Below are 54971 nucleotides of genomic sequence, written 5' to 3'. Positions count from 1 at the left end.
TGCTGGTCGACGATGATCGCGGTGGTCAGCCCTTCGAGTACGTCGACCTCGGGCCGTGCCAGGGTGGGCATGAAACCCTGTACGAAGGCGCTGTACGTCTCGTTGATCAGGCGCTGGGACTCGGCGGCGATGGTGTCGAAGACGAGTGAGCTCTTGCCGGAGCCGGAGACACCGGTGAACACCGTCAGACGGCGCTTCGGGATCTCGACGCTGACGTCCTTGAGGTTGTTCACGCGCGCGCCGTGCACGCGGATCCCGTCATGGCTGTCCGCGGCGTGTGACGCGGGGCTCTCGGCCTTGCTCATCGTGTCTCCAGCTGTGGGAGCGGGCCCCGCGGGACGGGCCGCCCCGGAAGGGGAAGTCGATGTGGTCGAACTGTAGCCGGGCAGGGCGGGTCGGCAACTCGGCGGTGACGGCGAAGCCGGCGGCGGCAGGTGGCCACCGCAGTCGGCTTCTCGCAGGTGAACCGCGGCGTCTGCCGTCGGCCGGCTACCCGTTCGCCCGGGTGGTCGAGAGCTCGTCGTCCGGCACGGCCGCGGCCGCCACGGGCCGGTTGCGCAGCCGCTGGGCGAGCGGCAGCACCGCGGCGCCGAGGACGAAACCGTAGACGGACACGAGGCCGTGGCCGTTCTCCTGGGCCAGCCACATCGCGAGACCGGCCACGGGCACGCTCACCGCGAGCAGCCGCTCCTTGGTGGCGCTGCTGGTGAGCAGGAGGCCCGCCGTGAGGGTGGCCGCCAGGAAGTACGTCGCGCCGGAACTCCCCGCGAAGTTGCGCGGATCGGTGCTCGGGGCGGTGTCGCCGAACAGCGCGTCGATGTGCTGGGGCAGCAGGATGCCGGCGGCGAACAGCGCGAGCAGCAGCGGACCGCGCCAGAACCACTGAGCCAGCGCGGCGGTCGCGGCGAGCGTGGCGATGTTCCAGGCGCCGCCGAGGAGCCCGCCGTTCTGCATGAACACCGAGGTCACCACACGCCACCAACCGGTCTTGCTCGGATCGCTGTCGAGGGCGTCCATCGCCCCGGACCAGAGCTGCTGCAGCACCACCGCGCCGACCGCCACGACGGTCACACCGACCGCCGCCCAGGGGATCGGCCGCTCGCGGACCGTGCCCTCACCTATCAGGGCCACGCCGCTTTTGAACATCAGCACCATCAGTGCCGCGGTCGTCAGGTTGAAAAGAATTGAGTCCATGCAGGTCATCCCCCGATTGAGGACCGTTGAGCCAGGTCGGCGCTCACCATAGCGGGTTGGCGGGTGCATGTCTGGAGGGTTTGGTTCCGGGGCCGTTGTCGGGAGTGCACCTCGCACGAGGGGGTTATCCCCACCCCCGGGCGGTGGTCCGTCGGATGGGCGGCGGCACCCGCGTACGGAGAAGGTGTCACCGGGACGTGCGCGTCCCGGAAACCATCTGAAGCACCACCGAGGGGGAACAGTGAACCGTCCCATCGAGCACGCTCTCGGGCGTCGCAGTCTGCTGGCCACAGCGGCCGCCACCGGTGCCGCGATCGTGTGGGGGACCGCGGGGCAGGCCGCTGCCGACGGGGGGAGAGGGGCGGTGGGGCAACGCGCGGTCGATCGCGAACTGGCGGGTGTGGAAGGCGAGTTGGTCGCGCTGCGGCGTGACATCCACCTGCACCCCGAGGCTCCGGGCCAGGAGCGGCGCACCGCCGCGATCGTCGCCCGGGAGCTGCGGGCGGCCGGGCTCACCGTCACCACCGGGGTGGGCGGCACCGGCGTGGTAGGCGTCCTGCGCGGTGCACGTCCGGGCCGGACCGTCGCGTACCGGGCGGACATGGACGCGGTGCCGCCCCAGGACATCGTCGGCGGTGGCACCGCACCGGCCCACGTCTGCGGCCACGACATCCACACCACGGTGGCCATCGGCGTAGCCAAGGTCCTGGCCCGGCTGCGGCGGCAGCTGAGCGGAACCGTGGTGTTCCTGTTCCAGCCCGCCGAGGAGGCCCTGGCCGGGGCCCGCGCGCTGATCGACGCGGGCGTGCTGGAGAGCACGCGGATCCAGGAGATCCACGCACTGCACTGCGGACCGTTCCCGGTGGGGCAGTTCGCCGTGACACCGGGGTACGGGCTGCCCGGCCTGGACCGCGCGGAGGTGACGCTCTCGGGGCCGGACGCGCCCGCCGCCGCGCGGCGCCTGGTCGCCGAGATCAGCGCGCTCGCCACGGTGGCGGCGCCCCAGTCGCCCGCCGACCTGGAGCGGATGGTCACCGAGGTCGAGACGCCCGACGGGCCGCTGGCCCGGTTCGTGGCGGTCCGCGCGCGGGCGCAGGACGCCAAGGTGAGCGTGTCGTACCGCTGCTGGCCCCCGGAGCGGTACGTGACGGTGCGCGAGGACATCCGCCGTCTGGCCAAGTCGTACGCGGGAAGCGGCGCGAGCTTCCCCGCCGAGCCCTTCCCGGCCATGGTCTGCCCGGAGGGCGACGCCCGCCGGGTCGCCCACCATCTGCGCCGCACGCTCGGCCGGGGAGCGGTCACCGAGCTGCACGCCGCCTTCCCCTTCAACGGCGAGGACTTCGCGCTCTATCTGCAGCGCCTGCCCGGCACGTACACCTTCCTCGGCGTCCGCGCCCCCGGCGCGCCCATCACCACGGGCTTCCCGCACTATCCCGACTTCGCCCCGGACGAGCGCGCGATCGGCGTCGGGGTACGGGCGATGGCGGGCTGGATCGCGCGGCGGACCCACGGGTGAGGGAGGCCCGCGGCTACCCGGCCGGTGCCGTCCGGCGCAGCTGTGCCGACAGATGGTGCTGCAACGGCTGACCGACGGCCGCGAGGTCATGGACGAAGGTGAGGGTGGCGTCGTCGGTGAGCGTGTACTGGCGGCGAGTCGCGTTGACCTCCTTGGCGGTGGGCGTGAGGGCCACCTCGTGGGTGGAGAGGTCCACCGCCGCGCCGGTCGCACGGCCGACCGCGATCTCCGCGATCCCGGTGGGCTGGGTGATCAGGGCCTCCACCCGGCCGTCGGGCTGGAGCCGCCACCAGCCGCTCTCCCGGGCCGACGGCCTGAGCGGCGTACCGTCGGCGTCCAGCAGCCAGGCGCGGGCCTCGTAGCGCAGGAACGGCCGGCCGTCGTGGCTGAACGTGACTTCCTGCGCATACGCGAAGTCCTGGTCGAGCGTGGGGTAACCGCCCTGCCCCCGACCCCGCCAGCTGCCCAGCAGACCGAGCACGGGCGCGAGCAGTGCGTGCGGGGCGGGCGCCTCGTCCGCTCCGGCGCTCTCGGGGTACGGGTACGGGGGTGCGGCGTCGAACACGATGTGCGCTCCTGGGTCTGATGCGGAGTGGGCCCTTGTCGGACGGAAGCCTAGGCGCACGGGTGCTGTCTTCCCCCGGATGGCTTCGTGTTCAGCGGTGCTCGGGGTTGGGAAAGTCGAACCGGCAGCCCGCGTCCCACTCCGAGCGCTGGTTGCCGTGCGCGGGGATACCGCCGGCCCGCTTCAGCAGGGCGGCCAGGTGCATCAGGTTCCAGGTCATGAACGCGGTGTTGCGGTTGGTGAAGTCGTTCTCCGGACCGCCCGAGCCGGGGTCGAGATAGGACGGCCCCGGGCCCGCCTCACCGATCCAGCCCGCGTCGGCCTGCGGCGGGATGGTGTAACCGAGGTGCTGGAGGCTGTAGAGGACGTTCATGGCGCAGTGTTTGACGCCGTCCTCGTTCCCGGTGATGAGACAGCCGCCGACCCGGCCGTAGTACGCGTACTGGCCCTGGGAGTTGAGGATGCTGGAGCAGGCGTAGAGCCGTTCGACGACCTGCTTCATCACCGAGCTGTTGTCACCGAGCCAGATGGGCCCGCAGAGGACGAGGATGTCGGCGGCCATGACCCTCTCGTACAGCTGCGGCCACTCGTCGCTCGCCCAGCCGTGCTCGGTCATGTCCGGCCAGACGCCGGTCGCGATGTCGTGGTCGACGGCCCGGACGAGGTCGGTCCGCACCCCGTTCTTCTCCATGACGAGGCGGCTCTTGTCGATCAGCCCCTCGGTGTTGCTCACCTCGGGTGAGCGCTTGAGGGTGCAGTTGACGAACAGGGCGCGCAGTTCGTCATAGCGGTACGCGGTCGCGGACATCGGCTGTCTCCTCGCAGCGGGACGCAGGACGACACCAGCGTGCTCCCGGCGGCGCGGCCGGGCCACCTTTCGGGGCCGAACGCGTGAGCCGCGCGACCGGCCACTTCCGGCCCGCGGCCGCAGGTCGGCCCCTCCCGTCGCACCGCGTGGTTTGCGCCGTTCTCGTCGGGGGAGACCAGAATGCATATCTCCCTTGGTGTTGGATCGTTGTATCGGGAGCGACGGTCCATAGGCGTCGGCACGAGTCGGAGGTTGATGTGGCGGTCTACGTGGACGGGATGAAGGACTACGGAGCCCTCGCGGTACGGCGTGGCCTGCCGGCCACCCGCTGGTGTCATCTGACGGCGGACACCGAACGCGAGTTGCACGCCTTCGCGAAAGCGCTCGGTCTGCGCCGTTCCTGGTACCAGCGCAAGGGGCCCAAGGACCACCGCTGGCACTACGACATCACCGCGCCCACCCGGGCCGAGGCCACGCGGCTGGGCGCGCGCGAGGTGGACCGGCGGTTCATGGGCCGGCTGATGATCCGCCGCAGCGAAGAGGCCGCCCGGTCCGGCCAGGTGTGACGGGCGGGTGTGACGGGCGGGGCCGAGCGGCGGGGGCCGGGACGGGGCCCGCGCGGCCGCGATCGAGCACCCGCCGACACCTGAGCCCGGCCCCGCCCGCTCACCGCCGTGCGTCGCCCCGCGGCCGTTCCAGGGTGAACGTGTCGACCGGGGTGAGGTCCCCGTACGGGCCGTCGAACGTGTAGTAGGTGACCCGCATACGGGTGCGGCCGCTGCGGGTGTCTCCCGGGTCGACGTCGAACGCAGCGAAGCCGTGCGTGTGGGCGCGGTCCTGGACGGCGCGCCACGGAGCGTCCTCCGTCACGAAGACCGCCTTGCGGTGGCGGCCCTGGGTCTCCTTGCTCAGGTCGACCACGACGCGTCCCTTGGGCTCCTCGAAGAGGTCGTCCTGGGTGGTCGCGAAGTTGCCGCCGTTCCCGATGATCATGTGGACGGTGCCCTGGGACGTGTCCGCGACGTCGGTCCTGGTCGAGACCGGGATCGGGGTGCGGGCCTCGTTCGGCAAGGAGCCGCGGACCGGCAACGAGCGCTCGTAGTAGTGCTCGTGGCCGCTGAGCACCAGATCGACCCCGTACGCGTCGAAGAGCGGCCCCCACGCCGCGCGGATCCCGAGGTCGCTGCCGCTGCCACCGCGGCTGCTGGAGATCATCGGGTGGTGCATGAACACCACGATCCAGTCGATCTCGCGGCTGGCCCGGGCCGCCTTCAACTCACGCTCCAGCCAGCGCCGTTGCGCCCCGCCCGAGTACCCGTTCACATAGGTGTCACCGGTGTCCTGGATCGCCACGTCGTCGTTGGCGAGGCTGACGAAGCGGACCGAGCCGACCGTGAAGGCGTACCACAGGCCCCGGGTCTCCGGGTCGGCGGCGTTCGTGGACCCGGGCAAAGTGAAGTAGGTCTGGTAACCGGTCACCCCCAGGGGGCCGTTGCCCATCTCGTTCTCGCCGTTGCCGACACACGGCATCCATGGGCGCAACCGCGTCGAACGGCTGTTGCCGATGAACCAGTCCGCCCAGGTGGCGACGCGGTCCTGGCCGAAGGCACCGGCGGCCGAGGCGTAGCAGAGGTCGCCGTTGACGAGGTTGAACAGCGGTCCGACGCGTTCCACCGCGGCCACGATGTCGGCGGAGGCCGGGCTGCCGGCGTTGCTGCTGGTGTAGAGGGGGAAGCGCCCCGAAGGCGAAGGGGCGTCGCCGGAGGGCCACTTGAGGGACCGGCGCAGATTCGGCGCGCCCTGGTCCCCGAAGCTGGTGAAGGTGAACGCGGTGCGCCCGCGCGGCGCCGTGGTGAACGACCCGGTCTCCGGCGCGGCGCCTTCGTGCCCGGCCGAGTACAGATAGGTGGTGTCCGGCCGCAGTCCGGTGAGGCGGGCGTGATGGACGTACACCTCTTCCTTCGACAGTCCGTCCCGATACGTGCGGGTCTCCGCGTCGATCACATGGCCGACCCCTCCGTGCGGGGAGCCGAGGCGCACTTGGGGGCGGCGCACGGACTGGGGGCTGAGCCACGAGACGGTCATCTCGGTGGCGGCATCCGCGCCGAACTGGAGATGCAGCCCGGCCACGCCCGGCGCGCCCAGGCGGCTCGGGGTGCGCTGGAGCAACGGGAGCCGACCGGGCCGCTCCCGGTCCGCGGCCTCGGCGCCGCCCGCCCCGCCGAGGGCGGTGGCGGCCGCGGCCACGGTCGAGCCGGTCAGTACGGATCTGCGCGCGATCGTCATGTAACGACCTTTTCAGAGACGGAAGTTGGTCATGTGAACCATAAGCCGTCACGGCGGGGCGAAACCGGAGCAGGCGCGCCAGCCGGGTGTCGCTCGGGGGGCGTCACCCGGGCGCTTTCGGCCGAGCCGGTGCCGAAAATACCGACCCGACCGATTACGCGCTCTTTCCACCCGTAATCCGGCGAACGGTGACCGCCCAACTACCCCCAAAACTCACCGCGGTTGAACGGTCGGACCGGAGAACCATGGTCAATGAGTGGTCAAGGTATTGCCATGCATTTCCGTTCACCGGTTCAGGTGATGGTCAATTGCCGCCCAGTGGTGAGTAATGACGCGCCGGACATTTACGTGTTCTGGCCCTGCTCTGTCCGTACCGTTCACATTCCCGTAACGGGCGGAGTGCAGGAGCCCGAGGTCATACCCGTTGACCGGTGCTCATCAAGTCTGCTTTGCTTCCGCCCGGCGGACGGTGCCACCACAGCCCGTGGTGACAGTTCGTTAGATATACGGGATTCGCGTTTCGGTCCGGGGGCTTACTTCCCTGTCTGCGGAGAGAGCAATTCCCCGCGGAATGGTCACCGCACGCCCAGGGAATTTCCCTGTGCGCTCGCGGTGCCGCATTCCACTGCTCTCTTCATGCGGATATTCGACAGGGGGGCGAGAGCCCGTACGGGGGCGTGACCCGGCATGCCGTCCGCGCTGTCCAGCCGAGCGGTCACGGCCGTCCACCGACGCGCGGTGGCCGGTACATGAACCGGTAAAAGAGAGGCACCCCCCCACCCATGGGTATCCCCCGTATATCGAGAGCCGCGCAGCGGAGCGCCCTCACCGGGCTCGTTTCGCTCGCCTTCGCCACCACCGGCCTGGTCGCCGCCGGTTCGGCCCAGGCCCAGAGCACCGGCGCGTCGGCCTCGGCCACCACGCCGCACGTCAAGCACCTGTGCTCGCAGCCCACCAAGCACCGCGTGATGGCCTGCAAGGCGCTGGCCCGCACCGACGTCGTCCAGCCGCACGCGCTCACGGTCAACGCGGTCTCGCCGCTCGCCGTGCCGTCCGGCTACGGCCCGTCCGACCTGCTGAGCGCCTACAAGCTGCCCGCCAACGGCGGTGCCGGTGCGACGATCGCCATCGTCGACGCCCAGGACGACCCCAACGCCGAGTCCGACCTGGCCGCCTACCGCAGCCAGTACGGTCTGCCCGCCTGCACCACGGCCAACGGCTGCTTCAGCAAGGTCGACCAGAACGGCGGCACCAACTACCCGACCGCCGACGCCGGTTGGGCGGGTGAGATCTCCCTGGACCTCGACATGGTCTCGGCGATCGCCCCCAACGCCCACATCCTGCTGGTCGAGTCCTCCACCGCCAACATGAGCGACCTGGGCACCGCGGTCAACACCGCCGTCGCCAAGGGCGCCAAGTACGTGTCCAACAGCTACGGCGGCGCCGAGGACTCCTCGGACCTGACCGCGGACAACCAGTACTTCAAGCACCCCGGTGTCGCGATCACCGTCTCGGCGGGCGACTCCGCGTACGGCGCCGAGTACCCGGCGGCCTCTCAGTACGTGACCTCGGTCGGCGGCACCGCGCTGAAGAAGGACTCCAGCGCCCGTGGCTGGTCCGAGTCGGTGTGGCACACCAGCAGCACCGAGGGCACCGGCTCCGGCTGCTCGGCCTATGACCCCAAGCCCAGCTGGCAGACCGACAGCGGCTGCTCCAAGCGCGCCATCTCGGACGTGTCGGCCGTCGCCGACCCGGCCACCGGCGTCGCGGTGTACGACAGCTACCAGGCCAGCGGCTGGAACGTGTACGGCGGCACCAGCGCCTCCGCGCCGATCATCGCCGGCGTCTACGCGCTGGCCGGCACCCCCGGCACCGCTGACTACCCGTCGAAGTACCCGTACGCGCACACCAGCGCGCTCAACGACGTCACCACGGGCAACAACGGCACCTGCTCGCCGAGCTACCTGTGCACCGCCGGCACCGGCTACGACGGCCCGACCGGCCTCGGCACCCCGAACGGCACCACGGCCTTCGCCACCGGTGGCAGCAGCGGCGGCGGCACCGGCACCGCGCTGACCAACGGCACCTTCGAGACGGGCACCCTCAGCGGCTGGACCTCCACCGGGTCCGCCGCCGCCAGCACCGACGCCGCCCACGGCGGCAGCTACGGCGCCCTGCTCGGCTCGTCCAGCCCGACCAACACCTCCTCCATCGCCCAGACCTTCACCGCCCCCACGGGCAGCTCCAAGGTCTCCTTCGGCTACGACGTGACCTGCCCCGACACCGTCACGTACGACTGGGCCACCGCCACGCTGAAGGACAACACCACCGGCACCACCACCACGGTCCTGCCCAAGACCTGCACCAGCGGCGCCGGTTGGCAGACCGCGTCCGGCTCGCTCACCGCCGGCCACAGCTACACCCTCACGCTCACCAACAAGGACGACAACTACGCGGGTGACGAGACGTACACCTACTACGACGACGTGACCGTCTCCTGACGCTCCGCTGACGGTCGGCATCATCACCGGCACGCACTCGGACCCCTCCCCCACCGCAGGTGGGGGAGGGGTCCGTTGGCTGCGGCCCGGCCCGTGTCGGTGGGCCAGGCCCTAGGCGGTGAGGTCGTCGACCGTCGCAGCGATGACGCCGAACAGGTCGCCGATGGTGGTCAACGCCGCCGTCTGGAGGGCGGCCGCGGGCAGAGCGGTGCCATCCGGGCTGGTCAGCGCGCGGGTGGCGGTGGCCTCGGCGACGACCGTGGGGCGGTAGCCGAGGTTGAACGCGCCCCCTGAGCGGTGAACGTGACGCACATATGCGTCATGAAGCCCGCCAGTACCAGCTCGGTCCCGGCGCCCAGCTCGCGCAGGGTCTTCTCAAGATCGGTGTCGTGGAAGGCGTTGGGGACCTGCTTGACCACGACGGGCTCCCCTTCGGCGGGGGCGACCTCGTCGCTGATGGCACCGATCCGGGCGCGAATGTCGTACGGGGTGTTCTCCCCGCCGTCGTTGACGACGTGGATGACCGGTGTACCGGCCGCGCGGGCGGCCGCCAGCAGGCGGGCCCCCGCGGCGAGGGCGGGCTCGGCGCCGTCGAGCGCCATCACGCCGGTGCGGTAGGTGTTCTGGAAATCGATCATGATCAGGGTGGCGTCGGCGAGCCGGGGGAGCTCGTGGCCGAGGCCCATCACGTCACGCAGGCTGGTGGAGGCGGAAGCGGTCATGGTGGATCGTCCTTTCAACAGGCGGGAGAGGGCAGGGCGAAGCCCGCACGGCGTGCAGGGCACCGCGAAGCCGTACGGCGTGCCCGTTCGCACGCGTACGCAGGGAAACGCTTGGTCGTTGTCGGTTCAGGTGGTGGTGCGGAACCGGCGGCGGTACGCCGCCGGGGTGGTGCCGATCTGCTTGCGCAGCGCCCGGTGCAGGGTTTCCACGGAGCCGAATCCGCAGGCGGCGGCGACCCGGTCCAGTGCCTCGTCGGTGCTCTCCAGCAGGCGGCGCGCCGCCTCCACCCGGGCGGCCTCGACATAGGAGGCCGGGCTCGTGCCGGTCTCCAGGCGGAACACCCGCGCGAAATGCCGTTCGCTCAGGCACATCCGCTCGGCCAGCGCGGCCGCGGACAGATCGCCGTCGAGGTGGTCGGCGATGAACATCCGCAGCTCGTCGATGTCCCGGCGGGTGGCGGGCGGCCGGCTCAGCGGGACCGAGAACTGGCTCTGGCCGCCCTGCCGTTTGAGGTACATCACCAGCTGCCGGGCGACCGCCAGCGCGACCTCCTCACCCAGGTCCTCGGTCACCAGCGCCAACGAGAGATCCATGCAGGCGCTGATCCCGGCCCCGGTCCACACCTTTCCGGACCGTACGAAGATCGGGTCCGGGTCGACCGTCACGGCCGGGTGGTCGGCGGCCAGCTGTGCGGCGGTGGACCAGTGCGTGGTGGCCGTCTTCCCGTCGAGGAGTCCGGCCGCCGCGAGCAGGTGTGCGCCCACGCAGACGGAGGCCACCCGGCGGGCCAGCGGCGCGGCCTCCTTGACCCACTCCACGACGTCCTCGTCGATCCGGGCGACCGGGCCGTCGGGCCGCAGGTCCACCGCGCCGGGCACGAGGAGTGTGTCCAGTGCCCCGCCGACCTCGGCGAAGGAGAGGTCGGCCAGCAGCCGCACACCGGCCGAGGTGACCACCTCGCCACGGGAGCGGCCCGCCAACCGCACCTGGTAGCCCGCCCGTCCGCCGGTCTCCCGGTTGGCCAGCGCGAAGACCTCGGCCGGGCCGGTCACGTCGAGGAGGTCGACGTCGGGGAAGACCGCGATGACGACGCGGCGGGTGCTGGGCATGCGCCTATCGTCGCTCCCGGCACCGATGGCCGCAATGACAGCTTTCTGTCACATCCGGACACGGGGGCGGACACGGACACGGGCGCGGGCGAGGGTGCGGAGCGGCGGTCAGCCCGTGAGGATGCCCGGCAGCGCGAGCGCGCCGAGCAGAGCCGTGCCCACCAGGAGCCAGGCGACGTAGTCGCCGATGTGTCCCGAGTGCAGTCGGCGCACCGGCTCCGTCCAGCCGTGCGGTTCGACGCGCGCCGGGCTCCGGACGGCCGCCGCGGCGAGCCCGACGGCCAGCGCAGCCGACGCGATCCCGAGCAGCACACCGGGCAGTGTCCAGTGCGGCGCGTGCGGCGGCTCGACTCCGAACGCGCGGCCCGTCGCCGCGGCGAGCCCCGGCGCGGTGCCGGTGGCGAGCGATCCGGCGAGCAGCAGTGCCGGAACCGCGAGCATGGTGGCCGGTGCGCGGCTCATCCGGCCCTGCGTCTCCGGTTCCTCGTGCTCGCCGCTCGTCTCGTGGGCCGCATCGCTCAGCGGCACAGGACCGAGCCCCAGGAACACGCGCGCGGCGACCCTGAGTACGGCCCCCGCGGTGACCGCCGACACGGCGACGAACAGGACGGTGAAGGCGCCGCCCGCCGCCTCCTCGGTCACCGATTTGCCCAGGCACGTACCGAAGGGCGGAAGCCCCGCCAGGGCCAGCGCGGCCACCACGAACAGGGCGGCGACCACGGGTGACTTCCGTGCGCGGCCGTGGAGTTCGTGTTCGTCGACGCTTCCGTAGCGGTCGAGCAGGATGCCCGTGCAGGCGAACAGGGCCGCCTTCGCCCCCGCGTGGCCCACCACGTACAGGGCGACCCCGCCGGTCGCTTCCGGACGCAGCAGGCCGATGCCGACGAGGAAGAGCCCGGTGTGCGCGACGGTCGAGAACGCGAGAAGGCGTTTGATGTGGCGCTGCTGCCAGCACATCAGGGATCCCACGAGCGCGCTCAGCGTGCCCAGCGTCAGCAGGGCGTGTCCGGCGTCCGGCGCGGGGATGCCGCCCGGCCCCGCGAACACGGTCGTGTACACCCGCCATGTCCCGTACACCCCGAGCTGCACCATGACCCCGGACAGGAGCATGCACACGGGTGTCGGCGCGACCGCGTGCGCGTCGGGCAGCCAGAAGTGGAAGGGCGCCGCGGCGGCCTTCACGAGCAGGCCGGTCAGGACGAGGGCGAAGGCGCCCAGGGTCAGCGCGTCCGGCCCGCCGTGGGCATCGAGACGGGCTCCGATCTGCCGCATACCGAGCTCGCCGGTGCGGGCGTAGAGCAGCACGATGCCCGCCAACGTGGCGTACGCGCCGAGGGAGTTGACCACCCCGAAGGTGAGGGCGCCCTGGACGGCCTTGGCCTCCTCGACCCGGTAGCCGGTCAGCGCGTACGCCACGACGCTCATCAGCTCGAAGAAGACGAAGGCGTTGAAGAGGTCGCCGGTGAGCGCGAAGCCGCACATGCCGGCCTGGAAGAGCAGGACCAGCGCGGGGTAGGAACCGGCGTGGCGGCGCGGCGGCTCGTCGAAGTAGTGCCATGAGTAGATGAGCACGGCGACGACCAGGACGGAGACCAGGGCGGCGAGACCGGTCCCCGGGGCGTCCCCGACCAGGACGATGCCCACGCCGCTGCCGTTCTCGGGACGCCAGCCGCCGACCCACTCGACGGCGTCGGGCGAGGAGTGGACCAGCAGGACCAGCGCGAGCCCCGCCGTCGCCGCCGCGGTGCCGGCTCCGATCGACTCGGCGGCGACCCGGGGCAGCCGGCGCCCGGCCGCGACCAGGACGGCGGCGCCGAGCAGCGGCATGGCCACGACCAACGGCAGCAGGTGGTTCATCCGCGCAGCTCGGAGAGTTCGTCGGGGTCCACCGTGCCGTGGCGTTTGGCCACCTGCATCACCAGGGCCAGCAGCAGCGCGGTCACCGTCGCGCCGACCACGACGTCCGTGAGGGTCAGCGCCTGGACGACCGGGTCGACGACCGGACGCGAGCCGGGCTTCAGATCGGAGTGGACCGGTGCCGTGCCGCCCTCGCGGTAGCCCACGGCGAGCAGCAGTACGTATGTCGAGGACTGACAGACCGCCAGACAGCCCACCGCGTGGACCAGATGACGGCTGGTGGCGAGACCGTAGCAGCCGGCCAGGAAGATCCAGCCGGCGACCAGATACGGCAGTACGGACATCACTGTGTGCTCGCGCCCCCGTTCATTTCGTGTGGTCCTTCTCGTTCGTGCGGTCCTGCTCGATCTCGACGGCCTGGTCGAGGAAGCGGGCGAGCAGCACGACCACCGCGCAGCCCACCTCCATGCCGACCGCCGCGTTGAGGAGCGGCACGGTCCCGCCCGACGCGAGGGCGTTGAACGTGCCGAGCGGGAGAAGGGTGTTGGCGAGGAACGACGAACCGCCGATCAGCCCCGCGATGCCGAGGATCAGGTAGGCGCCTTCCCCGGCCGCGTCCCCGACCTCGTACAGGCCGACCGGCCGGATCCGTTCCAGGGCGCGGTAGTCCGCACCGATGTAGAGCAGATGCAGTGAGGTGGCGACGACCACGCCGCCCTGGAAGCCGCCGCCGGGGCTCAGTTGCCCGTGCGCGATGACATAGAGGCCGACCAGCAGGGCGACCGGCAGCATGATCAGCGCATAGCGCCGTACGGCCGGGACGACCTCGGCCGGGGCGGGCCGGACCTGGCGCTCGTCGCGGGTCTGCCGCAGCAGGACGACGGTGCCGAGGACGGCCGCGAACAGGATGCTCTCCTCGCCCAGGGTGTCGAAGGCCCGCTGGTCGAAGTTGACGGAGGCGATGACGTTGGAGGTACGGCGGCCGAGGGAGGCCGCCACCGAGCGGTCACCGTACGGGTGGACATCGCCGCCGAAGCCGGGCAGCCGCAGAAAGGCGGCGGCCAGCAGGGCGGCCACCCCCAGGCCGCCCACGGCCAGCACCCACATCCGCAGCCGTCGGCTCATCGGCCGCCGCCCTTGCGCAGTCCCCGGCGCCGTACTTTGCGTACGGACAGCAGGATCAGGAGCGGGGTCAGGGCCGAGCCCACCGCCAGTTGGGACAGGCCCACGTCCGGTGCCTGCAACACGGTGAACAGGACGGCCAGCGCGAGGCCGAGCACGGCGAGGACCAGGGCCTGGCGGGCCGGATCCCGGACCGCCACCGCCGCGGTCGCCGCGGCGGCGACGAGGAGCAGCGCCAGGACGACCGGCACATCAGCCATGCGAGGTCTCCTTGCCTCCCGAGAAACCACCCGACATCGCCCTGGACGCGATCACGTTCCCCGCCACCAGGAGCGCCCCGATCAGCAGCAGCTTCACCATGGCCCGGCCCGGCCCCGTGGCCACGCACATGGCGACGGTCACCACCGAGGTGGCGACCGCGGCCACCGCGGTCAGCAGGCGGGTGTGCGGTGGATCGGAGGTGAGGTCGTCGGCGAGCAGGCGCGCGTAGACGAGGGTGCCGACCGGGCCGAGCACGGCGAGGACCAGCGCGAGATCGACGTAGGACGGCCGTTGGTATCCCTGGGCCAGCAGGAGCATGACCAGGCAGACGGCGGAGGTGCCGAAGTTCTGGGCGACGACCCGGCGTTCCAGCGGCCCGGTCGCCACACCCCACACCACGGGCCCGAGCCCGGCGGCGAGCAGCGCGCTCGCGGCCCAGAGCCACCCGTTCACCGGCCCGCCATCGCCCGGCGGGCCGCGCGGGCCGCGACCGCCGTCAACAGGGCGCAGCTCGCGCCGACGACGAGTTCCAGGGCGTCCACGGTGCTGATGAGCATGAGCCAGCCGCCGGTCAGAAGGAGCCACCACGCGAGGGTCTCGGCGGTCGCGGCCGCTGCTCGCCCCATCCGTTGATCACCTCGACAACCGCCCGCGATGTATGGGTTCGCCCGTATGACGAGGGCCCCATGTAAGCACCCCCGGCGCCGCCGACGGCCGAAGGCGCGCGACACCGCCGTGTACGCGCCGCGTGCCTCACCCGTCACCGGCGCGGCGACGGGTACCCAGCGCCTCGCCGGGCATTCCCGCTGTGCGGCGCGCGCTCAGCGGGCCCGCGTGCGCAGCGCCGCCAGCACGCCGAGGGCGGACACCTGAATCGCGGCGATCACCCAGATGAGCACCGGAATCGAGTACGTGTAGAGGGCGCCGGTGAGGGCACCGCCGGCCAGGCTCGCGGCGCCCACCGTCCCGGCGAAGACGCCGTACGCGGTGGCCCGGCGGCCGGCCGGGACGAGGTCGGCGACGGTGGCCCGCAGGGTGGACTCCTGGATGCCCATCGCCGCGCCCCACACCAGCGAACCCGCCACCGCCCAGCCGACCGTGTCCGTGAAGGCCAGCGCGGGCACGGCGGCGGACAGCAGCGGCAGCGCCACGAGGACCCGCGCGCCCACCCGGTCGTACGCCCATCCGGTGACCAGCGCGGCGCACGCGTCGACGACCATGGCGGCCGCGTACAGCACCGGCACCCACGCCGTCGCGAGCAGACCTCGCTGGACGAGGTGGTAGGCGAGGATGCCGAAGGTGGTGAATCCGGCGGTGGTGGTCGCGGTGAACGCGGCGTAGGTCCAGAACGCGGTCGGCAGCCGCCCGGCCGTCCGCGGTTGCGGCTGCGGTGTCAACTCGCGTTCGTACGCGGCCGGATCCGGCACCCGGGCCCGCAGCCACACCAGCACGGCGAGCACCGCGACGCCGGGCAGGGCCAGCACGCCGAGGGCGGGGCCGTAGTCGCCGCCGGTGAGCGCCAACATGCCCGCCACCGTCAACGGGCCGATCAGCGCGCCCACTTGGTCCATCGCCTCGTGCACGGCGAACCCGCGTCCCCGGCCGGTCGCGGCGGTGGCGTGGGAGAGGAGGGTGTCCTTGGCGGGGCTGCGCACCGCCTTGCCGACCCGCTCGGCGATCACCAGCGCGCAGGCCGCCCACAGGACTCCGACCACGCCGAGGAACGGCACGGAGGCCACGGTCAGGGCGTACCCGGCGATCGTCAGCCCCCAGAAGCGGCGGGTGCGATCCGCCATCGGGCCGGAGACGAGCCGCAGCCCGAGCGCGGCCGCCTCGCCCGCACCGGTCACCACGCCGACGACCAGCGCCGATGCCCCCAGCGAGGCCAACAGCGGTCCGGTGACGGCCCGCGCGCCCTCGTACACGAAGTCGGCCAGCAGACTGACCGTGCCGAACGCGACGACGAACCGCCATGGACTCATCCGGGCGGGGCGCTCCGCACCGGGTCCGGCCGGTGGGGGACCGTCGGCGTCGCTCATACCCACACGGCTTCCGCGACCGTGACCCCGAGGTAGACCGCCCCCAGGCCCGCGACCACACTGGCGACCACATTCACCAGCGCGTAGAACGCCGCGCCGTCCTCGGCCAGCCGCAGTGTCTCGTACGAGAACGTCGAGTACGTCGTCAACGCCCCGCACAGGCCGGTGCCAAGGAGCAGCTGCAGATGCGACGAGCTCGCCCCGGCGGTGGCCGCGCCGGTCAGCACGCCGAGGATCAGACAGCCGACCACGTTCACCGTGAACGTGCCCCAGGGGAATATCGAATCGTGCCGGGTCTGCACCGCACGGTCGGTCAGGAACCGCAGCGGAGCGCCGACCGTGGCACCCAGGATCACCAGCAACCAGTTCACGCGTTCTTCTCCCGGCCCACGTACCGGATGACCTCGCAGTCGTCGAGGATCACCAGTCCTTCCGCCACCAACTCGTCCAGCTGCGGCAAGAACGCGCGGACGCGCTCCTCGCTGTCCACGATCACGATCGCCACCGGCAGGTCCTCGCTCAGCGACAGCAGCCGCTGGGTGTGGATCAGGGACGAGGCGCCGAAACCCTCGATCCCCCGGAACACGCTCGCACCGGCGAGTCCCGCCTTGTGCGCCCGGTGCACGATCTCCGCGTACACCGGCTTGCGGTGCCACAGGTCGCTCTCGCCGATGAAGATCGTCACGCGCAGGGCCCTGCCCGTCAGCCTGGTCATCCGTGCCTCCGCAGCCCGGTCGTGGTCGCCTCGCGGCCGGTCATCGTCGCCTCCGTGCAAAGACGCGGCGCGTGGCCGTCACCGCGAGCCATACCGCCGTAAGTGCCGAGACCGGCGTCAGCGCGAGATAGCCGAGGCCCGCGCCGGGGCGGCCGCCGTCCACCAGCTTCTCGATGTCCACGGCGTACGTCGAGAACGTGGTGAACCCGCCGAGGACGCCGGTGCCGAAGAACGGCCGCACCAGCCGGTGTGCCGCCCACACATCGGTGATCACCACCATGAACACGCCGATCACCGCGCAGCCGAGCACGTTGACGACCAGCGTGGTCGTGGGGAACGCGCCGGGCGGGGCGGCCGGCCACAGCAGCCCGGCGCCGTACCGGGCCGACGCGCCTATCGCGCCGCCGAGCGCCACCACCGCCACGACCGGCGCCAGCTCGCGCCGCGCCCGTCGCCGCCGCTCGCGCGGGGAAGGACCCACATGGGGATCGACGGACTCGTCCACCACCCGGGAAAACGGGGATCCCATGGACACATGTCTCCTACTCGCCGGGCACCTGGACATACAGGTGCACATCATCGCAAGTAGGGACCGTTGGTGGCACGCATGCCACGGTTCGGATACGGCGGGCCCCACCGCCGCGCGGCAACCCGGAGATCACCGCAGGCGACCAGGGTAGCGCCACCGGGATCACGGCGGTCCACATGGGACACCGATGTCGCGTGCCGCGCCGTCGGTCCACAACGCCGGCGCCGGCGCCGGCGTCCGCGCATGCCAAAGCTTTGCCGTGCGCATGACACGATCCGGCGTCCTCCGCATTGTCGCGGCAATATCACCCTGGCACCATCTCGCCCGTACGTGAACGGACTTCCCGCCGTCCCCGCCGGTCCCCTGCCCGGCTGTGTGAAGGGTGAGTTCCATGTCGCATCGCGTTGGGCGTTCCGTACGGGAGCGCACGAAGCCGCCGCTCCCGGTCGGCACGAGAACCCGGCACCGAAACCGCTTGCTCGCCGCCTCCACCGGCTTCGCCACCGTCCTCTTCTCCGTCGTCCTGCTCGCCCAACCGGCCGAGGCCGCCGTCAGCAACGGCGGCTTCGAGTCCGGCTCGCTCACCGGCTGGACGTCGACCGGTACCACGGCCACCGTCAACTCGGGTGCGCACAGCGGTACGTACGCCGCCCGGGTGGGCGGCACGTCGCCGACCAACGGGGACTCGTCGATCGCCCAGACCTTCACCACCGCGACCGGTGAGAACCAGCTGTCGTTCTGGTACGACATCAGCTGCCCCGACACCCTCACCTACGACTGGGCGACGGCCACCCTCCGCGACAACACCGCGGGCACCACCAGCACCGTCCTCGCCAAGACCTGCACCAACGGCCAGGGTTGGCAGCAGGCCACCAGCGCCGTGACCGAGGGGCACAGTTACACCCTCACCCTCATCAGCCACGACGACAACTACACGGGCGACCCCACGTACACGCTCTACGACGACGTCGCCCTGACCGGTACGACGCCGCCGCCCTCGCTCACCCGGCTCAGCACCGACCCGTTCACCAACACCACCAGCCAGCACGCCACCGAGCTGGAGCCGGACACCTTCGCGTACGGCAACACGGTCGTCGCCTCCTCCCAGGTCGGCCGGTTCACCGACGGCGGCTCGTCCGACATCGGCTGGAACACCTCCACCGACGGCGGTACCACCTGGCAGCACGGGATGCTGCCGGGCATCACCGTCTACCAGGGCGGCAGTTGGGCGCGGGTGTCCGACCCGTCGGTCGCCTACGACGCCAAGCACGGCACGTGGATGGTCTCCGGTCTCGTCCTCGACGCGAACGTCAACGGCGCCGGAGTGAGCGTCAGCCGTTCCGCCGACGGTATCTCCTGGCAGAACCCCGTCCTCGCGGTCGGCAACGACGGTCAGGGGTACGACAAGGAGTGGATCGTCTGCGACAACACCGCCACGAGCCCGTTCTACGGCAACTGCTACGTCGAGGTCGACGTCACCTCGTCCGGCAACCGGATCATCTTGAGCACCTCCACGGACGGCGGCGCCACCTGGTCCGCGCCCACGTCGCCCTCGGGCAGCCCGAGTGGTCTCGGCGGCCAGCCGCTGGTCCAGCCGAGCGGCACGGTGGTGGTCCCCTACTCCACCAACGGGACCTCGATCCGTGCCTTCAACTCCACGAACGGCGGCTCCAGTTGGAGCTCGACCTCGCTGGTGGCGAACGTCAGCAGCCACGGCGTCGCCGGTAATCTCCGGGACGGCGAGGGGCTGCCCTCGGCGGAGATCGACGGGGCCGGGAAGGTCTACGTCGCCTGGCAGGACTGCCGCTTCCGCTCCGGCTGCCCGTCCAACGACATCGTGTACGCGACGTCCACCAACGGCACCTCGTGGTCGGCCGTGACCCGGGTTCCCATCGACGCCACCTCCAGCAGCGTCGACCACTTCATCCCCGGCATCGGCGTGGACAAGTCGACCTCCGGAGCGTCGGCCCGGATCGGGCTGTACTACTACTTCTACCCGCAGGCCAACTGCACGGCGACGACGTGCCAGCTCCAGGTCGGCTATGTGTCCTCGGCCAACAGCGGCACCAGTTGGTCCGCGCCGGCGACGCTGGCAGGTCCGTTCACGCTCGACCAGATCGCCTCCACCACCCAGGGGAGCATGGTCGGCGACTACATCTCGACCTCCGTAGTGGGCGGCAAGGCGGTCGCCGCGTTCGCCGTGGGCAAGGCGCCCACCAACGGCCAGGCGTTCGACGAAGCCCTCTATTCGGCGGGCCCGCAGCCCATCGCGGGCGGCCCGGTCAGGTCCCACCAGTCCCCGACGTACACCTCGCCGGCCCCGACGGGGCGCGCCGCCCTCGTCACCGCGCGCTGATCTCCGAGGGGTGCGGCCCGGCGGGCCGCACTTACCGGATGCGGTCGTACGGACCCCTGCATACGGTTGAGCCGCGTGCAGGGGTTTCGGCTTTCGTGTTCCGGCCACCCGGGCAGCCACCACTGCGCCCAGGAGGAGCCTGACATGACGGAGTACGGATACTTCCTGTCCAGCGAGGAACACACCCCCGGCGAGCTGGTCGAACAGGCCAGGATGGCGGAACAGGCCGGATTCACCTCGCTGTGGATCTCGGACCACTACCACCCGTGGAACAACGATCAGGGGCAGAGCCCGTTCGTCTGGTCCGTGATCGGTGCGCTGTCCCAGGCCGTCTCGCTGCCGGTGCAGACCGCGGTCACCTGCCCCACCGTGCGGATGCACCCGGCGGTCGTGGCGCAGGCGGCAGCCACCAGCGCGGTGCAGCTGGGCGGCAGGTTCCGGCTCGGCATCGGCAGCGGGGAAGCGCTCAACGAACACATCCTCGGCGACGCCTGGCCGGAGGCGTCGATCCGGCTGGAGATGCTGGAGGAGGCCGTACAGGTGATGCGGATGCTGTTCTCCGGCGACCAGGTCAGCCACTACGGCAAGCACTACACCGTGGAGAACGCCCGCCTCTACACCGTCCCCGAAGAGCCGGTCCCGATCGATGTGTCCGCCTTCGGCCCGCAGGCCGCCGAAGTGGCCGGACGGATCGGCGACGGCTTCATCTCCATGGCGCCCGACGCGGAGGGCATCGAGCGGTTCCGGCGCAGCGGAGGCGGCTCCAAACCGGTGCTGGCGGGGCTGAAGGTGTGCTGGGGAACCGATCGTGACGAGGCCGTCCGCACCGCGCACCGGCTGTGGGCCAACGAGCAGCTGCCCGGCGAGCTGGCGCAGATCCTGCCGACCCCGCGCCACTTCGAGCAGGCGTCGGAACTCGTCACCCGGGACCGCGTGGCGTCCGCCGTCACCTGCGGGGACGACGTGGACGCCCATGTCGGCGCGGTGAGCGAATACGCCGAGGCCGGTTTCGACACCGTCTACATCAACCAGATCGGCAAGGACCAGCAGGGCTTCTTCGACTTCTACCGCACCAAGGTGCTTCCGCGACTGCGCGGCTGAGGTGGCCCCGCCCACCGGGCGGTGTAAGGGTCGACGAGGGGGGTACCGGCACGGGCGGAACGAGCCGGACCGCCCGACCGGGGCGGCCAAGGAAGGAGCCGAGATGGCCGCGCTCGACGAGGTCGCTCTGGAGCGGGCGCTGCGGCAGGCGGTGGACGGCGAGGTGCGGTTCGACCCGGGCAGCCGTGGCGCGTATGCCACCGACGCGTCGAACTACCGGCAGGTCCCGATCGGCGTGGTCGTACCGCGTTCGGTCGACGCGGCCGTGGCCGCGGTGGCCGTGTGCGCGCGGTTCGGTGCGCCGGTCCTGTCCCGGGGCGGCGGTACGAGCCTGGGCGGGCAGTGCACCAACGAGGCCGTCGTCATCGACTGGACGAAGTACTGCGACCGGCTGGTGGAGACCGACCCCGAGCGGCGCACCTGTGTGGTCGAGCCCGGCATCGTACTGGACGAACTCAACCGCCAACTCGCCCCGCACGGACTCAAGTTCGGCCCCAAGCCCTCCACGCACAGCCACTGTTCGCTGGGCGGAATGATCGGCAACAACTCGTGCGGCGCCTCCGCCCAGGCGTACGGGAAGACCGTCGACAACGTACGGCGCCTGGAGATCCTCACGTATGACGGTCTGCGCATGTGGGTGGGACCGACCTCGGACAGCGAGTACGAGTCGATCGTCGCGGCCGGGGGACGGCGCGCCGAGATCTACGAGCGGCTGCGCGGCATCGTCCAGGACCATCTGGGGGACATCCGGCGCGGCTTCCCGAAGATCCCCCGCCGGGTCTCCGGCTACAACCTGGACTCGTTGCTGCCGGAGAGCGGTTTCGACCTCGCCCGGGCGCTGGTCGGCAGCGAGGGCACGCTCGTCACCGTCCTGCGGGCCGAACTCGACCTGGTCCCGGTCCCCGCCGCCGACGCCATGCTCGTCCTGGGCTACCCCGACATCTGTACGGCCGCCGACGACGTGCCGCGCCTGCTCGAACACAGCTCGCCCGCCCAGCTGGAGGCGCTGGACGACCGGATGGCGCAGTTGATGCGCGAGGAGCGCACCCATCTGGAGTCGCTGGAGGCGCTTCCGCATGGCGGGGCGTGGCTGCTGTTGCAGTTCAGCGGCGAGAGCCAACAGGACGCCGACGAGCAGGCCCATGCGCTGCTGCGGGCGGTGGGCCGGAGCGAGAAGGACGACAGCGTCGCGTTCTCCGACGACTCCGCGCGCGAGCGGCGGATGCTCAGGGCGCGCGAGGCGGGACTCGGGGTCACCGCCCGCCCGCCGGACGAGCGCGAGACCTGGGAGGGCTGGGAGGACTCGGCTGTGCCGCCCGACCGGCTCGGCGACTATCTGCGCGACCTGACGGACCTCTTCACGGAGTTCGACTACGACGGCCCTTCGCTGTACGGGCACTTCGGCCAGGGGTGCGTGCACACCCGGATCCCGTTCGGCCTCAAGGACACCGAGGGGGTCGCGGCCTTCCGCCGGTTCGTCGAGAAGGCGGCGGACCTGGTCGTCTCCTACGGCGGTTCCCTCTCGGGCGAACACGGCGACGGGCAGGCGCGTGGAGAGCTGGTGCCGACTTCGGCGCCCACGGCATCTTCGACATCCAGGCCCACCCGCGCTCGCTCCAGGCGGGTATGGCCCACCATCCGGCTCTGACCGCCGGCACCGCGCTCGGGGTGCTCGCGGCAGCGGGCTGGGGCCTGCGGCGACGCGCACGTTCCTGAAGGGCTTTGGCGCAGTCGTGAAACCGCTAGCGAACGTCCTTGAGGCGGCCGGTCACCACCAGGTCGCCGTCCGGGGTGCGGCGGGCGAGGTGGCCGGTGCGGAAGTAGCCGTCGGGGGTGAAGGAGCGCGCGTTGTGGCCGGGCGCCCGGTAGTAGCCCCGCGAGGTGTACGGGCCGCGTACCAGGAGTTCGCCGGGCTCCCCGTCGGGCACGTCCTTGCCGTCGGCGTCGACCACGCGGATCTCGTCGTCGGGTGAGAGCGGGCGTCCCTGTGTGGTGAGCACGGTCTCGTCCGGGTCGGCGGGCCGGGTGAGAGCGAGCGGCCCCTCGGCCATACCGAAGACCTGCTGGAGGCGACAGCCCAGTTCGGGGCCCATGCGCTCGGCGGTCGCGCGGTGCGGGGGCGCGCCGCCGATCTGCACGAGACGCAGAGTGCTCAAGTCGGCCCGGTCCGTGGGAAGTACGTCGAGCCAGGACTGGGCGACGGCGGGGGTCACCGAGGTGATGGTGACCCGCTCGCGTGCGATGACCTCAAGGCACTCGGCGGGCTCCGGGTCCTCGACGAGGACGACGGCGCCGCCGACGGAGAGGGTGCCGACGATGCCGGGGCAGCCGAAGGCGAGGTGGGACTCGGCGGGCAGCACGGCGAGATACACGTCGTCCTCGGTGAGCGACACCAGCTCGGCGGCGGCCCGCGCCTGGTAGACGTAGTCGTTGTGGGTGCGCGGAACGAGCCGCGGTGCGTCGGTGGTATCGCCGCAGGGCAGCAGGAACGCCACCTGGTCGGCGCTCTGCGCGAGCGCCCGCTCGGGCGGGGCGTCGATCGAGTCCAGCGGGAAGTAGTGGCAGCCCGACGGGTCGGTCGACATACCGCCGTACGGGGACGAGGTGCCCGGCGCCTCGAAGGTGAACACCCGGCGCAGAAAAGGCCCTTGGGCCGCGATGTCCGCGGCCGTCGCCGTGTGGTCGAAGCCCTGGTACGTCGAGGGACCGACGTAGCCGACGGCCTCGGTGACCCGCGCGAGGTGGGACACCTCGGGCGCGCGGTACGAGACCGGACAGAACACCGGGACCGCGCCGACGCGCATCAGCGCGAAGACCGTGATGACGAACTCGGGAACGTTCGGCAGCTGGACCAGGACCCGTTGCCCGGGCCGCAGGCCGCGCAGTCGGAATCCGGCGGCCATGCGGTCCACTCGCCGGTTCAGGCGCGCGTACGTGACGCGGGTGCCGTCGTGCACGAGCGCGGTCCGCGGCCCATACTGCACGGCCCACCCGCGCAGCAGGTTGTCCAGCGTGTTGCCACGCCAGTGCCCGGCCGCCCAGTAGCGGTCGACGAACTCCTCGGGCCAGGGCGTGCAGTCGGCGAGCATGGATGCCATTCGCTTCCTTCTTCTCGACCCTGGCGATCCAATCCGCCAACACCCCCTACCCGCAATGTGCTGTCCCGACCACGGACGCCGAACGCCCTCGGCGGAACGTCCAATGAGCGCTGCTGACCAGGGGGAACGGTAGGATGCGGCCAGGGACTACGAACTGTGGGACCGCACGCGGGGTCTCCTTGCACACGGGTGACCGGTGTGTGGCGTCGCGTGGCGGCCGTATGACGTGATGTGGACCGAAAGAGTCCGGTGTGGGGATGAAAGCCGTGTGATTGTCGCCCGGCCCGATGGGATTTGTCGCCGGATATCCGTAAGGCTGAGCGAGTCGAAGTGGACAGAGTGCCGGAATCCCGTCGGTGGGACCCAGGAGCGGTAGCCGCCGTGGAGTGCGGCCGCCTAGGATCGCCGACGCGGGCCGTGTGCGGACGCGCCCGGTCCGCGCGTTGCCCATGGCAACCGGAATACGCGGGGGAAACGCAGGGGAGTGGAAATGGCTACGGGGGAACAAGGGCACGCACGTTCCTTAGCGCCTTCATCCGTCGACGAGATCCGATATCTGCACACACTGGGCCCCACCGGCACCAATCTGGAGGCGGCGGCCCATCGGTGGTTCACCCGGCAAGGGCGTGCGGACGAGGGGCGGGTCGTCCTGCACGCGACGCTCGAATACGCCATGGAGAGCGTGCCCAGGACCGGTGAGCACGCGCTGCTCGCCTGCGCCGTCTACCCGGATCTGCACACGCTCGTCTTCGGGAACCTGGACGTCTGCCGCATGGTGGACTCCTTTGTGTGGCCCACCCATGAAATGGTGCTCGCCGTCGCACCGGGTGCGCCCGCCGAGCCGCGCACCGTCGCCACCCACCCGGCCCCGGCCGGTCTCGTACCACCCGTGAGCGAACGGCAGTTGGTGAGCAGCAACGCGCAGGCGGCCATCGACTGCGCCGACGGCAAGGTCGACGGATGCGTCACCACCGTCGTCGCGGCGCGGGCCCACGGCCTGCGCGTCATCCGCAGCTTCGGCGAAGTGCCGATGGTCTACACGGTCCACCACGTACGGGACGACGCCCGATGAGCGGGACGTCCATCACGTACCACCGTCCGGACGACATGCTCGGCGAGGCGGCGGTGCTCGGCCGTGGGCTGCTGCCCCGGATCGACGCCTTCCGCGCGCGTCAGCGCGACGACGGCACGGTCCACGCGCCGGGCGACCAGGACCGCCGCGCCCTGCTGGCGATCAAGGACGAGGCCGCCCGATGGTTCGCCGGGCACGGCAGGGCGGCGCAGGCCGACGCGCTGGCCGCCGACGTCGACGACTGGCTGGCCGCCGGACTCGACACCGCCCCCCACTTCGCCCGCAGCCGCGACGCCCTCGTCGCCCCGGCCGACGGCGACTGGGCGGCGTTCCTCGCCCCCGTCCAGACCACCAACAGCGTCCCGCCGGTCGGCAGGCGTCTGGAGTTCTTCCTCGTGCGCCGCAAGGAACCGGACGCGCTGGCCGATCTGGCCGTCCGCTATCCGCACCCCAAGAACAACTGCCAGGCCACCGTGCTGCTCGCGGGCAGCGAAGGAGTGGCGAAGGGCAACTGCATCGTCTTCTTCCCGGAGAATGTCGCGGCCCACGACAAAGTGGCCGAACAGGACTATGCCATCTTCTTTTTCAGTAAATTCCGGATGATTCACGAAACGTTCGCCGTGCCGTCCGCGCGGGCCGTACTCACCGCCGAATCCGTTCCCCGTGCCTCGACCGGAATGGGCCCCGAGGTCTGTTACCAGGCGCGCTCCATCTGGGGTTATCTGCACGACTACTTCCACCACCAGGGGAGTTGGCCGCTGGACCAGCACCTCAAACTCAAGATGAACTGGTTCATCGGCCTGCTCGAAGAGCTGAAGGTGGACGCCAAAACCGTGCTCGCCTGCCACGAGGGCGACATTCCGTACGCCGACGAACAGATCGCCATGGTGCTGGTCGAGCGGATGTTCCGCTATCCGCTCGACGCCCACGCGGTCCGCAACTTCGACGCGGGCACCGGCGTGTTCCTCTACTCCTGGCTGCGCGAACGCCACGCCATCACCGGCGACGGCGACCGGCTGCACCTCTCGTACGGCCGTGTTCTCGACGCGCTGCGCGAACTCGTCGATACGATCGAGGAGATGGAAGCGAAGGTCACCACGCCCGCCGAGTACCGCGCGGCGGCCAAGGCGCTGGTACGCACGCAGCTGCGCGAGGGCGCCGAGGGCGACCGCTACGCCTTCACGGACGACCAGCTCCGGCTCGTCCGCGCGCGCGACCGCCTCTCCGCCCTGCCACCCCTGCGCTTCGCGCCGGCCCAGATGTGACCTGGAGAAGAAGGAGACGAGGCGACATGGACAGCGATGCCACCACGGACGCGGGCGGCGCGAGCGGCCGGGTGCTGGACCGGGCCGCGATGGAGGCCGCGGTGCGGCAGTACTTCGAGGCGTGCAACAAGGTCGACCGCGACCTGTTCGCGCGGTGCCTCTCCGAGCGCGTCGTGCACTACCTCGCCACCGGCATGTCCGGCCCCGTCCGGGGCATCGACCCCATCGTCGAGCGCTGGGGCGCCGACGTACGGGCCAACTCCTCCCACTGGGCGGTGGACGCCGTCTACGCGGACGAGCACGGCCGCACCGCCATCTGCGAGTGGACCGCGTTCAAACCGCGCCTGGGCAAGGTGCTGCGCGGCGCCGAGATCTACCGGTTCGACGACTCCGGCCTGATCGACGAGATCCGTATCTACTACGCGTCCCGGCGCGACGACACCATCGACGTCAATGAACTGGAGGGCTTCCCGTACGCCGAGCGGGGATTCGCCACATGACCGAGACCGCCATGCCGCTCGCACCGCTCGACGACCGGGACGGCGTCATCTGGCTCGACGGGACGCTCGTGCCCTGGCGCGAGGCCCGCCTCCACGTCCTCAGCCACGGGCTCCACTACGGCGGCGGCGTCTTCGAGGGCGAGCGGGCCTACGGCGGCCGGGTCTTCAAGCTCCACGAGCACAGTGCCCGACTCGTCGCGTCCGCCCGTGAGATGGGCTACGAACTACCCTGGACTGCCGAGGAGTTGGACGACGCCACCCGCGAGGTCGTCGCCGCGGCCGCTCTCGACGAAGGCTATGTCCGCCCGGTCGCCTGGCGCGGCAGCGACACCTTGCGCCTCGTCGCGCGGGACACCTCCGTACATGTGGCGATCGCGGCCTGGCCGTGGCCGCGCGTCTTCGACGGCGGGCCGCGCGGCATCCGGCTGCGCACCTCGCGCCGGCGCCGCCCCGCCCCCGACACCGCTCCGGTCCGCGCCAAGGCCGCGGCCCTCTACGCGATCGGCGCCCTCGCCGGACAGGAGGCCGAGCAGGCGGGTTACGACGACGCGCTCCTCCTCGACCACCGCGGCCGCCTCGCCGAGGCCACCGGCGCCAATCTGTTCCTGGTGATCGGCGCGGAACTGCACACTCCGCCGCCCGAGTGCGTCCTGGACGGCATCACCCGCCGTACCGTCATGGAGATCGCCCGCGGCCAGGGCCTCACGGTCGTCGAGCGGCACCTCGCGCCCGGCCAACTGGCCCGCGCCGACGAGGTGTTCCTGACCGGCACGGCGTACGAGGTCCAGCCGGTCGCGGCCGTCGACGATCGGGAGTACGTGGTCGGTGACGTCACCGCCGCGCTGGCGAAGGCGTACGCCGCGATGGTGCGGGCCGCCGAGGGCGCGCGCTCGGCTGCGCCAGCCGGTACGAGCGCCGGGCAGAGCGAAAGCGGATGACCGGTACCGAGTCCGAGCCCACCCGTCCGGCCGCGCGCGACGCACGGCGCGCGGCCTGGGCCGTGGGCGCGAAAGCCGCGGTGCCGTTCACCGTCGCGATCTTCGCCTTCGGTATCTCCTTCGGTGTCCTCGCCAAGGGCGCGGGGTTCAGCGCGCTCGCCGCGACCTCCATGTCCGGCCTGGTCTTCGTGGGCTCCTCGCAGTTCGCCGCCGTCTCGGTGATCGTCAACGGCGGTGGCTGGGCGGCGGCGGCCGTCGCCGGGACCCTGCTGAACCTGCGCTACCTGGTGATGGGCTTCGCCATCCTGCCCGCGCTGCGCGGCGGACGGGCCCGGCGCGCGGTCGAGTCGCAGCTGGTCATCGAGGAGTCCTGGGCCATCGCGAGCGACGCGGACGGGCGCTTCGACCGCGTACGGCTGCTCTCCTCCGGTGTGGTGCTCTGGCTCGGCTGGGTCCTGGGCACCCTGCTGGGGGCGATCGGCCCGTTCAAAGCCGTCGACATCCTCAACTACGGCCTGGACGCGGTCTCACCGGTGCTGTTCTTCCTCCTCCTCGCCCCCCACCTGGTCGGCGCCCGCAAGCGCACGGCGGCCGCCACGGCGGCGTGCTGCGCCGCGCTGCTCACCGCCGTATCGGTGCCCGACACGGCCATCGCCGTGGCCTGTCTCATCGCCGTCGTATGGACCTGGAGGGCCCGATGAACCGGCGCGGCAGGGCGCACAACCGCGTTATGTGGAGGGCCCGTTGAGCAGCAACCCATGGATCGTCGTCGGCGCCCTCGTGGTGACCACGTTCCTGATCAAAGGCGCCGGTTCGCTGGTGATGGGCGACCGCGAACTGCCCGGCTGGTTCCCCCGGTTCGTCGAGTATCTGACGCCCGCGCTGCTCGCCGTCCTGGTCGTCACCCAGCTCGTGGGTTCGGCGGGCGCGCACGGGCTGACGTTCGACGCGCGACTCGCCGGGTTCGGCGCGGCCCTGGTGGCCTGGCGGCTCAAGGCGCCCGTGCCGCTCGTCGTGCTTGTGGCGGCGGTGGTCACGGCGGCGGTACGGGCGCTGAGCTGAGGTCGGTGCCGGCGCGCCGCACGGCTTCGGCCACCTCCTCGGCCTCCGCCAGCCCCGGCCGGTGCCCGATGGCCCGATGCAGCCGCAGCGTCCGCTCGACCGCCTGCGCGGCCTTGCTGTGCTGACCGAGCGCCAGGTGAACCCGGGCGAGCTCGGTCTGTGCCTCGCCTATGGCGAGCCGGAGTCCGGTCTGGCGGGCGGTGCTCAGCGCCCGTCGGGTGTACGCCAGGGCCTCGCGCTTGTCGCCGAGCTGCCGGTACACGGCGGCGAGGCCCACGCAGGCCGCCGCCTCGGCCCGGCGGCACCCGGCCAGCTGGGCCGCTGCCAGGGCGCGGCGGTGGTGGTCCAGGGCGCCGGGCAGATCGTCCAGGCGCAGCAGCACCGTACCGATCGTGTTGAGCGCGTCCGGCTCCACCAGACGGCGGCGGGTGCGGTGGGTGACGCTCAGCGCGTCGACGCCGTACTTCAGCGCGAGCCGTGGATCGCCGCTGTCCCGGCACACCACCGCGAGGGCGTTGAGCGCGCCCTCCGCCGCGTAGGTGGACAGGAGCCTGCCGTCGGCGGCGAGGGCCCGGGTGAGCAGGAGCTGCGCTTCGTCGGACGCGCCGAGCGCGTGGTGGACGGCGCCGAGGTTCCACAGGGCCAGCATGACGGTGTGCTGGTCCTGCGACACCTCGGCTCGGGCCAACGCGTCGGTGAAGTGCCGCTGTGCGGCGTCCAGGCGGCCCTGGTCGAGGCGGACCGAACCGAGCACGACCAGCGCCCACGCCTCTCCGGCGGGCTCGCCGCCCTCGCGGTAGAGGGCCAGGGCCCGTTCGGCGTCGCGGGCGGCCTGGCCCAGGGCGCCCTGTTCGCGACGGGAGGCGGCGAGCCCGAGCACCGCACCGGCTCGCTCCACGGGCAGCCCGGCCCGCGCGAACAGCGCGTCGGCCTGGTCGCTGTGCCGCAGCGCCTCGTCGTGCCGGGCCAGCTCCCACAGCACGTAACACAGACTCCAGTGCATCACCGCGCGCGCGTGGTCGTCGTGCTCGGCCTCGGCGGCCCGCAGCCCGACGTGTGCGGCGCGCAGCCAGTCGGTGCGCCGGCCGTGTTCCATCAGATGGCCGTGCATGGCCAGCGCGGAGCGCCAGGCGAAGAAGCGCGGACCGTTGCGCAGCGCGTGCTGCGCGCACGCCAGCAGGGCGGGCCGTTCGTCCTCCAGCCAGACCAGCGCGGCGTGGGCGCCCGGGAAGGTCAGGGGCGCGGTGGGGGAGCCATCCGGTTCGGGCGGTTCGGCCGCGTACCAGGAGTAGAAGGTGCCGTACAGCAGATGGGCGGCCTGTTCGGCGGTGCCCAGGTACCAGGTGAGCAGGCGGGCGACGGCGCGCTCGCGTTCGGCGGCGCCGTCCTCCGCCTCGGCCCGCTCGCGGGCGAACAGGCGCACCAGCGCGTGCAGATGGAAGCGCCCGGGCCGATGAGTCTCAAGAAGACTGCGGGCGACCAGCCGGTCCAGGAGCCGGGCCGTGGCGGGCAGCGCGGCCCCGGCCAGGGCGGCGGCGGCCGGGGCCGAGACCTCGGGGCCGGGGGTGAGGGCGAGCAGCCGCAACAGCTGCTGCTCCGGGGCGGGCAGGGAGCGGTAGGAGAGGGCGAGGGCGCTGCGTACGCCGGTGTGCTGCTCCTGGTCGAGCGCGAGGTCGTCCAGGCGGTCGTCGCCGCGTAGCGCGCGCACGACCTCCGCGACGGACACGTACTGGTCGCCGAGGAGGTGGGCCGCCACGATCCGTACGGCCAGCGGCAGATGGCCGCAGAGCCGGACGGTCTCGGCGGCGGCCTCCGGCTCCTCCCGCACGCGGTCCGCGCCGATCACGCGAGCGAGCAGCGCCAGGGCCTCCTCCTCGCCGAAGACGGCCAGGTTCACCCGGTGCGCGTCGTGGAACGCGGTCAGGCCGCGCAGATCGGTGCGGCTGGTGACGACGACGAAGCAGGTCGGGGAGCCGGGCAGCAGCGGGCGCACCTGTTCGAGCCCGGCCGCGTCGTCCAGCAGGATCAGCATGCGTTTGCCCGCCAGGAGCGAGCGGTACAGGGCGGTCTTCTCGTCGGTGCTCTCCGGAAGATGCCCGGTGTCGACCCCGAGCGCCCGAAGGAGCTGGGCCAGGGACTCATCCGCCGTGGCCGGGGGATCGGGGGCGTGGCCGCGCAGGTTCGCGTACAGCTGGCCGTCGGGGAAACGGTCGGCCACCCGGTGCATCCAGTGCACGGCGAGCGCGGTCTTGCCGACGCCCGCCATGCCGGAGACGGCGGAGATCACCAGCGTCTGCCCGGGCCCCGTGTCGTAGTGGGAGAGCAGAGCGTCGAGCTCCCGCAGATAGGCGGCGCGGCCGGTGAAACTGGCTATGTCGGGCGGGAGCTGGCGCGGAACCGGGCGTGGCGGCGCGGGCGGGGGAGCGGGCTCGGGGGCGCGCGCGGGCTCCGGCCCGAGGGCGAGGGCGGGATCGCCCACGAGCACGCGCTGGTGGAGCTCCTTGAGCTGGTGCCCCGGCTCGATTCCGACCTCGGCGTCCAGGAGCTGATAGAAATCGCGGTACGCGGCGAGAGCGTCCGCCTGGCGTCCCGAGCGGTACAGCGTCAGCATCAGCTGGCAGCGCAGCCGCTCCCGCAGCGGGAACTCGCTGACCAGCATGGTCAGTTCGGCCCCCGACTCCTCGTGGCGGCCAAGCTCGATCAGCGCGTCGAGCCGGTCCTCCCTGGCCACCAGGCGCAGCTCTTCGAGCCGGTCGGCCTCGGCCAGCGCGAAGGTGCGGTCGCTGACCCCTTCGAGCGCGGCCCCGCTCCACAGGGCGAGCGCCTGGTCGAGCAGCCCGACGGCGGCCGCGGCGTCGCCGTCGGCGGCGGCCTTGCGGGCCTGGTCGGTGAGGTGCACGAAGTGCAGCGCGTCGACCTGCTCGTCGGTCACCTGCAAGGTGTAGCTGGTGTTGCTGCGGGCGCCCGCGCTGACCAGCACCTCGAAGCCGGACGTGGCGCGGCGGCCCGGCTCCAGAACACGGCGCAGATGCATCACATGCGTACGCAGGGCACTGATCGCGCCGTCCGGCGCGTCACCCTCCCACAGGAGCTCGGCGAGCCGCGAGGTGCTGACGGGGCGGCCCCGGGCGAGCGCGAGGGCCGCGAGGAGTGCGCGCTGCTGCGGCCCGAGGTCGATATGGCGGCCTTGGACCTCCACGCTCACCGGGCCCAGGAGACAGATGCGCACCGACTCCTTCGGTGCCTGTTCCTCCTCGGGCCCCGAGGTGCGGCTCACACCATTGCCTCGGCTTCCGTGTTCCTTGCTGCCCGTACCCGTACCCGTACCGTGCGCTGTCGTTCCTTACGGTCCTTGCGGTGGGCGTTCCGCGTGCCCCGTTCCGGCGTCGCACGGCCGGGTCCGGCCGGCCCGGCGCTGAGCCCGGGCCGGTGCTCACCCGGGGCCGGTGACGAAGCGCCGGATCGTCCCGTCGGCGACCGAGAACTCCCACACTGTGTCGATGTCCCCCCAGATGTCATTGTGGAAACGGGCGGTCATCGACAAGCCGTCGGAGGACTCCCGCACCACCTCCATATGGGCGTGGGACGAGAAGAGCTCCCTCTCCACCCACGCGTCGAGGTCGCGTTCGGTTCCCACGTCGATCACCGTGGCGTCCTTGGCGAGGACGGCCCACAGGGCTTGCTGGTCCTGGGCGTTGACCGCGTCCACGAAGGCGCGTACGACCGGGTGGGACGGCATGTCACGGGGAGTCATCTCGCGTGCCTCTCCTGATGGAGGTGGTGAGGGGGACGTCTGCTGAGACCCGGGGGACTCGGCGGGCCCGAGGGCCCGGGGGGATCAGCTCTCGGTCATGGCCCGGTGGAGGGCGTGGGTGTCCTCGAAGAGGTGATAGCGCACGATCTGCCCGTCGACGACGGTGACATGGGCGGAGAACGGCGTGACGAGCGGCTTGCCGGTGGCCTTCACCGTGTCCCGCAGATGGCCGATGATCACCCCGTGCTCGCCCTCGACCACGAGGTGCGTGACCGTGAACTCCTCGGGCTTCAGGTGCTTGTGGAGCGTGGTGAAGAACTCCATGACCCCGGCCCGCCCGGTCCGCACGCCCGACCACGGTACGTCCGGGGAGCTCTGGGCGTCCCACACCACCGACTCGGCGCAGAGCCGCACCGCACCTTCCAGATCCCGCTCCGAGAGCCGCGCCAGATAGGCGTCGATCACACCTCGGGTGGACTGCGCGGCTCCGGCGGGGGACTGCGTGGACATCGCACCAACTCCTGGTCTCGTACGGTTCCTTGCCGTTTCTTGCTGTTCCTTGGTCGTCGAGCTCCAGTGTGGTGGGCGTGTGGCGCCGAGCGTAAACGCGGCCGCTTGTTTCGAGCCATGGGCTGTTGGACGGTACGGCTCAGGCGGTCCCCTGCGCGACGAGCTCCAGGCCCAGCGGCGCGCACCAGTGCCACACGGCCTTGCCGTCTCGCTGGGAGACGATCAGACCGGCCTCGCGGAGGGTCTTGGCCTGCATGGACGCGGCGGCCGGGCTGACGGACAGTTCACGGGCGAGATCGGTGGTGGTGTGCTGCCGGACGAGCAGACGCAGGGCGCGGGCTCGGGTTGCGCCGACGAGGGCCGAGAGCGAGTCGTCGGGTGGCGAGGCGTCCTGGAGCGGGAGGGGGGTGACGGCCGGGTAGATGAGCAGCAGTCGTCCGTCGGGCGCGGCCCCCGCCAGCAGGTGGTCGGCCCAGAACAGGGACGGCTGCAGGACGATGCCCTGTCCGCGCAGGGTGGGTTCGAGGTCGCGGGGAAAGCCGGCCTCCAAGGTGGTGCCGCGCCGGCGCATGGACGGCACAAGACCGGTGAGGGCGGCGTGCAGGCCCTGCTGGGCGAGAATGCGTGAGCACCAGGCCGTCTCGGCGTGGAATCCGGCCCGGATACGGGACCACTCCTGGGCGATGACGCTGCTGTGCGCGACGCGGACGGCCCGCTCAAGGATCTGCCAGGCTTCCCGGTCCCGATCGGCGAGCTGACGTATCCAAGGGGTGAGAGGACGGTCTATCGCGCACATGCGGCCCAGCTCCGAGCGGGCTTCTGCGCGCGGCGTGGACATGATCTGGTCCACACCTTCTTCCAGGTCCTCGCTGCCCGGGTCGAGGAACAGCGGTCCCGCGCCCAGCGGGGAGACCAACTGCATTAACGGTGAGGCAAGTTGGGGCAGGGCACGGCTCACGCGCTGCCGCCAGGGACCGAACACGGGGTGTGCGTCGCGCCGCTGCAACATCTCGAACGCCAGCCCCAGTTCCACCAGCGGTGCCGGGCGTTTCGGCGACGGTGACTCTGAGCAGGTCCTCGTGAGTGCAGTGGATGCGCAGCACATCAACCCCCCGGCTGTCCGACGACGAACAGTTCAGCACCCGCTGAAAGGATCGCGCCGAGCGCCCGGCACGTGGAGCCTGTTACGAGCCAAGCGACCCGAGTGAGATCGGGGACGCGCATTCAGGCGCTGATGCGCCAGTACGGGCACTGACACGTTGGCCCTCCGACCCGGGCTCCGCGAGTGGGGTCACCACGATCGCCACGCATCCCCCGTCAGGGTGACCGTGCCCAGCAATCCATCCGATACATGGTCAATACTCGCTATACAGGGCCCGTTCTGTTGATCAACTGAGATGGGCTCGCACCATGCTGAAGGCCGCGCTGCGCGTACTCGCCGCCACCACCCTCGCCGCCACCTCACTGACCATCGCCGCCCCGGCGGACGCGACCGACCATCGCGCCAGTACGACGAAGGCCCAAGCCCCTGACGCCGGCCCGTGCGGACCGGTCGGCCGGTTCCACCCGTCCGACTGGTGGCGGACGACCACCTCCCCGACCATCGCCCCGGCCGTCCGGCACGCCGCGGCGGACGAGAACTGGCAGTGGCGCGACGACGCCAACACGCTGTGGCGGGGCGACACCCGCGAGAACGTGCAGCAGCTCTTCGGCGAGGGGTTCACCCCGCGCGGTGAGACGATGACACCGCTGGCCGAGTACATCGTGAAGGGCGGCGGCCAGAACACGGCGCATGTCAGCACCAGTTGCGAGAAGTGGGTGGCGGAGAAGTTCGCCACGTACGGCGCGGCGAAGACGGGATGGGTCTACGAGATCGAGGCCCCCGGCGGGATCGACGTGAACGCCACGGCCCACCTCAACGGTTACGAGTCCCCGTACCTCTGGAACAAGGAAATCGACTTCCCCGGTGGAATCAAGGGAAGTTACATCAAGCGGGCGTGCAAGGTCCGGCTGGTGAAGACCGACCCGGAGACGAAGGTCAACAGCTACGACAACCTGGGCTGCCAGACCAACCGCCACTTCGAGCACCCGCTGGTGGCCGCACACTGATACGTACGGCGACGACGGGTCCTTCTCGGGAGTCGGGGAAGGGCCCGCCGTCGTCGCGGCCGGGCGTGTCCCACAGATGCCAGGCGTGAGCCGGGGGAGCGCTCGACCGGTCGTGCGCCCCACAGGCCCGGCGCTTCGCTCCGTTCGCGCCGGTTCGCGCTCTGATTGGGTTCCTCCGCTTGTGTGCATGGTGGTGCGGTGGATCGGGATGTGCGGGACGTCGAGGTGATTGTGGTCGGGGCGGGGTTCTCCGGGATCGGGGCCGCGATACGGCTGCGGCAGGAAGGTGTCCGGGAGCTTCTGGTCCTTGAGAAGTCCGGTGAGATCGGCGGGACTTGGCGGGACAACACCTACCCGGGCTGTGCCTGCGACGTGCCGTCCGTGCTCTACTGCTACTCGTTCGCCGAGAGTCCCGGATGGAGCAGAGCCTTCGCCGGGCAGCGCGAGATCCACTCCTACCTCCGGGCGACCGCCGACCGGTACGGGGTCACGGACGTCCTGCGGTGCGGCGTCGACGTACAGCGGGCGGTGTGGGATCAGGACGCCGGGCGGTGGCGGCTGAAGACCTCGGACGGCGAGTACACCGCGCGGGCGCTGGTGCTGGCCACCGGCCCCTGGCACCGGCCGCGGTGGCCGGATGTCCCGGGGCTCGACACCTTCCCCGGGCCGGTGTTCCACACCGCGCGATGGGACCACTCCGTGGACCTCACCGGTCGGCGCGTGGCCGTGGTGGGCAGCGGTGCGTCCGCCGTGCAGGTCGTCCCGGCCATCGAGGAGCGCGCGGCGGCCGTACACGTATTCCAGCGCACGGCGCAATGGCTGCTGCCCAAGCCCGACTTCGCCGTGCCGAGCGCTCTGCGGCGGGGTCTCGCGCTGCGCGCCGTGCGGGCGGGGCAGTACGGGGTGCAGGAGGCGATCGGCTACGCCTTCCGGCATCCCCAGCTCGCGCGACTGCTGCAAGTGGGCGGTCGGATGCATCTGCGATTCGCTGTCCGCGACCGGAAATTGCGGAAGGCCCTCACCCCGGACCACACGCTCGGGTGCAAACGACTGCTGTCGTCGAGCACGTACTACCCGGCGCTCGCCAAGCCCCATGTCCACCTGCATCCCACCGAGGTATCGGCGGTACGGGACAGCCAACTCATCGGCGCCGACGGCACCTTGGCGGAGGTGGACGCCGTCGTCGTGGCCACGGGATTCCACATCGGCGAGCTGCCACTGGCCCGGAGCGTGCACGGCGGCGACGGGCGTACGCTCCACGACGCGTGGCGGAACGGCCGCGAGGCCTACCTCGGCACCACCGTCAGCGGTTTCCCGAACCTCTTCCTCCTCCTCGGCCCCAACCTCCTCACCGGGGCGTCGTCCGCCATCACCGTGCTCGAAGCGCAGCTCACCTATCTGTGCGCCGCGATCCACTATCTGTCGGGCGTCCCGTCCATGGACGTCACACCGGTCGCCCAGGCGCGGTACAACGCCGAGGTGCAGCAGGCGCTGCGGACGACCGTCTACAACACGGGCGGCTGCACCAGCTACTACTTCGGCCCCGACGGGCGGAACACCTTCTGCTGGCCCTGGTCCACCGGCCGACTCGTGCGCCGCCTGGGCCACTTCGACCCGACGGTCTACACCTCGGCGGCCGTCTTGAGGTCGGCGAGCCAGGCGTCGAGACCCGGTGCGAGGTAGCTGAGGGACGTGGCCGGGTCGGCCTCGATCTGTTTGCCGGTCCAGCTCTCCTCGGTACGGACGAGGACGCGGCCCTTGACCTTGATGAAGTTCCAGACGTGGATGCCCTCGTCGATGCGCAGCCCGTCGCCGACGGCGGGCCCGCTCCAGCGGATGCACTGGTTGTGCCGGACCTGCTGGACGGAGGAGGTGATCACGAGGGTGGTGGCGGGAGTCGTGGGTGTGGCGGGCGCCGGGGTGGTCCACCGGAACCGTGAACCCGCGCGCAGCGGTCCCGGGTCCAGCCTCTTCATGGAGGTGACGGACGCCTGCCAGGAGGGCCAGCCTTCGACGTCGGTGTGCAGCTTCCAGATGGTGTTCAGCGGCGCCTTGACGAAGGTCTCGGTGCGGTAGTGGATCTTGGCTTTGGGGTCGATGCCCTCGCCCTGGCAGGTCACCGCACCGGGAGGCGTGACGTTTCGGGTGGCGGTGGTGGCGTGGGCCGGTGCGGTGGCGGCGCCGAGGAGCGTGGCAGCGGCCAGTGAGAGCGTGAGCAGGATGGCGCGCGGCCGGGCTCGGCGCCGGGAAGGCCGGGGGGAGCCGGTGAGGGGCTGTGAGCCCGGCAGTTTCGGAGAGTTCGGCGAGGCGGACGGGCGGCGGGTGTCGGTCATGGGTCTTCTCCTCGGTCCTCGGCTGCCACGGAAGCTGCGTGTTAGTAGCTCTCCTTCTAGTTAGAAGCTATAACGCTTCCGCTGTGAGCGTCAATAGAAAAGGTGAGACCCTCTAGCTATGCTTCGGTGGTGTCACACGGGCCGGAGAAGGGGCAGCTGATGACGGACCCAGGTGGGCAGAGCCCGCGGGAGCGCTACCGGGCTCAGGTCCGCGCGGAGATCAAGCAGCACGCGTGGGGGCAGATCGCCACGGCTGGAGTGCCCGCGCTGTCGCTCAACGCGATCGCCAAGCAGATGGGTATGAGCGGCCCCGCCCTGTACCGGTACTTCGCCAGTCGCGACGAGTTGATCACCGAGCTCATCCGTGACGCCTACCGCAGCCTCGCCGACACCGTCCGGACAGCATTCGACTCCGGCGCAGACCTGTACGCGCTGGCCGGAGTCATCCGGGAATGGGCCCGCAGCGACCCGCACCGGTACTTCCTCATCTACGGCACGCCCGTCCCCGGCTATCACGCGCCGGACGACATCACCGCGATCTCGTCCGAGGTCATGGCGGTGCTGTTGGAAGCCTGCGGTGCGCTGTCGCCTGACAGCTCAGTGGACAGCTCAGTGGACAGCCCGGTGACGCCCTTCGACGCCCACGTGGAAAACCACCGTGAATGGGCCGACGGCCATCCGGCAACGGCCGCGACGTTGCACAGCGCCCTGTCCTTCTGGACCCGCCTGCACGGCGTACTTTCGCTCGAACTCGCCGGCCACTTCACGGGAATGGCATTCGACCCCGAACTGCTGATGACCGAGGAACTGAAGAATCTGCCGTCGAGCTGACGGGGTCTTCGGCCACGGCGGGGCGGGGTGGGCCGAAGGGGTGCGGGGCACCGCCGAGGGAAGGTCGACCCCGGCGTTACTTTCCGCCGAGCGCCCGCTTGAGCTGGGCCTTGTCCATGGTGGAGCGGCCGTGGATGTTGCGGCGCTGGGCCTCGGCGTAGAGCTGGTCGTAGGTCGGGCCCTGCGAACCGCTGTGGGAGCGCTGTCCGCCGCGCTTGGACGACGACATGTCCTGGGTGGAGCTCTTGCTGGCGGTCTTCGACTCACCGGCCCGGGCCCGCTCCTTGTTCACGGTCCTGGCGGCGATCTCCTTGGCACGCTTGGTGCTCTCGCCCCGCTGTTCAGCGCTTTCCTTGATGTGCTCGTACTGACGCTCTCGCTTGGGACTGGATCCAGTAGGCATTGCGACTCCGTGCTCGTATCTGGGTGGTGGGCGCTGGAACGGAGGTCACATCCGTCGCCGAGCCCGCGAATTGGATACGCTTGGTTAAGCCCCTCGTCGAATGAATGGGGAGGTCGAACGAGGGCACGTGAAGTGCTGGAGGCTGATTTTCATGGTCGCATTGCTCCTCGTTCTGCTGCTGGCCCTGATCCTTTTCGGTGTCGGCTTCGCAGTCAAAGTTCTCTGGTGGGTCGCCCTCGTCGTTCTCGTTGTGTGGCTCATCGGCTTTGTCGCCCGGCCGAGGGGTGGAGGCGGTCGCTGGTATCGCTGGTAAGGGAATTCGAGCGATCCATTGCCATCGAGGCGCTTCCGTAGGGGCCGGATACACCTGGCGCGAAAGAGTGTTCGCGCCAGGTGCTACTCGCTGCCCAGGCCGAGAGGCTGTGCCCCCGGCCCGGTCTGCACGGTGTGATGGCCGGGCTCGCGCAGATAGCGCTCGGCGGCCGCGGCCGCCTCGCGCGCGGTTCGCTCTCCCATCAGCACGCACAGGGTGTACGCGGTGTCCTCGAAGCGTCCGCGCAGGTTCGGCTCGTGCGGGTTCGCCAGTACGGAGCGCTCCTGCGCGCGGTAGTGGAAGAGCAGCCGGGCGAGGATGATCTTGTCGGGCAGCAGCATCGTGACCTCCTTGCCGTGGGCCGAGCGCACCCATCATGCACACCCCCGGCCACATTCGCGATCCGTGCGGTTGCTGGGAGTGATCGGCCCGGACTGTGCGGCGTGCCGAGGGCTGGTTCACGCCACATGCCGGGACGTCTGACGGTGCCGGGCGGCAGAGCTGCCGTTCCGACGCCGGACGCCCCATGCGGGCGGGGCGTCGGCCCGGTGTTCGCGTACGGCGTGCAGGTGGCGCCCGGGTGGCGGGGTCTGCGTGGACTCCCGGGGACCGTCCTGTCCGGCCTCGAAGGCGCCGAGCATACGTTCTTCGTAACGAGCCAGGCCGAGCACGACGCTCAGCATCAAGGGCGGGAAGAGGACAGCCACGATGACCACGACGACTCCTCGAAGGTGGACGCGTCTGTCCTTTCGCGTAGCCCACTGCACGCATCGGAAACCCGGCAATCCTCGGAGGGCGCCGGTGACGTGGCCGGGGCGGTTCAGGGACGAGACCGCTCGGCGGGGCCGTAAAGGGCAGCGGCTTCTCCGGCGATCAGAGCCCAGTACCGGTCCCCGTAGGACCAATGCCACCATTCCGTGGGGTAGTTGACCAGCCCCGCAGCCGTGAGCACACCACCCAACAGCTCCCTGTTGGTCCGGGCCCGCTTGCTGATGTTGGTGGCGCAGGTGTAGCAGGCGCCGTTGCTTTCCTCCGGGTCCGCGTTCATCCGTGTGCCCAGGTCCAGTTCGCGCCCATCGGCGTCGGCCAGCGTGAGGTCGACGGCCGCGCCGGCGCTGTGCGGGGCGATGCCGGGCGGCGACACGTAGCGGCTCGCGGCCGAGTGGACCCGGTCGGCGGGCCAATCGGGATGATCGGCCCGCAATCGGCCCGCGTACTCCTCGAAGTGCGCAAGTCGACCAGCAGCGAACGGGATCCGCGCACGTCCACGAGGCTTTCGCCGCACTCCGCGACGGGTACGGCGGCGACCTTCGGATCCGACATCAACACGATCTCAGTCATGCAGCGATCGTCGCGCACGGCCACCAGCAGGCGAGCCCAGGTGGCCACACCGCTCACGTCAAGGGGAGTAGCGTTCTCAACGTCCAGGTTCAGAACGGAGCTTCGGTATGCCCGATCCGAGTGACGCCACGGCAGAGAGCACCGCCGCTTTCCCGGAGCGCGTACGCCGCGCGCGGGAGCGCAGGGGAATGACCCGTGCTGCGGCCGCCGCACGGGTGGGCCGCTCCTACGAATGGTGGAAGGCGATCGAGACCGGTCGCCTGCGCATGCCGCGATTGCCCATGCTCATCCGGATGGCTGACATCCTTGATGTCTCGTCGCTCGCCGACCTCACCGGCGACGACCGCGTCACCGCATCCTCGTACGGCAATGTCGCGCACCCCTCGCTCCAGCGGGTGAAGGACGCGCTCACCTCTTATGCGCTCGGCGTGCGCGACGAGGAGCCGGAGACGCCCGAGGTGCTGACCGCTCGCGTGCGCCAGGCCTGGCAGCTCTGGCACGGCATCGGAGACCACCGTACGCATGTGGCGGACGTGCTGCCCGCGCTCCTCGGCGACCTCCAGCACGCGGCACGAGCCTGGGACGGCGTCCCCCGACGGCGCGTACTTGTCGAACTGGCACAGGCGTACCACCTCACGCAGCTGTACCTCAGCTTCCAGCCTGCCCCGGAGCTGGTGATGCTCACCGGCGACCGGGCCATGGCCGCCGCACAGGACGCCGACAGCCCGCACGCCATCGCGGCTGCTGCCTGGTACATGAACCATGTGTACCGCGATGCGGGGGAAGCCCACGAAGCGCGCGTCGAACTCGCCATGCTCGCGGCGGAAATGCTCGACAAGGACCGCGGCGAAGAAGACACGGCCCGCTGGGGTCTGTTGCACCTCGCTGCCGCCCTGTCGTACGCCAAGGTCGGGGAGGCCGGCAGCGCTGACCACCACTGGGACCGGGCCGACCATGCGGCGACCAAGCTTGGGACACCGTATGCCCACCCCTGGCTCATCTTCGGGCGGGGCATGGTCGACGCGTACCGGCTGACCATCGACAACGACTTGCCCCGCAGTGGTGCGGCGGTGCGCGCGGCGGCCGGGCTGAACCTGGAGGCGATGCCGTCTGCCACCCGGCGCGGGTTCCACTCGATCGAGCAGGCCCGCGCGTACTCCCTGGCGGGTGAGGACATCGCGACGGTGCACTTCCTCGCCGAGGCCAACAAACTCAGCCCCGAGACAGCGCGCTTCAACATCTTCGCCCGGAGCACGGTGGCTGACCTCGTGGAGTCGGGCGCGGCGGCGATCCGGCCGAGCGCGCGTGCGCTGGCTCGGGAATGGGGCGTCCGGGCCGCGTAGGTACACATCGTGCCCATGATTGAGGGGGCATGGTTCGTACCCAAGACGTGAGCCACGTGCTTCTACGGTCGGTGGTGATCCGACACCGACCCGAGGAGCCTCCCCATGTACGCCATCGGCATCGGAACCGGCTGGCCCGAAACCGCCCCCGCCACCCGCGTCGCCCTCTACGCCTGCATCGCCGACGGCCGCGACCCCGACGACGTCATGGGGGAACTGCGGGCCCACGCCAGGGCGAAGGGCTGGAGCGTTATGGCCGCCCTGTACGACCTCGGCCCGCTGGACCGGCCCAAGGGCGAACGTTCCGCTCTGACGCGGGTCACCAGACTGCTGGAGGACGGGAAGGCCGACGGGCTCGTCACCCTCGACGAGGGGCATCTCGCCGGTACGCCGCTCGCCCGCGCCAAGCTCCGCGGCTGGCTCGACGGCCTCGGCGACGCGGTGTTCGTCGAGGCGGTGGCGGGAAGACGAGCCGACACTCCCGTACGAGCGGAGTGATTGCCGACGGGCTCGCCCGCGCGCGTCGATCAAGCGTGGCCGGACGAGTGTTGGCGCAGGTGGGCCGGGGTCCGGCTGACGCGGAGCAAGTGGTCGAAGTCGACCGCCGCGCCGCGCAGCAGGAGGTCCACGACATCGGCCGCCGACGGCCGCGTCGCCGTCGTCTCGCCGAGGAGCGCCCGTTGGTAGACGGAGGCGGCGAGGAGGTCGACGAGGACGTCGGGGTTGACGTCGGGGCGCAGATCACCCCGGCCGACGGCCCGTTCGACGGCGGTGGTGGCGGCCTGTCGGCTGGGCAGTACGAGTACGTCGGTCAGCCGCAGGTGCAGCTCCGGGTCGCGGGCGCAGTCGGCGACCAGCGGCGCCAGGACCCCGCGCGGCAGCCGCTCGTGCAGCGCCTCGTCCAGCAGTCGCACGCTCTGCATCAGGTCGCAGCGCGTGCAGTTGTTGTCCGGCACGGGCGGTACGGCCAGTATCGAGGCGAGCGCGTCGATGAGCAGGTCCTGGCGGCGGGGCCAGCGGCGGCGGATGGCCGCCTTGGTGGTGCCCGCCTGCGCCGCGACCGCTTCCATCGCGAAGCCCGAGTAGCCGTGGGTCCGCAGAATGTCCAGGGTGGCGGTCAGAACGGCGGCGTCGATCGCCGGGTCGCGCGGCCGGCCCGCCGCGCTCACTCGGCGTCCTGCGGGTACCAGCGCAGCTCGACGGTGTTGCCCTCCGGGTCCTGGACGTAGACGGAGATGGCGGAGCCACGTGCGCCGAAGCGCGGAACGGGACCGTCGAGGACGGTGAACACGCCGGAGTCGATGACCTCCTGCCAGTCCAGCGGGTCGACGACGAGGCAGATGTGGTCGACGTTGGACTCGCCGCGCGGCCGGTCGAACAGGTCGATGATCGTGTTGGCGTTGATCCGGACGGAGGGGAAGGGGACCTTCCCGGCCCGCCACTCCTCGACCCGGACCGGCTCCAGACCGAGCGGCCCGGTGTAGAAGTCCAGGGCGCGCTCCACGTCCTGGACGTTGAGGACGAGGTGGTCGAAGTCCTTGACACGCAGCATGGGGCAGAGCCTTTCAGTTCCGTGAAGCCGGGCGGTGGTGCGGTCCGAGTGGCGTTCGGAATTTCGTTTCGAACCGGATCGGATCGGATCGTAACAGGAGAGTGGGGTCTCGGGGAAGAGGCGCAAGGGGAGGTGGCGAGGGTGTGCGCGTGGGGCGGGGTGCCGGTCCCCGCTCGCCGCACTTGAATCTGACACCGGTGTCAACTTCTACGGTACGGGCATGACGAACACGACGCCGAACCCCGAACTCCTCACCCCCACCGACCTCGGCCCGCTGCACCTGCCGAACCGACTGGTCATGGCCCCGCTCACCCGGAACCGGGCCGACGCCGACGGCGTCCCGGGGCCCTTGATGGCCACGTACTACGCCCAGCGGGCCTCGGCAGGGCTGATCATCGCGGAGGGCACCACGCCGAACGCTGTGGGGCAGACCTACCCCAACATCCCCGGCATCCACAGCGCGGCGCACATCGCGGGATGGCGGCGGGTCACCGACGCGGTGCGTGCGGCGGGAGGGCGGATGTTCCTCCAGCTCCAGCACGGCGGCCGGGTGGGGCACCCGGACAACAGCGGACTCATGCCACTGGCTCCCTCGCCCGTCGCGCTCCCGGAGACGATCCACACGCCCACCGGACGTCAACCCTCCGTCGTGCCGCTCGCCATGACCGTCGACGACATCCGCACCACCGTGGCCGACTTCGCCCAGGCGGCCCGCAACGCCGTCGAGGCGGGCTTCGCCGGAGTCGAGGTGCACGCCGCCAACGGTCAGCTGCTGCACCAGTTCCTGGCGCGCAACACCAACCTCCGCGGCGACGCCTACGGCGGCTCGGTCGCGGGCCGCGTGCGCTTCGTGGTCGAGGTGACAAGGGCCGTGGCCGACGCGATCGGCTCCGAGAGGACGGGCCTGCGCATCTCCCCGGCGAACACCGTCAACGGCATCGAGGAGGGCGACACCGAACGCCTCTACCCCGCGCTCCTCGGGGAGCTCGCGGACCTCGAACTCGCCTATCTGCACCTGGAGTTCGCCGATCCCGACAGTGTGCTCTTCGCCGACATCCGCGACCGCTGGCCCGGCACGCTGATGGCCAACCCCAACCTGGGCTGGCCCGCCGCGATGCCCGCCGACGGCGGCCGGGGCGCGGGAGAACGCCTGCTGGCCGCGGGCGCGGACCTGATCTCGCTCGGCCGCGCCTTCCTCGCCAACCCCGACCTCGTGGAACGCCTTGAGGCGGGCGCACCCCTCAATCAGGTACGGGACAAGTACACGATGTACGTGGGCGGCCCGACCGGCTACACCGACTATCCCACGCTGGCCGCGACCGACGGAGGGCTGCTCGCGGCGCAACGAGCGGCGTGAGACCGTCTGTCACCCTGTCACCCCGTGGCCTCACCCCGCGCGTTCACAGATCGCACCAGGCGATGGTCCCCTCCACCAGACTCCCGATGACCAGCCGCCCGTCGTACTCGGCCACCGAAGTCGCCATACGGTACTGGCGCCCCCGCACCCGCAGTTCGCGGATCACCCGGCCGTCGACGTCGACCTCGGCCACGCGCGCGGCGCGGGGTGGCGGGGCCGGCAGGCGGCGGGCCGTGGCGGCCGCCGCCCGGCGTACCGGAAGCGACGCCCGGTGCAGCCACTCCAGGGGCGGCATGCGCGGCCCGGCGAGCGCGGCCCAGAAGCCCCCGCTGGGACTCCGTGACAGGTTGTCGGGAAAGCCGGGCAGGTCGGCGGTCAGGGTGTCGCGCCGACCGGCGTCGGGGCCGGTCAGCCACAGCCGGGTGAGCCGCCACGCCCCGGTCTCCGCCACCACGACGTACGACTCGTCGGGTGCGAGAGCCGCCCCGTTCGCGAACTGGAGCCCGTCGAGGAGCACTTCGGGTTCACCTCCGGGCGCCAGCCGCACGAGCAGGCCCGTGGGGTCGTGCTCGACGATGTCGGACAGCCAGTCGTCCAGGCCGTAACGGCGGCTGGAGACGGTGAAGTAGACCGTGCCGTCCGAGGCCGCCACCGCGTTGCTGCAGAACCGCAGGGGTGCCCCGGCCACCGAGTCGGCCAGCACCTCGATGCCGTGGTCGCCGCTGTCCGGGTCGAGCCGGAGCAGTCCGAGCTGCGCGTCGCAGACCAACAGCCGTCCGTCGGGCAGGACTTCGAGCCCAAGGGGGTGCCCTCCCGTCCGGCCGACTTCCCGTACGAGGGCGGGCTGGTCGGGGCGGTCCCGCGAGGGCAGCTCGATCCGCAGGATGCGGCCGTCGGCGACGCCGGTCAGCACTCGTCCGGAGTGGTCGAAGACGACGTCCTCGGGGCCTGTCCCGTCGAGTGCGACCAGGTGGAGGGGCGGGAGCGGGGCGTGGGCCGCCGGGTTGGTGCCCGGGGCGCGGCTCACGCGGTGTCCCGCGTGGGGCGGATTCGTGGACGACGACGCATCTCTTCAGCGTAGGGAAGGGCTGCGCCGACGGCGATGGTTGTGGCCACAGTGGCTGGATGGTGTGCGGGGGAGGGGCGATCAGGCCATTCACAGGATCGCGAAGTACAGCAGTATGGGAATGACGGTGATGAGCCCGGTCGCGGCCGACGTCCAGACGAGCCAGGTCAGAGGAACGCTGTTCAGCTTCGTGGACCTGTGCGGCGGGTCGGCCTCCTCGGCGAGTCGCAACCCCTGTGTGTCACTGGTCCACCGATGTCCCTGGGTGTCCGAGAAGGCGAGGCTCGGCGCGACTTGGGGGGCGGTGGCCGTCGGCTGTGCGTCGAGGGGAGCGAGCGTTTCGGGGAGGGGTACGCGCTGCTGGTCCCAGGGAGCCAGCTCGGGGAGTTCGCACAGCTCCGAGTCCTGATAGCGGACGACGACGTCGCTGATCCGCTCGGTCGCCCGATTGTCGATCACGCAGAGCGCGGTCATATCGGCCGCCCCCACCGGGGACGTGAGATACGCGATCACTTCGCCGGCCCGGATACGGGCCGCCAGGAGCTTGCTCCGGCGGGCGGCGACGCGTGCCAGTAGCAGGGAGAACATGGCCGAGGCGCCGCTGGTTAACACCACTACGACGGTGACGGATTCAGCGTCCATGACTACCTGCCGATTGGTTGGGGGAGCCGGGTGCTTCCCGCGTCTTCCAGTTGTCGACGAAGCTGATGATTCCGAAAGTCAGGAAGCCGAGCAGAACGAGCGAGGCCAGACCGCCGCCGACCCATTTGCTCACTCTGGTCATCCCCAGAGGGTTCTTGTGCGGCACGTAGTCATGGACGGTGCGGGGAGGGTCGATGGCCTTGCGTACGCGCTCTGCCACATGATGTTTGTGCCAGACCCTTCCCTGACCGTCCTTGAAAATGATTCCCACGGGATAGCTCGTGAACCCTGGATCAATCCGGCGAAGTGTCAGATCTTCTTCCTCATGGCGGGTTCCGGCATTGATCACGCTGATCGGATGCTGTGGACGCCAGCGCGGCTGCACGACGATTACGTCATGGATCGCGTTCTGCGACTGGTTTATGATGACGTACTTGAGGTGGCAATATCCCGCAGGAGTGCCTGGCGCGCTTGCCGCCAGTTCGGCGCACGCGCTGATCCCCGCGATGTAACTCTGTTCCTGCGTCGCTCTGGTCCCCTTGTATATCTCCACGACGAATGGAACGACTGCGCCCACTGCGACGGCGAAGACTGATATGAGTAGCGCCCCCATCCTTCGGTAGTGTAGAGACGGAAGGGGAGACCCGCAGGGTTTCGGCCACCTTCCTTCAGGGATAACGATTCTTCGGAAATAAAGACGGCTCCGGACGCCCCATAAGAGGCATCCGGAGCCGAGGCGTATCTATGGGCACGCCTTGCCCGTCGTGCAGTTGACTGACCGTTGGGTCAGCGGAGTACGCCGTGGACGGCCTCGGGGTCGGTGGGCGGGAGGGGAGTGGCGGCGGTGTGCTTGGCGGTGAGGGCGGGCGACGGGGTCACGTAGACCGGGGTGGGGTCGGATTCCGGGGCGCAGGTCTTGGCGATGCGGCCCTTGCCCTTGGGGAGGCTGCCGTCGCGGAGGTAGGAGGTGAAGGTGTCGTCGAGGCAGGCGTTGCCGTGGAAGAGGATCTCGTGGAAGCTGCCGCCGTTCTGGACGACCAGCTTCGAGCCGGGCAGCGCGGCGTGCATGGCGAGCCCGCCCTCGTACGGGGTGGCGGCGTCCTCGGTGGCCTGGAAGAGCAGCACGGGCGGCAGGCCCTTGCCGGTGATCTTCATCCGGCCCCCCTGGTTGCCCTGGTAGGGCCAGAACATGCAGGCGGCGTTGTACCACATGTTGTTGTACGTGTAGAAGGGTGCCTCGGCGTTGACCTTGGCCTGGTCCTTCTTCCAGAACTCCCAGTCGCGCGGCCAGGCGTTCTCGGTGCACTGGGCCGCGTTGTACGCCGGGAAGGTGCCGTCGTCCGAGCCGGGTGCCGCGTACTTGTTGTAGGCGATGTTCAGCGGCTGGGTGTCGTGCTGGGTGAGGTAGGCGGAGAGCACGGTGGCCATCCGGGGCCAGCGCAGGAAGTTGTACCCACCGCCGTAGAAGGTGTCCTCGAACTCGGCCGGGCCGATCTTGCCGGGGGCCGGGGCGGCGGCCACGGGGTTGGTCCGCAGGGCCGACTCGACCTGGTCGTACGCCTTCTTGACCGCCGCGGCGTCCTTGCCGAGGTGGTAGACCGAATCGGCCTTGGCCGTCCAGGCCGCGAAGGCGTCGAAACGCCGCTGGTGTTCCTTGTCCTGCAGGATGTTGTGGTCGTACCAGCTGATGGTGGGGCCGACGATGCTGTCCAGCACCATCCGCCGTACGTGTGAGGGGAAGAGCTGGCCGTAGGTGGAGCCCAGTGAGGTGCCCCAGGAGCCGCCATAGAAGTTGATCTTCGGTGTGCCGAGCGCCCGGCGGATGCTGTCCATGTCGCGTGCGCTGTCGACCGTGGTCATGTGCGGCAGCAGCCAGGACCAGTCGGCGGCGCAGTCGGCGGCGTATCCGGCGGCCTTGCCCAGCCACGCCTTCGAAGTGCCCTGGCTCACCTGGTAGTCGGGCCGCGCGCCGTCGAAGTAGTGGGCGTCGCAGACGACATGGGGCTCGCTGGCGTTGGTGCCGCGCGGGTCGAAGCCGATCCAGTCGTACGTCGAGGCGACGTCCTGCGGTATCTGCCCCGCGATGTACGCGGGCATCCAGAGCCCTGAGTCGCCGGGGCCACCGGGGTTGAGCAGGATCGGGCCCTGCTGCTTGTCCTTGGGCGCGGTGGCGGGGAGTCGGTTCACCTTGATCTTGATCTTGCGACCCTGGGGATGGGCGTAGTCCACCGGCACTTCGAGCATCGCGCACTGCAGCGCGGGCGTGGTGGTGTCGTTGCAGGAGCTCCAGGCGAGCTTCCCCTGCCCGGTGTCCTCATGGGAGGCGACGGCGCCGGACGCGGTGCCGGCGGACACTCCGGAGAGGGCTGCGACGGCTGCTGCGGCCGAGAGCAGGGCGATGATTTTTCTCATGGAGAGCATGATGTGACATGTGCAATGTTACAGCCAGAGTGCTGACTGGACGTTATCAAGCTGTGACTGGAGGGGTGTGAGGGCGTCGGGGCCTTGGACCCGGGTGGCCGTTGAACTCACGGTGCCCGGCGGTCATTTGGGGCCACCAGGGCGGATCTTCCCAATCGGCCGAGTCCACCCTCATTGCGTCGCTGACCAAGCGGCCGTGGGATGTAGTGGTCGTCGGAGGCGGTATCCGTAACCTGATCCGCCGTCATGCGCCCCAGGCCGCCGTCGCGTTCAACACCAGTGGCGGTGACAGCGTCGAGGCGGCGCAGCGCTGGCTCTGAGGTGAGCTGAGCTTCGCGAAGGGGGCCTTCCCGTCGCGGTGGGCCGCACAAAGACAAAGGCAAGGAGGGATAACCACTCCTTGCCACTCTTAACTTATAGCGCACTGGGGGGCTTGCCGCAAGGCCCCGGTGGTGGCGCACAATCACCGCCTGAAGCCAGAACCTGCGGAAATGGGATTTGTGATGATCGACGTGATCGTGGCCGGCGGCGGACCGACCGGGTTGATGCTGGCCGCCGAGTTGCGGCTGCACGGGGTGCACGTGGTCGTACTGGAGAGGGACGCGGAGCCGACCACGATCGTTCGCGCGCTCGGCATGCACGCGCGCAGCATCGAGGTGATGGACCAGCGCGGTCTGCTGGACCGGTTCCTCGCACTCGGCACGCGGTACCCGGTCGCCGGCTTCTTCGCCGGCATCCGGAAGCCCGCGCCGGAGTTGGACAGCGCGCATCCGTACGTCCTCGGCATCCCGCAGCCCGTCACCGACCGCCTGCTGGCCGAGCACGCCACCGAGCTCGGCGCCGAGATCCGCCGCGGCTGCGAAGTGGTCGGGCTGAGCCAGGACGACGACGGGGTGACCGTCGAGCTGACGGACGGCACACGGCTGCGCTCGCGCTACCTCGTCGGCTGTGACGGCGGCCGCAGCACCGTGCGCAAGCTGCTCGGCGTCGGCTTCCCCGGCGAGCCCAGCAGGGTCGACACGCTCCTGGGCGAGATGGAGCTGACCGCGTCGCAGGAGACGCTGACGGCCGTGATGGACGAGGTCCGCAAGACGCAGATCCGGTTCGGCGCCATGCCGCTCGGGGACGGGGTGTACCGCGTCGTCGTGCCCGCCGAGGGGGTGGCCGAGGACCGCGCGGTCCCGCCGACCCTCGAAGAGGTCAGGCAGCAGCTGCTGGCGATCGCGGGCACCGACTTCGGCGTGCACTCACCGCGCTGGCTCTCCCGCTTCGGCGACGCCACCCGTCAGGCCGAGCGCTACCGTGCCGGCCGGGTGCTGCTGGCGGGCGACGCGGCGCACATCCACCCGCCGATGGGCGGGCAAGGGCTCAACCTCGGCGTCCAGGACGCGTTCAACCTCGGCTGGAAGCTGGCCGCGGAGGTGGCCGGCTGGGCACCGGAGGGGTTGCTGGACAGCTACCACTCCGAGCGCCACCCGGTGGCCGCCGACGTGCTGGAGAACACCCGCGCGCAGATGCAGCTGACGTCCCTTGAGCCCGGTGCCCAGGCGGTGCGCCGACTGGTGTCGGAACTGATGGACTTCGACGAGGTCAACCGCTATCTGACCGAGAAGATCATCGCGATCGGGATCCGCTACGACTTCGGCGAGGGGCATGAACTGCTCGGCCGGCGGATGCGGGACGTGGGGCTGAAGCAGGGACGCCTCTACGAGCGGATGCACGCCGGCCGAGGGCTGCTGCTCGACCAGACCGGCCGCCTCTCGGTGGCGGGCTGGGCGGACCGCGTCGACCACGTCGTCGACACCAGCGAGGAACTGGACGTCCCCGCGGTGCTGCTGCGGCCGGACGGCCATGTGGCGTGGGTCGGTGAGGACCAGCAGGATCTGCTCGCACAGCTGCCGACCTGGTTCGGCGCCGCCACCGGCTGACGCGCGGTCGCGGCCCGCGAAGGCCACCGGACCGTCGGCTACTGACGCACCTCCACGGAAATGTGCGGGGCCAGCGCGCGGAGGAAGTCGAGGGCGTCGAACATCTCGCCCGCCGAGGCGACCCCGAGCGCGCGGGTCCGGCCCGCCAGGACGCGGGCGACCGCTTCCACCGCGAGCGGTGCGGAGACCGCGTAGATGTCCTGGCCGGTGGCCACGGCACGGCGTTCGGCGCCGCCGGAGCGTACGACGACGTCGACGAGGAAGGTCTGGGCGGAACGGCCCTGGTTGTCGACCGCACTGGGCGCAGGCGTGTCCGGGGCCGTCAGGTCCCGGACCGCCTCCGTCGTCATATAGCTGTGCACCTCGGGGATGGACAGGTGGCGGGGGATGGTGACGGCGTCGGCCATGGTGAACTCACCGAGGACGGACCGCGTGCCCATCGGCTCCGGGAAGGCCCACTTCAGGGTGGGCCGGGGGTCGTTGTGGTACTCCAGCTTCCCGTTCGTGTAGCGGACGTGTCGGCCCTTGCGCCGCTCGCCGGAGACCGTGCCCGCGGCACGCGTGCCCTTCGTGGGGTGCCAGCCGCTCAGGCCGTACGCGATGTGCGCCTCGTCGGCCGAGGTCCAGTCGCCCATCGCGGCGGTGGCCAGCAGGTCGCCGAGGCCGCCGTAGAAGGCCATCGCGGGGACGATGACCGTTCCGGCCTCGCGGGCGCGGTCCGCGAAGTGCGCGAACGTATCGACGTTGGCCTCGATCTCGGCCGCCACATCGACGTACGGGATCCCCGCGCGCAGGGCTGCCTCGATCACCGGGACGGCCGTCCTGACGAAGGGCCCGGCGCAGTTGATCACGGCCGCCGCACTGGCCAGTGCGCGGTCGAGCGCGGCCGGATCGTCGACCGAGGCCGGTCGGGCCTCAAGGCCGGGGTGGGACTCCGCCAGCGCCTGCAACTTCCGGGCGTCGCGGCCGACGAGGACCGGGACGAACCCGCGATCCCGCAGCTCTGCCACCACGAACCGGCCGGTGTGCCCGTACGCGCCGTAAACCGCCACGATCTGCCCCGATGCCATGACTCTCTCCCCGTGCTCGCGAACTCGACTTGCTCGACTGATGACTCGATCCGTTTGATCGACTACGGCCATCCTGGCGGGGCGAGTACCCCGCCGCCAGTGTCCGGAACGACATGCCACGTACAATTACGGACATGGACACTGTCGCGCTGGCCGTCACCGACGGGATGCTGCACTTCGAACTCTCCCTGGCGTACGAGGTCTTCGGCGCCGCCCCGGACGCCGTGTCCGTTCCCTGGTACGACGTGGAGGTCTGCGGGGCGGACGCCGTGCGCGTCGGCCGGTTCACGCTGGAGCCCGACCACGGGCTCGACCGGCTGCGGCACGCCGACACCGTGATCGTCCCCGGCTGGGCGGACGTCGATGTGGACCCGCCCGCCGACCTGGTCGACGCGGTGCGCGCGGCCCACGAGGCGGGTGCGCGCGTGGCTTCCCTGTGCACGGGCGCGTTCGTACTGGCCGCGGCCGGCCTGCTGGACGGGCGGCGCGCGACCACGCACTGGGCGCACACCGAGGAGCTGGCCGCCCGCTTCCCGGAGGTGGAGGTCGACCCGGACGTGCTCTATGTGGACAACGGCAGCGTCCTCACCTCCGCCGGCAAGGCCGCCGCCATGGACCTGTGCCTGCACCTCGTCCGCCTCGACCACGGCTCGTCGGTCGCCAACATCGTCGCTCGCCGTCTGGTCGTGCCGCCGCACCGGGACGGCGGCCAGGCCCAGTTCGTCACCACGCCCGTGCCCTCCCCGGACAACCACCCGCTCGCCGGACTGTTCCCCTGGGTGCTGGAACGGCTCGACCAGCCGTTGACCGTGGAGGACCTGGCCCGCCAGGCACGGATGAGCTCGCGCCACCTGGGCCGCCACTTCCGTGCGACCACCGGCACCACCCCACTGCAATGGCTGCTCACCCAACGGATCCGCCGCGCCCAGGAGTTGCTGGAGACCGGTGACGACAGCGTCGACGCCATCGCGACAGCCACCGGCATGGGCACCGCCACCACACTGCGCCGACACTTCAACCGAACCGTCGGCGTGCCCCCGGACACCTACCGCCGTACCTTCCGCTCGCGGCCCCGCAGCTCCTGATCGAGCCGTACGCGCCGCGTTGAGCGTCACGCCAGGAGCAGGGCCCGGTCCCAGGTGGGTTCGATGTCGGTCGCCGCCGCGAGCAGGGCCAGCGTTACGCCTGCGGCTCCGTCGAGGAATCCGGGCTCGGTCGGACGTAAGCGCGTACTCGCCAACTCGCATGCGAATGCGGCCAGTTCAGGGTCGCGGGTGTCGTGGGCGAACCGTGTGGTGATGTGGAGCAGGCCCGCCATGCCGTGGCAGAGGCCGGGATCCTGGTCGACGCGGCGCATCTCGGGCGGCCGTCGGCAGGCCGCTTTGACGGCTCTCACCGCGAGGTCGCACAACGCCGTCTCATCGAGCGCCGTGCCCGCCAGCCACAGGGCACGGGCCGTCCCCGTACCTCCCCGGCACCAGGAGGCGCGTACGGGGTGGTGGTTCGTGCCGGGCCAGGTGGGACCCCAGGGATCGGTGGTGCACCGGGCGGTGAGTGCCCCGGCCAGTCGCCGTACGGCCTCGCGCTGGCCGGGCACGGCGACGCCTTCGCGCAGGGCGAGCGAGAGCAGGGCGAGCGGTCCGGCCGACCCGTGTGCCATGCCGGATTCGGGCGGGTGCCCGCCCCTGGAGAGCGTGGTGAGCACCTGTCGCAGTGCTGTGTCCGCCGCGGGCTCGTGGCGCTCGCCCAGCAGGTACGCGCCTGCTCCGGCCAGCCCGTAGATGACGTCGACGGCGTGTTCGGGTGGCTCGTCGCCGAGTGCCCGGGCTCGCTCCAGCGTTTCCTCGACGACGCGTTCGCGAACGGTCGGCAGGTCGTACGAGAGCACCTGCGCGGCGAAGGCCAGCCCGGCGGCGCCGCCGAAGAGGCCGGGCGAGGCGCCGATCCGCCGGTACCCCTCGGCTGCCGCGGCGAGGTAGCCCTCGGCCAGAGTGTGCGAACCCCGGCCGGGCAGACAGCGGTCCAACTGGTGGTAGGCGAGCGCCAGTCCCGCGCCGCCGGCGGCGAGATGGGGCCGGACGGAGCGCGGCACGCGGTGGGGTCGCGCGGTGGACAGGACGTGGTCGAGGACGGCGGCGGACTCGGGTGCGGGCAGCACGGGCGTCCACGGTCCGCCGGTCATGTGCCGCCCCCTGCTGCCCGGGCTCCGTGCGGCCGCACCAGGCGGTCCGGCCACACGGAACGGTTCCCGCGGATGCCCACGTCACGGCGAGCAGCGCGGCGGATCCGTGCACTGACCGCTCGTATGGTCGGTGTCACAGCACATCGCGGGCTCCAGCGCCTCCTCGTCCGTCTCGGGCAACTCCTGGAGCTCAAGGACCGTGTCCTCCATGGTTCTCACCTCCTTCCGGTCTCCGGGTGGGTGTGGGTGTGGTCGGGTAGTCGGGGGTCCACGGTCCAGGCGCGGTCGCCGCCGTGTTTGAGGCGCAGCAGCAGGTCCAGGGCTCCGGCCAGGCCCACCTGATAGCTGACGCAGAAGTCGCGCAGAGTGTCGTCCGGGACGATCAGCCGACCGTCCCGGAGCGCGGCCCGTGCGTGGAGGCAGAAGGCGGCCTCGGCGGCCCGGACACGATAGGTGTCGTCGCCGGTCAACTCGGCCAAGTCGATGAGGAGTTGAGCGTTTCCGGCCACTCCGTGGCAGGTGCCGGTGCCCTGGCGCCAGCGGTCCCGGTGAGCGGTGCGCGCGGCGAGTTCGGCGTACTCGCGAAAGCGCGGCTCGCCGGTCGTCTGCCACAGCCGGACGAGGGCGGTGCCGATACCGGAGGCGCCGTGGCACCAGAAGTCGAGACCCGTACGTTCCGCGCGGCCTGGCCCCTTGGGCCAGACGGCGATGTCGTCCCGGCGCTCGGCGACGGCGCACAGCGCATGGCCGCCGCCGAGCGCGATGTCCACGAGCTCCGGGCGATCGAGGTCCCGTCCGGCGGCGAGCAGGAAGGCGGCGTTCCCGGCGACACCGTGCCCGAAGCCGTACGAGCCCGATCCCGCGAGCTCGCGGCGGTGCGGCGGGCCGAGCGGCCATTCGACTCCGCCGTCGGCCTGCGTCAGCAGGCGCAGCACCCCGTCCGCGCAGACGGAGGCCCGCTCGGCGAAACGTCCGTCGCCGGTGGTGTGCCACAGGTGCAACTGGGCGAGCCCGGCGCCGGACAGGCCGTGGCAGATGTCGGGGTTGGTCGTGTCGAGGGGGATGCCGAGGGCGTATTGCCCTGCCCGGGTGGCGAGTTCGGGGTCATTGAGGGTGCGGGCCGCGTCGTGCAGGGCCCATGCGGTGCCGGAGCGGCCGAAGTAGAGGCCGGGGAGGACGCGGCCGGGCCGGGAGAGCTG

Annotated in this window: 55 protein-coding genes and 3 pseudogenes (2 of these 58 running past the window's edge); 21 read left to right on the top strand and 37 right to left on the bottom strand. The window is 71.0% G+C overall.

The features are described 5' to 3' along the window. A protein-coding gene (locus ACGFRG_RS02810) for an ATP-binding cassette domain-containing protein (RefSeq protein WP_393260657.1) crosses the window boundary here: on the bottom strand, positions 1–305 show its 5' portion. The gene continues 2071 nt to the left of window position 1, outside the view; only the first 305 of its 2376 coding nucleotides appear in the window; its start codon is at positions 303–305; its stop codon lies beyond the left edge, outside the window. Between the two features lie 184 nt (positions 306–489). Then, a complete protein-coding gene (locus ACGFRG_RS02805; RefSeq protein WP_393260655.1) occupies positions 490–1194 on the bottom strand; it encodes a hypothetical protein in 705 nt (234 codons plus the stop codon). 253 nt (positions 1195–1447) lie between these two features. On the opposite strand from ACGFRG_RS02805, the gene ACGFRG_RS02800 reads away from it, so the two are divergent. Further along, on the top strand, positions 1448–2710 hold the full coding sequence (locus tag ACGFRG_RS02800) for a M20 family metallopeptidase (protein WP_393260828.1): 1263 nt from the start codon (positions 1448–1450) through the stop codon (positions 2708–2710). Positions 2711–2723: 13 nt separating this feature from the next. On the opposite strand, the gene ACGFRG_RS02795 is transcribed toward ACGFRG_RS02800, so the two are convergent. Next, the gene (locus tag ACGFRG_RS02795) at positions 2724–3275 is read right to left on the bottom strand and encodes an FABP family protein (RefSeq protein WP_393260652.1); all 552 of its coding nucleotides are present in this window, start codon (positions 3273–3275) and stop codon (positions 2724–2726) included. Between the two features lie 91 nt (positions 3276–3366). After that, entirely contained in the window at positions 3367–4083 is a 717-nt protein-coding gene (locus tag ACGFRG_RS02790; protein WP_361417485.1) for a flavodoxin family protein, read from the bottom strand. A gap of 257 nt (positions 4084–4340) precedes the next feature. Here ACGFRG_RS02790 and ACGFRG_RS02785 point away from each other — a divergent pair, with 257 nt between their 5' ends. After that, on the top strand, positions 4341–4649 hold the full coding sequence (locus ACGFRG_RS02785; protein ID WP_361417482.1) for a DUF4031 domain-containing protein: 309 nt from the start codon (positions 4341–4343) through the stop codon (positions 4647–4649). A 100-nt stretch (positions 4650–4749) separates the two neighbouring features. Here the strand turns inward: ACGFRG_RS02785 and ACGFRG_RS02780 are convergent, their stop codons facing one another. Further along, entirely contained in the window at positions 4750–6369 is a 1620-nt protein-coding gene (locus tag ACGFRG_RS02780) for a purple acid phosphatase family protein (RefSeq protein WP_393260648.1), read from the bottom strand. A 782-nt stretch (positions 6370–7151) separates the two neighbouring features. Here ACGFRG_RS02780 and ACGFRG_RS02775 point away from each other — a divergent pair. Next, positions 7152–8870 (top strand): hypothetical protein, encoded by a 1719-nt coding sequence (locus ACGFRG_RS02775; protein ID WP_361417476.1) that lies wholly within the window; start codon positions 7152–7154, stop codon positions 8868–8870. A gap of 111 nt (positions 8871–8981) precedes the next feature. On the opposite strand, the pseudogene ACGFRG_RS02770 reads toward ACGFRG_RS02775, so the two are convergent. The 12 genes and pseudogenes from ACGFRG_RS02770 to crcB (ACGFRG_RS02715) all read right to left on the bottom strand — a co-directional run bounded on the left by ACGFRG_RS02770 (position 8982) and on the right by crcB (ACGFRG_RS02715) (position 17225). Next, positions 8982–9592: pseudogene (locus ACGFRG_RS02770) on the bottom strand (isochorismatase family protein). 126 nt (positions 9593–9718) lie between these two features. Next, the gene (locus tag ACGFRG_RS02765) at positions 9719–10702 is read right to left on the bottom strand and encodes a DJ-1/PfpI family protein (RefSeq protein ID WP_361417470.1); all 984 of its coding nucleotides are present in this window, start codon (positions 10700–10702) and stop codon (positions 9719–9721) included. Positions 10703–10810: 108 nt separating this feature from the next. After that, a complete protein-coding gene (locus ACGFRG_RS02760; protein WP_393260644.1) occupies positions 10811–12559 on the bottom strand; it encodes a complex I subunit 5 family protein in 1749 nt (582 codons plus the stop codon). Next, positions 12556–12903 carry a sodium:proton antiporter gene (locus tag ACGFRG_RS02755; RefSeq protein WP_361417466.1) on the bottom strand — a complete coding sequence of 116 codons (348 nt, stop codon included), beginning with the start codon at positions 12901–12903 and terminating at the stop codon, positions 12556–12558. The genes ACGFRG_RS02760 and ACGFRG_RS02755 overlap by 4 nt, the downstream gene beginning before the upstream one ends. 22 nt (positions 12904–12925) lie before the next feature. Beyond that, complete coding sequence (gene mbhE / locus ACGFRG_RS02750) at positions 12926–13684, bottom strand: hydrogen gas-evolving membrane-bound hydrogenase subunit E (RefSeq protein ID WP_361417463.1); 759 nt, start codon at positions 13682–13684, stop codon at positions 12926–12928. Further along, positions 13681–13941, bottom strand: coding sequence for a hydrogenase subunit MbhD domain-containing protein (locus ACGFRG_RS02745; RefSeq protein WP_361417460.1), 261 nt, complete (start codon positions 13939–13941; stop codon positions 13681–13683). Before ACGFRG_RS02745 ends, mbhE begins: the two co-directional genes overlap by 4 nt. Continuing rightward, on the bottom strand, positions 13934–14395 hold the full coding sequence (locus ACGFRG_RS02740; protein WP_361417457.1) for an MrpF/PhaF family protein: 462 nt from the start codon (positions 14393–14395) through the stop codon (positions 13934–13936). The genes ACGFRG_RS02745 and ACGFRG_RS02740 overlap by 8 nt, the downstream gene beginning before the upstream one ends. Continuing rightward, complete coding sequence (locus ACGFRG_RS02735) at positions 14392–14568, bottom strand: hypothetical protein (RefSeq protein WP_361417454.1); 177 nt, start codon at positions 14566–14568, stop codon at positions 14392–14394. The genes ACGFRG_RS02740 and ACGFRG_RS02735 overlap by 4 nt, the downstream gene beginning before the upstream one ends. A 195-nt stretch (positions 14569–14763) precedes the next feature. After that, the gene (locus ACGFRG_RS02730; RefSeq protein WP_393260639.1) at positions 14764–15981 is read right to left on the bottom strand and encodes an MFS transporter; all 1218 of its coding nucleotides are present in this window, start codon (positions 15979–15981) and stop codon (positions 14764–14766) included. Next, positions 15978–16352, bottom strand: a complete 375-nt coding sequence (gene crcB / locus ACGFRG_RS02725) for a fluoride efflux transporter CrcB (protein ID WP_361417448.1) — start codon at positions 16350–16352, stop codon at positions 15978–15980. The genes ACGFRG_RS02730 and crcB (ACGFRG_RS02725) overlap by 4 nt, the downstream gene beginning before the upstream one ends. Further along, positions 16349–16696, bottom strand: coding sequence for a DUF190 domain-containing protein (locus ACGFRG_RS02720; RefSeq protein WP_393260637.1), 348 nt, complete (start codon positions 16694–16696; stop codon positions 16349–16351). Before ACGFRG_RS02720 ends, crcB (ACGFRG_RS02725) begins: the two co-directional genes overlap by 4 nt. Before the next feature lie 40 nt (positions 16697–16736). Beyond that, a complete protein-coding gene (gene crcB, locus ACGFRG_RS02715; protein ID WP_361417443.1) occupies positions 16737–17225 on the bottom strand; it encodes a fluoride efflux transporter CrcB in 489 nt (162 codons plus the stop codon). A 391-nt stretch (positions 17226–17616) separates the two neighbouring features. Between crcB (ACGFRG_RS02715) and ACGFRG_RS02710 the strand changes: the two genes are divergently transcribed. The 3 genes and pseudogenes from ACGFRG_RS02710 to ACGFRG_RS02700 form a co-directional block, all read left to right on the top strand. After that, complete coding sequence (locus ACGFRG_RS02710; RefSeq protein ID WP_393260633.1) at positions 17617–19581, top strand: exo-alpha-sialidase; 1965 nt, start codon at positions 17617–17619, stop codon at positions 19579–19581. Positions 19582–19725: 144 nt separating this feature from the next. After that, positions 19726–20682, top strand: a complete 957-nt coding sequence (locus ACGFRG_RS02705) for an LLM class F420-dependent oxidoreductase (protein WP_393260630.1) — start codon at positions 19726–19728, stop codon at positions 20680–20682. A 103-nt stretch (positions 20683–20785) separates the two neighbouring features. Further along, positions 20786–22246 (top strand): annotated as a pseudogene (locus ACGFRG_RS02700) (FAD-binding oxidoreductase); the annotation flags it as partial. 178 nt (positions 22247–22424) lie between these two features. Here ACGFRG_RS02700 and ACGFRG_RS02695 read toward each other — a convergent pair. Continuing rightward, on the bottom strand, positions 22425–23780 hold the full coding sequence (locus tag ACGFRG_RS02695; RefSeq protein ID WP_393260627.1) for a (2,3-dihydroxybenzoyl)adenylate synthase: 1356 nt from the start codon (positions 23778–23780) through the stop codon (positions 22425–22427). A gap of 490 nt (positions 23781–24270) precedes the next feature. Between ACGFRG_RS02695 and ACGFRG_RS02690 the strand changes: the two genes are divergently transcribed. The 6 genes from ACGFRG_RS02690 to ACGFRG_RS02665 are packed head-to-tail and all read left to right on the top strand — an operon-like array spanning position 24271 to position 28617. Then, the gene (locus ACGFRG_RS02690; protein WP_393260625.1) at positions 24271–24852 is read left to right on the top strand and encodes a bacilysin biosynthesis protein BacA; all 582 of its coding nucleotides are present in this window, start codon (positions 24271–24273) and stop codon (positions 24850–24852) included. Further along, complete coding sequence (locus ACGFRG_RS02685) at positions 24849–26117, top strand: DUF6421 family protein (RefSeq protein WP_393260623.1); 1269 nt, start codon at positions 24849–24851, stop codon at positions 26115–26117. The genes ACGFRG_RS02690 and ACGFRG_RS02685 overlap by 4 nt, the downstream gene beginning before the upstream one ends. 26 nt (positions 26118–26143) lie before the next feature. Then, on the top strand, positions 26144–26617 hold the full coding sequence (locus tag ACGFRG_RS02680) for a nuclear transport factor 2 family protein (protein ID WP_393260621.1): 474 nt from the start codon (positions 26144–26146) through the stop codon (positions 26615–26617). Then, on the top strand, positions 26614–27555 hold the full coding sequence (locus ACGFRG_RS02675) for a branched-chain amino acid transaminase (RefSeq protein ID WP_393260618.1): 942 nt from the start codon (positions 26614–26616) through the stop codon (positions 27553–27555). Before ACGFRG_RS02680 ends, ACGFRG_RS02675 begins: the two co-directional genes overlap by 4 nt. Then, positions 27552–28256 (top strand): AzlC family ABC transporter permease, encoded by a 705-nt coding sequence (locus ACGFRG_RS02670; protein WP_361417408.1) that lies wholly within the window; start codon positions 27552–27554, stop codon positions 28254–28256. The genes ACGFRG_RS02675 and ACGFRG_RS02670 overlap by 4 nt, the downstream gene beginning before the upstream one ends. Positions 28257–28299: 43 nt before the next feature. Beyond that, positions 28300–28617 carry an AzlD domain-containing protein gene (locus ACGFRG_RS02665; RefSeq protein WP_188273595.1) on the top strand — a complete coding sequence of 106 codons (318 nt, stop codon included), beginning with the start codon at positions 28300–28302 and terminating at the stop codon, positions 28615–28617. On the opposite strand, the gene ACGFRG_RS02660 is transcribed toward ACGFRG_RS02665, so the two are convergent. The 4 genes from ACGFRG_RS02660 to ACGFRG_RS02645 all read right to left on the bottom strand — a co-directional run bounded on the left by ACGFRG_RS02660 (position 28589) and on the right by ACGFRG_RS02645 (position 33803). Beyond that, on the bottom strand, positions 28589–31894 hold the full coding sequence (locus tag ACGFRG_RS02660; RefSeq protein ID WP_393260614.1) for a BTAD domain-containing putative transcriptional regulator: 3306 nt from the start codon (positions 31892–31894) through the stop codon (positions 28589–28591). The two genes, ACGFRG_RS02665 and ACGFRG_RS02660, sit on opposite strands and share 29 nt — an antisense overlap. A gap of 156 nt (positions 31895–32050) precedes the next feature. Beyond that, on the bottom strand, positions 32051–32371 hold the full coding sequence (locus ACGFRG_RS02655) for a nuclear transport factor 2 family protein (protein ID WP_393260611.1): 321 nt from the start codon (positions 32369–32371) through the stop codon (positions 32051–32053). Between the two features lie 84 nt (positions 32372–32455). Continuing rightward, the gene (locus ACGFRG_RS02650; RefSeq protein WP_361417398.1) at positions 32456–32881 is read right to left on the bottom strand and encodes a nuclear transport factor 2 family protein; all 426 of its coding nucleotides are present in this window, start codon (positions 32879–32881) and stop codon (positions 32456–32458) included. A 139-nt stretch (positions 32882–33020) separates the two neighbouring features. Beyond that, positions 33021–33803 (bottom strand): ArsR family transcriptional regulator, encoded by a 783-nt coding sequence (locus ACGFRG_RS02645; protein ID WP_393260608.1) that lies wholly within the window; start codon positions 33801–33803, stop codon positions 33021–33023. 488 nt (positions 33804–34291) lie between these two features. On the opposite strand from ACGFRG_RS02645, the gene ACGFRG_RS02640 reads away from it, so the two are divergent. Further along, on the top strand, positions 34292–34990 hold the full coding sequence (locus tag ACGFRG_RS02640; RefSeq protein ID WP_393260606.1) for a hypothetical protein: 699 nt from the start codon (positions 34292–34294) through the stop codon (positions 34988–34990). Between the two features lie 198 nt (positions 34991–35188). Beyond that, complete coding sequence (locus ACGFRG_RS02635; RefSeq protein WP_393260604.1) at positions 35189–36673, top strand: flavin-containing monooxygenase; 1485 nt, start codon at positions 35189–35191, stop codon at positions 36671–36673. Here the strand turns inward: ACGFRG_RS02635 and ACGFRG_RS02630 are convergent. After that, positions 36613–37323 (bottom strand): SRPBCC family protein, encoded by a 711-nt coding sequence (locus ACGFRG_RS02630; protein WP_393260602.1) that lies wholly within the window; start codon positions 37321–37323, stop codon positions 36613–36615. The two genes, ACGFRG_RS02635 and ACGFRG_RS02630, sit on opposite strands and share 61 nt — an antisense overlap. 159 nt (positions 37324–37482) lie before the next feature. Between ACGFRG_RS02630 and ACGFRG_RS02625 the strand changes: the two genes are divergently transcribed. Next, the gene (locus ACGFRG_RS02625) at positions 37483–38154 is read left to right on the top strand and encodes a TetR/AcrR family transcriptional regulator (protein ID WP_393260826.1); all 672 of its coding nucleotides are present in this window, start codon (positions 37483–37485) and stop codon (positions 38152–38154) included. 76 nt (positions 38155–38230) lie between these two features. Here the strand turns inward: ACGFRG_RS02625 and ACGFRG_RS02620 are convergent, their stop codons facing one another. After that, on the bottom strand, positions 38231–38557 hold the full coding sequence (locus ACGFRG_RS02620; RefSeq protein WP_393260599.1) for a plasmid stabilization protein: 327 nt from the start codon (positions 38555–38557) through the stop codon (positions 38231–38233). A gap of 151 nt (positions 38558–38708) precedes the next feature. Here ACGFRG_RS02620 and ACGFRG_RS02615 point away from each other — a divergent pair, with 151 nt between their 5' ends. Then, positions 38709–38870 carry a hydrophobic protein gene (locus ACGFRG_RS02615; protein ID WP_361417376.1) on the top strand — a complete coding sequence of 54 codons (162 nt, stop codon included), beginning with the start codon at positions 38709–38711 and terminating at the stop codon, positions 38868–38870. A gap of 83 nt (positions 38871–38953) precedes the next feature. Here ACGFRG_RS02615 and ACGFRG_RS02610 read toward each other — a convergent pair whose 3' ends face one another. The 3 genes and pseudogenes from ACGFRG_RS02610 to ACGFRG_RS02600 form a co-directional block, all read right to left on the bottom strand. After that, positions 38954–39211 carry a DUF5133 domain-containing protein gene (locus ACGFRG_RS02610; protein ID WP_393260596.1) on the bottom strand — a complete coding sequence of 86 codons (258 nt, stop codon included), beginning with the start codon at positions 39209–39211 and terminating at the stop codon, positions 38954–38956. Between the two features lie 117 nt (positions 39212–39328). Further along, positions 39329–39586 (bottom strand): hypothetical protein, encoded by a 258-nt coding sequence (locus ACGFRG_RS02605; protein ID WP_393260593.1) that lies wholly within the window; start codon positions 39584–39586, stop codon positions 39329–39331. 104 nt (positions 39587–39690) lie between these two features. After that, positions 39691–40211: pseudogene (locus ACGFRG_RS02600) on the bottom strand (M15 family metallopeptidase). 107 nt (positions 40212–40318) lie between these two features. Here ACGFRG_RS02600 and ACGFRG_RS02595 point away from each other — a divergent pair. Continuing rightward, positions 40319–41554, top strand: a complete 1236-nt coding sequence (locus ACGFRG_RS02595; RefSeq protein WP_393260591.1) for a helix-turn-helix domain-containing protein — start codon at positions 40319–40321, stop codon at positions 41552–41554. Between the two features lie 105 nt (positions 41555–41659). Further along, complete coding sequence (locus tag ACGFRG_RS02590) at positions 41660–42052, top strand: hypothetical protein (protein WP_393260588.1); 393 nt, start codon at positions 41660–41662, stop codon at positions 42050–42052. 29 nt (positions 42053–42081) lie between these two features. Here the strand turns inward: ACGFRG_RS02590 and ACGFRG_RS02585 are convergent, their stop codons facing one another. After that, the gene (locus tag ACGFRG_RS02585; RefSeq protein ID WP_393260585.1) at positions 42082–42723 is read right to left on the bottom strand and encodes a TetR/AcrR family transcriptional regulator; all 642 of its coding nucleotides are present in this window, start codon (positions 42721–42723) and stop codon (positions 42082–42084) included. After that, positions 42720–43106 (bottom strand): VOC family protein, encoded by a 387-nt coding sequence (locus ACGFRG_RS02580; RefSeq protein ID WP_361417363.1) that lies wholly within the window; start codon positions 43104–43106, stop codon positions 42720–42722. The genes ACGFRG_RS02585 and ACGFRG_RS02580 overlap by 4 nt, the downstream gene beginning before the upstream one ends. 220 nt (positions 43107–43326) lie before the next feature. Between ACGFRG_RS02580 and ACGFRG_RS02575 the strand changes: the two genes are divergently transcribed. After that, a complete protein-coding gene (locus ACGFRG_RS02575) occupies positions 43327–44463 on the top strand; it encodes an alkene reductase (protein WP_393260583.1) in 1137 nt (378 codons plus the stop codon). 43 nt (positions 44464–44506) lie between these two features. Here ACGFRG_RS02575 and ACGFRG_RS02570 read toward each other — a convergent pair whose 3' ends face one another. The 4 genes from ACGFRG_RS02570 to ACGFRG_RS02555 form a co-directional block, all read right to left on the bottom strand. Then, a complete protein-coding gene (locus tag ACGFRG_RS02570; protein ID WP_393260581.1) occupies positions 44507–45490 on the bottom strand; it encodes an SMP-30/gluconolactonase/LRE family protein in 984 nt (327 codons plus the stop codon). A 129-nt stretch (positions 45491–45619) separates the two neighbouring features. Then, entirely contained in the window at positions 45620–46171 is a 552-nt protein-coding gene (locus ACGFRG_RS02565; RefSeq protein WP_393260579.1) for a hypothetical protein, read from the bottom strand. After that, complete coding sequence (locus tag ACGFRG_RS02560) at positions 46161–46724, bottom strand: hypothetical protein (protein WP_361417351.1); 564 nt, start codon at positions 46722–46724, stop codon at positions 46161–46163. Before ACGFRG_RS02560 ends, ACGFRG_RS02565 begins: the two co-directional genes overlap by 11 nt. 233 nt (positions 46725–46957) lie before the next feature. After that, positions 46958–48583, bottom strand: coding sequence for an alpha/beta hydrolase (locus tag ACGFRG_RS02555; RefSeq protein WP_393260576.1), 1626 nt, complete (start codon positions 48581–48583; stop codon positions 46958–46960). 512 nt (positions 48584–49095) lie between these two features. Here ACGFRG_RS02555 and rox point away from each other — a divergent pair. Beyond that, entirely contained in the window at positions 49096–50520 is a 1425-nt protein-coding gene (gene rox, locus ACGFRG_RS02550; protein WP_393260823.1) for a rifampin monooxygenase, read from the top strand. Positions 50521–50558: 38 nt separating this feature from the next. Here the strand turns inward: rox and ACGFRG_RS02545 are convergent, their stop codons facing one another. Continuing rightward, positions 50559–51590, bottom strand: a complete 1032-nt coding sequence (locus ACGFRG_RS02545; protein WP_393260574.1) for a saccharopine dehydrogenase family protein — start codon at positions 51588–51590, stop codon at positions 50559–50561. A gap of 134 nt (positions 51591–51724) precedes the next feature. Here ACGFRG_RS02545 and ACGFRG_RS02540 point away from each other — a divergent pair, with 134 nt between their 5' ends. Further along, on the top strand, positions 51725–52675 hold the full coding sequence (locus ACGFRG_RS02540; RefSeq protein WP_393260572.1) for a helix-turn-helix domain-containing protein: 951 nt from the start codon (positions 51725–51727) through the stop codon (positions 52673–52675). Between the two features lie 26 nt (positions 52676–52701). Here ACGFRG_RS02540 and ACGFRG_RS02535 read toward each other — a convergent pair whose 3' ends face one another. The 3 genes from ACGFRG_RS02535 to lanL form a co-directional block, all read right to left on the bottom strand. Beyond that, a complete protein-coding gene (locus ACGFRG_RS02535) occupies positions 52702–53772 on the bottom strand; it encodes a lanthionine synthetase C family protein (protein WP_361417339.1) in 1071 nt (356 codons plus the stop codon). Positions 53773–53853: 81 nt separating this feature from the next. Then, positions 53854–53982 carry a hypothetical protein gene (locus ACGFRG_RS02530; protein WP_361417336.1) on the bottom strand — a complete coding sequence of 43 codons (129 nt, stop codon included), beginning with the start codon at positions 53980–53982 and terminating at the stop codon, positions 53854–53856. A 5-nt stretch (positions 53983–53987) separates the two neighbouring features. Beyond that, positions 53988–54971, bottom strand: the 3' end of a protein-coding gene (gene lanL / locus ACGFRG_RS02525) for a class IV lanthionine synthetase LanL (RefSeq protein WP_393260569.1). The gene runs 1698 nt beyond the window's last position; 984 of the gene's 2682 nt are visible here — the last part of the coding sequence; its start codon lies off the right edge, out of view; its stop codon occupies positions 53988–53990.

Source organism: Streptomyces sp. NPDC048696 (assembly GCF_043198895.1).
Taxonomy (GTDB): Bacteria; Actinomycetota; Actinomycetes; order Streptomycetales; family Streptomycetaceae; genus Streptomyces.
This window is presented reverse-complemented; position numbering and strand designations above follow the sequence as displayed.

Coding starts and splice junctions, on each gene's coding strand:
- ACGFRG_RS02630 (WP_393260602.1), bottom strand. CDS start 37,323: ATGACCGACACCCGCCGCCCGTCCGCCTCGCCGAACTCTCCGAAACTG.
- ACGFRG_RS02670 (WP_361417408.1), top strand. CDS start 27,552: ATGACCGGTACCGAGTCCGAGCCCACCCGTCCGGCCGCGCGCGACGCA.
- mbhE (WP_361417463.1), bottom strand. CDS start 13,684: ATGAGCCGACGGCTGCGGATGTGGGTGCTGGCCGTGGGCGGCCTGGGG.
- ACGFRG_RS02650 (WP_361417398.1), bottom strand. CDS start 32,881: ATGTCCACGCAGTCCCCCGCCGGAGCCGCGCAGTCCACCCGAGGTGTG.
- ACGFRG_RS02535 (WP_361417339.1), bottom strand. CDS start 53,772: ATGACCGGCGGACCGTGGACGCCCGTGCTGCCCGCACCCGAGTCCGCC.
- ACGFRG_RS02575 (WP_393260583.1), top strand. CDS start 43,327: ATGACGAACACGACGCCGAACCCCGAACTCCTCACCCCCACCGACCTC.
- rox (WP_393260823.1), top strand. CDS start 49,096: ATGATCGACGTGATCGTGGCCGGCGGCGGACCGACCGGGTTGATGCTG.
- ACGFRG_RS02680 (WP_393260621.1), top strand. CDS start 26,144: ATGGACAGCGATGCCACCACGGACGCGGGCGGCGCGAGCGGCCGGGTG.
- ACGFRG_RS02530 (WP_361417336.1), bottom strand. CDS start 53,982: ATGGAGGACACGGTCCTTGAGCTCCAGGAGTTGCCCGAGACGGACGAG.
- ACGFRG_RS02705 (WP_393260630.1), top strand. CDS start 19,726: ATGACGGAGTACGGATACTTCCTGTCCAGCGAGGAACACACCCCCGGC.
- ACGFRG_RS02615 (WP_361417376.1), top strand. CDS start 38,709: ATGGTCGCATTGCTCCTCGTTCTGCTGCTGGCCCTGATCCTTTTCGGT.
- ACGFRG_RS02695 (WP_393260627.1), bottom strand. CDS start 23,780: ATGGCATCCATGCTCGCCGACTGCACGCCCTGGCCCGAGGAGTTCGTC.
- ACGFRG_RS02580 (WP_361417363.1), bottom strand. CDS start 43,106: ATGCTGCGTGTCAAGGACTTCGACCACCTCGTCCTCAACGTCCAGGAC.
- ACGFRG_RS02555 (WP_393260576.1), bottom strand. CDS start 48,583: ATGAGAAAAATCATCGCCCTGCTCTCGGCCGCAGCAGCCGTCGCAGCC.
- crcB (WP_361417443.1), bottom strand. CDS start 17,225: ATGGGATCCCCGTTTTCCCGGGTGGTGGACGAGTCCGTCGATCCCCAT.
- ACGFRG_RS02640 (WP_393260606.1), top strand. CDS start 34,292: ATGCTGAAGGCCGCGCTGCGCGTACTCGCCGCCACCACCCTCGCCGCC.
- ACGFRG_RS02735 (WP_361417454.1), bottom strand. CDS start 14,568: ATGGGGCGAGCAGCGGCCGCGACCGCCGAGACCCTCGCGTGGTGGCTC.
- ACGFRG_RS02730 (WP_393260639.1), bottom strand. CDS start 15,981: ATGAGCGACGCCGACGGTCCCCCACCGGCCGGACCCGGTGCGGAGCGC.
- ACGFRG_RS02610 (WP_393260596.1), bottom strand. CDS start 39,211: ATGCTGCTGCCCGACAAGATCATCCTCGCCCGGCTGCTCTTCCACTAC.
- ACGFRG_RS02780 (WP_393260648.1), bottom strand. CDS start 6,369: ATGACGATCGCGCGCAGATCCGTACTGACCGGCTCGACCGTGGCCGCG.
- ACGFRG_RS02775 (WP_361417476.1), top strand. CDS start 7,152: ATGGGTATCCCCCGTATATCGAGAGCCGCGCAGCGGAGCGCCCTCACC.
- ACGFRG_RS02655 (WP_393260611.1), bottom strand. CDS start 32,371: ATGACTCCCCGTGACATGCCGTCCCACCCGGTCGTACGCGCCTTCGTG.
- ACGFRG_RS02540 (WP_393260572.1), top strand. CDS start 51,725: ATGGACACTGTCGCGCTGGCCGTCACCGACGGGATGCTGCACTTCGAA.
- ACGFRG_RS02745 (WP_361417460.1), bottom strand. CDS start 13,941: ATGGCTGATGTGCCGGTCGTCCTGGCGCTGCTCCTCGTCGCCGCCGCG.
- ACGFRG_RS02545 (WP_393260574.1), bottom strand. CDS start 51,590: ATGGCATCGGGGCAGATCGTGGCGGTTTACGGCGCGTACGGGCACACC.
- ACGFRG_RS02625 (WP_393260826.1), top strand. CDS start 37,483: ATGACGGACCCAGGTGGGCAGAGCCCGCGGGAGCGCTACCGGGCTCAG.
- ACGFRG_RS02805 (WP_393260655.1), bottom strand. CDS start 1,194: ATGGACTCAATTCTTTTCAACCTGACGACCGCGGCACTGATGGTGCTG.
- ACGFRG_RS02790 (WP_361417485.1), bottom strand. CDS start 4,083: ATGTCCGCGACCGCGTACCGCTATGACGAACTGCGCGCCCTGTTCGTC.
- ACGFRG_RS02760 (WP_393260644.1), bottom strand. CDS start 12,559: ATGAACCACCTGCTGCCGTTGGTCGTGGCCATGCCGCTGCTCGGCGCC.
- ACGFRG_RS02645 (WP_393260608.1), bottom strand. CDS start 33,803: ATGCAGTTGGTCTCCCCGCTGGGCGCGGGACCGCTGTTCCTCGACCCG.
- ACGFRG_RS02675 (WP_393260618.1), top strand. CDS start 26,614: ATGACCGAGACCGCCATGCCGCTCGCACCGCTCGACGACCGGGACGGC.
- ACGFRG_RS02595 (WP_393260591.1), top strand. CDS start 40,319: ATGCCCGATCCGAGTGACGCCACGGCAGAGAGCACCGCCGCTTTCCCG.
- ACGFRG_RS02765 (WP_361417470.1), bottom strand. CDS start 10,702: ATGCCCAGCACCCGCCGCGTCGTCATCGCGGTCTTCCCCGACGTCGAC.
- ACGFRG_RS02685 (WP_393260623.1), top strand. CDS start 24,849: ATGAGCGGGACGTCCATCACGTACCACCGTCCGGACGACATGCTCGGC.
- ACGFRG_RS02690 (WP_393260625.1), top strand. CDS start 24,271: ATGGCTACGGGGGAACAAGGGCACGCACGTTCCTTAGCGCCTTCATCC.
- ACGFRG_RS02755 (WP_361417466.1), bottom strand. CDS start 12,903: ATGTCCGTACTGCCGTATCTGGTCGCCGGCTGGATCTTCCTGGCCGGC.
- ACGFRG_RS02590 (WP_393260588.1), top strand. CDS start 41,660: ATGTACGCCATCGGCATCGGAACCGGCTGGCCCGAAACCGCCCCCGCC.
- ACGFRG_RS02710 (WP_393260633.1), top strand. CDS start 17,617: ATGTCGCATCGCGTTGGGCGTTCCGTACGGGAGCGCACGAAGCCGCCG.
- ACGFRG_RS02720 (WP_393260637.1), bottom strand. CDS start 16,696: ATGACCAGGCTGACGGGCAGGGCCCTGCGCGTGACGATCTTCATCGGC.
- ACGFRG_RS02565 (WP_393260579.1), bottom strand. CDS start 46,171: ATGGACGCTGAATCCGTCACCGTCGTAGTGGTGTTAACCAGCGGCGCC.
- ACGFRG_RS02620 (WP_393260599.1), bottom strand. CDS start 38,557: ATGCCTACTGGATCCAGTCCCAAGCGAGAGCGTCAGTACGAGCACATC.